The following is a 55,477-nucleotide window of genomic DNA, read 5'->3' on the forward strand; positions in this document are numbered from 1 at the left end:
ATCGAGTCTGACGAAAACCCCTCGTCCGATTCAGTTGCAAAATCTTCTCTTAGAATCATAGCATCTAGATTTACTAAATTTGATTTACTCGCCATTCCAGCTCTCCATTCAAATTTAATCTTAGTGAACTTTTTATATGCCTAATACATCATTAACAGTTTGCTTATGGCATTTTTGATGATTTATCCATTGATTGGAAGAGATAATGTTAAAAAGATGAAAAAAATTAATAATACGCTACTTAAAAGCCTAAGTAGCTTGATGCTGTAGTGAAGCGCCTGGAGCAGGCAGTGCTGCGCATCGTGCTCCTGCCCATCAGGGGCTCCGTTTGGAAAACGGAGCCCCTGTAATTGAGAGGAATAAAACATGCATGGCTTATCCCCTCAAATTTCCTGAGCTATCGTGCTCACCTAATACTTGTATAAGTGGGGATAATACCATCTTACCCACAACATAAAGTCCGGGTCCTTTGCCCATGAGTTCAGCAATCCGTTCTTCATTTAATACGCCTGCGGCGCTGTCCTGTTCCATTTGAGTTAATAATGCCGCATGAGCCAATGATAAAAATGCTTCAGCAAGAGGCGTTAACCCGCTTGCTGAATGAACGTCGGAGGCAATCATCTGATCCAGGAGCGGGGCAATACTCTCTTGACCATCATTTACCATTTTTGTCTTTAACCCCCCAATGACGGAAATTACAAGACGCCAGATAGCTTGTTTTTGTCGGGAGAGCACTTCATCTATTAAATTTCGGGCTTCAAATTTCGACATAGTTGAGCATCGAGCAAGATCTGCGTTTATAGAACGTGAAAGCTTACGAAGTTGGTGTTCTTCAAGACGTTGAAAAAGGTTATCGAACAATAGCTTCTGTTTACCGGATGAAATCGCCTCCTCCAGCTTTTCGGTCGGATTATCAGGCACAAATACGCGCCCTGACGCGGAATAAACTATACTTTTTACGCAGTCATGAGGTGTATGCTCTGCGAGTGGATTAATATCGAAACTCACTTCTTGTGTTAAGGAACCTTTAGGTGCTGTGCCAAAGCACACAGAAAACATCAAAACAGAAAAAAGTGATACCCGGCCATAAATTTGGCCATCTGTACTATCAACACCGACAGTGACTCTGTGGCCAAATTCGAAGTGATTAGGCCGGTCATCTGCAGTCGGGGTAAAGTCCCACCAAACTGGTTCTTTTCCTTCAAATGCCTTCAGTGCCGCGTCAAGATCATGACGTGCCTGAATCAGCTTTTCACTCTCGTTTGGCTGTGGCTCTCCGCCACCAAGAGTCGCTATCCTCGCGATAGCTTGTGTATAGTGGATAAAGTCAGAAAGGGATTTTGTTCGTGCAATATCTGGAAACTCCTGAGCAAAATATGTCTGCGCAATATATGCAATCGCCCCCAAACCACATGCCCCACCAAAAGACCTGTGATGGGAGAGTTCATCAATGATGTAGGGAATCTCGGTTGGCCTGGATAAGGGTTGAAATTGACATCCACTGGCCTCCTGCTCAGTGATGTATCTTTTAGCCGATTGCCTGTCTGGAAATACCATCAGGGTCTCTTCGTATTCCCCTGCATGTCTCCTCGAAATTATTCTTGGCTCTGTGAATCTTACATCTTCAGACGTGAAGGATACTGTCTCTCCTGTGAGACTATGAACGGCATATGCAGCTTTGGGCCGTTTTGAGTGATCTGGCTTGACACCAAGATACGCATTTATAAAATCAAGTTGTCCGGCAATCTCGCTGACCAGATCAGAATAGCTGTTGTCATGGCTGCTACAATATATTCCTCTGTTAACTCTTCTGCCTCCAAGGGCGGCAGGAAAAACATGCTCTCCTGAACCAGCAGCTTTACCACATATAATGCATGTTTTTAACATTGTTCCTCCTGATAGGTTCTGGCTCTGCATGTCAGTAAAAAAGATCCAACGATACGGATTAAAAATATTGAGAAAGACGTTAGTCACAAAGTATGGAAAAGTGCTCAATAAATTTATTCCGACCAGGCTGATTAAAAATAATTATACTGGTAGTAACCCGTAAGGTGCTTATTACATTGTTCCCGAGAAGATTTCTATCATACTTAAATAACATATAAAGAGAAAATGCTTTTACTTTCCTCTATCGTTTGAGTTTTCTCGGATTTATTAACAATAAGGAAAAAGTCAAAAACAGCATATCGAATTATACTGTTAAACGGTATCTAACTCAGGACAGGGTAAAGGTGTCATTATGTGTGGCCGTTTTGCGCAGTACAGCAGCAGGGATGACTACCTGCAGGCGCTGGAAATCAGTGGGGAGACTGTTCCATATGATCCTCAACCTCTGGAACGCTACAACGTGGCGCCGGGCACCCGTGTTCTTATACTGAGTGAACGCGACGGGAACTGTGCGCTTGATCCGGTTATTTGGGGCTACATTCCGGAATGGTGGACAAAAGCCCCGATGATAAATGCCCGCAGTGAAACCGCCGCTACCGGAAAAATGTTCAGCAAGCTCTGGCGCACCGGTCGCGCTATTGTTCCTGCAGACGGCTGGTTTGAATGGAAAAAATCCGGCTCCCGCAAACAGCCGTTTTTCATCTACCGTTCAGACGGACGCCCTTTGTTTATGGCCGCGATTGGACACGCGCCCTTTGATACTGACCACGGGCAGGAAGGTTTTGTTATTGTGACGGCCTCAAGTAATCAGGGCTTGATTGATATTCATGACCGTCGGCCGCTGGTATTTGATACTGAGTCCGCCCTCAGATGGATAAATGAAAAAACCAGCCCGGAAGAAGCAGCAGATCTTGCCGAAAAACATGCGCTACCGGAAAGCGATTTCAGCTGGCATCCGGTTTCCGCTAAAGTTGGTAGCCCTCATAACCAAGGCAACGAAATTATAAATAAAATTGATGAACCACTGGCCTGAAATACAGTTTATTTGCTGATTATTTTATTGCCGAATTTTTTAATTTTGATAGCTGTTCTGCCAGGTAAATATATTTATTTGGGTGTGAAATCAGTTTAAAATTATCTATGCGGGCGCTAAACTTTTTAAGTTAAATGCCGAATAATAATATTATTAACTCAGATATTATTAGCGCATGAACAGTTTCTTTCTTTTCAGCACCGCACTGTCAGATAAAGATAAAAATTCTGCCATGTTAATTATCCGGGATAAAACAGAATCCGTGGCGAGAAAGATTTTGCAGAAAGCCGGCGTCAGTGTGCCGCCTTACAGCGGCCGGATTTTCTGGCAGTGGACGCAGGATTATATTTTACGGGCGTGCCGGACTGAAAAGGACATAAATGACACAGTTTCTCAGCGTAACAATGAACGGACTGACGTCCAGAATACACCACTGGCTGGCCATCAGTCCGGGTGCGGCCGACCGGCTCAAACTGACGGCGCTGGCTGCCATGCTGGCGGACCATATCAATACTCTTCTACTGACGCCGGCGCGACCGGAGCTCTATGCGCTGGGGAGAATGGCGTTTCCGCTGTTCGTCCTGATATGGGCACGCAATGTGATGCTCCGGCCGGAGCGCCTGCAGTTAAGGGCAAACCGGATGTGGCTCTGGGCTGTGGTCACCCAGCCTGCATTCAGTCTGGCGTTCCGGGGGCACGACCCGTGGTACGCCCTGAACATTCTGTTCGTCTTCGCCAGCGTCACGCAGCTGCTTGCCTGGCATCACCGGTACCGTCTGGCTGGCATGGCGGGCGGCGTGTTATTGCTTGTCCTGATGGCGTGTCCACTGTCTGTCGCAAGCTACGGCGTGCCGGGGCTGGTTCTGGCCCTGTCGCTGGCCATCTTCCTGCACAACTCCTCATTCCGGCAGCGCCAGACGGCCGGAGCCGCCGCCTTCATTGCGCTGCTTGCACTGAACAGTCAGCATTTACAGGAGATACCGGTTACGGTGGTTGTGCTGGCTATTCTTCCCACCGTTCTGCTGCCGGCAGCGGCAGTCTGTGCCGCCACCTCACTGGCTGCAGGAAGGGAAAACCGGTTTATGCCGGCGTCATTCTTTTATCTGGCCTATGTCGGCCATCTGCTGGTCATCGGGCTGGTCAGGCTGCCGGGGCTGGGTTGAGCGGCGGTGGTTTATTTCCTCGATGCCAGCCAGATAATGGCTACGGCAAATACGGCGGTAACACCCCAGGCATAGTCCGGCCAGTATTTTCCACCCAGTGCGGCAACACTCACGATGAGTACGGCACAAATAACAATGCTGGCAAGAAGACGAAGCTGCCAGCGCAGCCACCGGGCAGGGAAACTCATAAAACAATCTCCAAAATGACATTCTGAATTAAGTCATCAGGGAACACTGAAAGTTCCATAATGAGTGAGTTTCAGTGCATAGCGTATATTCAGATGTTATCGGGTATCTGTCACACCTGAAATGTATGTGCTACCGTATATTTTCTGGTGTACTACGATTCGAGGGAAGGAATTGGACATATATACAGGTGGTAATCGCTTTTCTGGCTATTTCCTGACAATGGCCTCACTGGAAGTGAATCAACTGATGAATACAGCGCTCGCTGTATCGGGGTTTCATATTAAAGATGCCCTGACACGCATTCGTTTTCAGGACGATGTGCGGGACTTTGGAAAGCTTCAGCTGACAGCCATCAGGAATAGCGCGACAGAACAGGAATGCCAGCAGTGTATCCTGAACATCCGGGAGGAACACAATAATCTGAAGATTCAGGACAGAATGCTCAGAACTGGTGAGTCTGTTCTTACAGCATCTGTCAGGATCTATGAAGAGAATGGTAAGTACATTGGCTATGCCATCGATTTTATCGGTGTGGTCATTTCCGGTTTGCAGGTTGCCGGTGGGATTGGAGTAATAGCATCATCTGTACCTACCGGGAATGTTCTTGGCATTATAGCCGGCGCAACGCTGGTACTTAATGGCGTTTCTTCTGCGGCGGAAAGCATCCAGAAGCTGGCGGGGAAGGAGCAGCCGATCAATTTTATGCGTGATGGTTTTGAAGGGTCGGCCGAATTCCTGGGCTTTGATCGTAAGGTGGGTTTACTTGCTTATCAGCTGGTAGATCTCAGTACATCCTATTATGGTATGTTCAAACTCACCCTGAAACCTGAAGCCTGGCGTCTGTACCGGTATCTCGGACCAGATTTCATGCGACAGGTTTCCACTATGAGCAGGACAGCTCTGGCCATTAAAGGAGCCGGTGCAACGTGGAAAGGCGCGAAAATTGGCAATACTCTTTATCAGCTGCAGCATGATGAAAAACAGCAGTAATTACTACCGGCCTTTCACAAGCTTATACGCTTTCCATGAAAGGCCAAGCGGTATAAGAAACCACACCGCAATAACACCAAAGACCGCGACGGGTAAATAATACATTAGCAGCGAAGGTGGGTAGAATACGGGAAGGAAAACAAGCGGAGCCATAATAAGAACCAGACAAATAACCCCACCATAAAAACGCTTGCTCAGATCGTCCACTAATGATGATAGCGTCTCGTTGGCGTTTTCACTTCGGGTTAATACTTCCTTTAAACGAGTTAAGTTCCTGTCCGAGAAACCATTATCCAGCAGGTCTTTTTCTGTCAGTTCCTTGGTCACATGATCTCCTTTATTCATGGCTGTTGTGTTCAGAAAAGAATACCGCTAAGGGACAGTTTTTGAAACATATCTTAACTGGCTTTACCTTTTCTTTGAGTTCAATCCAGTTTCAATTCTGTCGGTTTCTCAATAGCGCGAGCAGTGCGCAGCGCGTCCCTGAATGTGCCGAAGGCACATGCCGGCGGAAATTATGCCGAAAATAGCGCTGTGGTCACATCCGCCGGAGCGCCCGGCGAAGCCGGCAACATGATAGCCTGTGGCTATTACCCCCCCATCCCTGCTAAGCCATAACCCGCTTACAGCGACGCAGAACGTTATGTGCGCGGTCGGAGTGGTCACGTCGAGGCTTTGCCGAAGACGGGGCGTATCTCCGCGTTAGCGTCCCGGAGGGCGCTTACGAGCGTGTCACAAAGGACTTCCAGCGACAGAACTTACCGCGACTCAAATTCTTAGTTACATCATCCTCTTTAAAGCGGCACTGTTCCGGGCCTCCGGCCCGGGGCGGCGCGGCTTTTCAGGGCTGAATGGCGTCTCTGCTGGCGGGTTTCAGCGCGGAGGGGACCCGCCGCTGGCGGTGGGGGGAAGCAACTTTCTGAGCGGCGCAGCCGTCAGGCTGCTGCAAGCGAAGGCATCTTCGGGTTTTCCCCGTTATCCACCGTTTTTATCCAGTGAATAAGGTTGATCTCTTATGAATATAAGTAAGGACGAAGTCCTGATTATTTTGCGCGTTATCTGATGCAGGTTGCTGATAACCGGGTTTGTCCGTTTGCGGATAAATGTGGAAAGATTAAAAACGATAAATGCTGTGGCCATTTTCAGCCACATGCACTGGAGGGACTGGCGTTACATTGATGCAATTTTAACCAGCGTTTTATGACAGACGTACGAAAGCCTCCGCAGTAAAGCGGATGGCTAAAAAAACGGCTGTCTAGTGAGGGGGCGGGGTGCCCGGTGGCTCGAGGTTCACCAGTTCAAGCTGGTAAAGCTGCGCCCAGACCATTTTCTCGAACTGACGTGACGTTATATGCCCCACGTCACCTTTCAGGCTGCGCATCAGCCCTTCGGAAATCTGGCGCTTGCGCTCATCGAAGGGGAGTTCTGCCAGCTTCCTGCGCTGTTTGCCTTCGATAGCGCGCGTTCTGCGCGTCAGGATGGTCTGGTTCCGGCAGCGTTCATACCAGCGGCTGCGGGCTGCCTTCAGGGAGAGGGTTTCTCCGGGCGCAAGGATCCCGTCTTCGATGGCCGCCAGACGTTCAGCCTGTTCTGCCCGCAATTTATCCGTATCAATTCCCGTCAGCCGCCATCCGGCCTCGGTGATGATCACATGTTTGGGAAAACGGCAGTTATTGACCATATCCCATTCGGCTTCCGGCGCATAAACGAAGCCAAAGCGCGCCAGTTCAGTCACCAGGCGGGAAACGCGGGTGACCGTGACGGCCTGTCCGGGGATGATGTTGCCGTCATCATCTTTCGGGCTTAACTCTTCTGCCAGTCGGGTGATGTTGATGGTCACAATGTCCGTGGCCAGATCAACCTTGTTGATAAAGAGAATAAACAGCGCATCAAGCAGCTGCCGGCGAACGTAACGGAAAGCCCGTTTGCGCCCGGCAGCTGGACGGAGAAAAGTGAAGAGAGGATCGGCAGACACGCGACGGCGAATCACCCACTCACCGATATTTTTATCCCGGACGATAAGGTTTCGCAGGGCGCGGCCATGCTCTTTACTGAGGGCTTTGTAATGTGCCGGACGGATATACTGTGGTGCCGGGCATTTACAGGCCGTGGAATGAGTACCACGGTGGCGACGATCGTCGCGCGGTTTTATATTGTCATTCACGCCGGCCTTTTCTTATGGCGGCCGGGTGTTGTTTTATGTGATGCATGCGTTATAATCCTTCACAGGCGCTGCGCCTGCTTTTGGACCCCCTGATATCTGACTCTTCCGCCAAGTTGAATACAGATTTCGGGGGGTTTTTGCATTCCGGCTCCGGCAAATCTGCCGTCACCTTCTCCCGGGCGTTTTACGGATACGCCCCATCCCGGTATTCCATAAGCATCCCGCCCGCTCGCATGTACAGGCGTGAAGCGTGAATCTGGCATATCTCCTGATATCTTCCGTCTCACCACAAGACTTCGGAATCAGTCAGCGCACTGATTTGAGATAAGTCATAATTCAAAAATATATCAGCGAAAAGGCCTCACCACAGGCTTTCCACGACGAAACGAGTCTACTCAATTGGCGTTGAGTTTTCCAGTAGAAAGGATCGCGGAAAAGGCGGGTGGATCTGAAAATTTGCGGGAAGTTATGCGAAGTTGGACTTCTGTGCGGATTTAAGTATTTGTAGGCAATTCATCTCTGGATTTGCAGAGCTACCCCTCTGTGACGATTGGGATATCATCGGCTCCGGTAATCTGTGAACGCAGGGTATGAAATGACCACTCAACATAATGCGGCAAAGGATCTTTAGCACCTGTATCTGCTGAATTCAGGCGGTGTTCTTCAGAAGAGACGCAGGAAGAAATTTTTGAATGGCTGCGCGATACGCTGACCGGGGATGTGCTGGAAGCCATAATGAGTGCCTCCGATCACCGCCGCGCGGAACTGAAGCCTAACTGCCTCTGGGATAAAGTCCCAGCCAGTGCATCAAAAAATGTCTGAAACGGCACTTCCAATGCGGGCAACACTGAAGTCCCGACCAGGGCATGGAATAATCTTTTATTTTAGATGTTAACTATATGTTTGTGCAGTTATCACCTTCCTTGTCAGCGAGAGAGCTTTTTCCACCATCAACTTTCTGTCAGACGTTGCTACATACGGTCTGTAACATCACGAAAATATGATTGGGATTGAGCTTAATGCACCCATGAGAGCTTTTTTCTTATACACAATAAGCACAAGATCAAAATTTCATTTTTTTTTGCAAATTATTGACATTCTCGCAAGCCACAGCGGGCGGGGACTTAGCAATTATCACGCTTTCGCAACCTCAATTTAACCTCAAAATCAACTCTTGTGCTCAACACAAAGGTTACTAAAATGATTGTCAAGAGCTAGATATGGGCGAGGTTCGAGAAGTTGTCCCAAGATATAGTGGACAGGATTAAGCCCAGTTAAGGATATGAAAAAGCCCGACTGATGAGGTCGGGCCTTTCAAAATGGGAAAAAGTTTGCGGCTTTTTCCACACGCCGTATGTGTCTGCCAGCTGAAATTAGCTTAACGATAAGAACGGCATCCTTCAATTATTTTATCTGACTTTTATGATTTGCCATTGATTCATAATTGAATTTATTAAGTCGGGTTCTTGGTGATGCTTGAGCCCCGCCCCAACAAAAATTTGCGCCGTATGTGTCTGCCAGCATCGGACACAACAACTGTAAAGACGAGTCCAAGGGTGTTTACAGCCAGGCGTAAAGAGACGGAAGAGATCAAATGCATATGTGGCTTTTGGTACTGAAACTCGCTCAACCCTTGATAGTCATCATTCTGACTTTAAGAGAATACTGGCATGAACGTAAACACTGAGCCTGGAGGCTTATATGGGTAAGTTGTTGAAGTTAATACATCCGATGATCGCGATTGTTCTCGTCATTATGGATTACATTGAAAATCGCTGATTATGTTTTGGCAAATCCCGCTCAGGCGGGATTTTTTATGTTCGGTTCGTAGTTTTGTCTTCCACATACTTTCATTCAGAGCGGCATGACGCCGGTCTGCCCAATGATGCTAAAAAATTTCTGAAATAACAGGTAACCCGGATAATGCAGGGGGTTATCTGCGTTATCCGGGTTGGACAAGCCCGGACGGACCGGGCGCGTCAGTGCTGTGCTTTATCGATGGCCGCAAGCAGCTGCTGTGGTGAGGCCAGCCCGGCAAATACCGTGATGTTTTTCGGTGTGGCGTTCTGCACCGGCATCACAATCAGGCCGGGTGTTCCGGTCAGCCCCAGCGCCTGAGCCAGTGTGTCATTTTTTTCCAGAACTGCCGTGTAATCTATGGGTTTCAGCTCCGTCACGCCGGCTGTTCTTGCCACCGCGTCGATATCCTCTGTAGTCAGTTCCCCTTCGTTATGCCCGGTGTGATAGATACCATTGTGGAATTTCAGGTAACCCTCAGCCCCTTTCTGTTTCCAGACATCGATACCGCGCTGTGCAGCAGTGGAAGAGGCTTCCCATTTAGACGCAAAAATTGGCCATTCTTTAAAGATGTAACGCACATCCGGACGGGATTTCATGACCTGCTCAAGTCCCGGTGCCAGACGGCTGCAGTAAACGCACTGGTAGTCAAAGAACTCAATGACTGCGACTTTTGCCTTCGCCGGTCCGACTGACGGCGTGTCGGCATCCTGCAGCAGCGCTGCCTGGTTGTCCATCACCCTGGCAGTCAGCGCCATCTGCTGGCGCTCCTGCTGTTGCTGCTGCAGTTTCTGGCTGACCTGCACCAGAATTTCCGGGTGCTGAACCAGGTAATCGGCGGCGATTTTGCCGATTTGCGCTTCCTGTTCCGGCGTGAATACCGGCGCAGGGGCTGCATGGAGGGGGGGTAAAAACGCAAAAGCGTATGTTGTAACTAATAAAGACACTATTTTGTTCAGTTTCATGCCTGTGCTCTCTGATTAACGTTCTTTTTGTTGTATGGTGCGGGTATGCGCAGGTTCCTGATGCTCAACAGTGCGTCCTTTCTCCACTGTGTCGCCCGGAATGCGTACCTCCTGCTGCTGTCGCCGCTCAGCAATTTCATTCGCCACACGCGCTGATACCGCGTGTTCGGCTGCTTCTCTGGCCATCTGCTGGTCTGACGGCGCAGGTATCCTGCTGACAACATTATCTCTTTCCTGTTGCCGCTGCAGTCTCTCGTCAATGATTTCACCCAGAATATTCCCGTCTGGTTTGACGCCAGACAGGGTGCCGGGTTTCTCTCCCTGAAGGTCTGCATCAGGAACACGTTTCGCCATCAGCGCTTCAGTATCCCTGATATCCTGAGTTTCCCTTACGACCTGTTGAACAGCACGTTTTTCCGGTTCTTCACTGGTGGTGTCCGCTTTCAAATCCGGCACCCTGATTTCTGATTCGACCAGTACCGACAGTGCCCTTTTCTGTTCCTCTGCACTCTCGGTGCCCCGGCTCAGCTTAATCATCCAGGGAGAGGGTTTCTCCGCGCCGGTCTGCCAGACCACCCCGTCCTCCGGGTGCTCCCGGACCGCCCGCAGCGCCGCATCGACCGTACTGACCACATGGGTGTTACCGCTGTGGCTTCGCTGCACCACCGCACCGGTGGCACCCTGCGTAGCCACCATGCGCATGTCCCCCCGCGCCAGCCGTCCGTTGTCGCTGTGTACCAGCGAAACCAGCGCCAGACCGGCACTTTTCCCGTTGTTGTCGTACAACGGCAGTGCGAGCGCCGGCGCCGGAAAGCGTTTAGTGGACGGAATAACGCGGGCGGTCAGGCTGTGACCGCCCAGTGCTTCGTGTTTTGCCCATGCCCGCCCGATTGCGGTTTTCCCGACCGGCTGCCCCATCGCCCAGATGACCTTCGCCTGCCGGCGCTCTGTCTCCGGCGTCAGGGCATCATGCGCCGTTTTGAAATCAAACTCCTGCCTTTTGATGGCCGCCACCCATTTTTCCAGACCGTCCGTGTACACCTGAACGTGTTTTTTGGCGCGGGAAACAGAAATATAGAACGCGCGCCGGGTGGCCATGTACGCCCGCCCGCCTTTTGTCCCCTCCAGGGAAATAACGGCGTCCTCACCGGCCCCCTGTGAACCGTAGCCGGTGATTGCCCAGGCATAATCAATGTGCTGTTCGGCGCGCACGTCTGCCGGGTTAATGGTTTTCTGTCCGTCGTGGCCTTTCAGCACCACCTCCCCGTCCGGCCGGACCTGCTCAACCGTGTATTTCTGGTTGGCGTTCTGCCCCCGGTTGCGGTCAGTGGCGGTGAACCGCACCACGGTGCCGGCGCTCAGTTCCCGCTCGCGGCGGTTAAAGAGCTCCACATCCCCGGTCAGCAGTTCGCGCGGGGAGTACCAGGCGAGTCTGCCGCCCTCGTCCTTGACGGAGATAAGCGAGCCGTTGGTATCCACGGCCACCACATCCTGATAAGCATCGCCCCGCTTCACCACCATACCGGGCTGCCACGCCCTGAGTTTGTTGAATTCATGGCGGGTGTGCCGGATTTTCTCCAGCACCGGCACGCTGATTTTCTCCCGCCCCAGCTCACCGCGTGCCTCAAGCGCGGCATAAATGCCGTTATTGATGCTCTCCCTGTCCTCGTTCAGCTGCGCGATGACCAGCGTTCGCGCGCGCGCCGCCGGCGTGCGGCTTATCCAGTCGTCCACAATGGCGGCGACCGGGTCGGCAGATTCCACCAGGCCTGATGCAGGCGCTTTCCAGGACGGGTCCAGGCGTTCCACATTGTCCGCCGGCTGTTTCTCCAGACGCTGCAGCGCGGCATCGATGCGGTTATCAATGATGTCGTGTACCGCGTCCCGCAGATTGACCTCCTTCTGGCGGACAATCTGTTTCATGATGGCCACATCCATCGGGCTGCGTTCCTGTGCCAGCCGGAACGGCGCACCGGATTCAATCGCTTCAAACTGGTCGGTGTCACCCATTGAAACGCCCCGCCCGCCGCCGGCCTGGATGGCCAGATACGCGGCCGCCGTATCCTGGTTACCGAGCATCGAGGATTCATCGATAAGAAACACCCTGTTGCGGTAGTCGGATTTCTCGCCGGCGGCGACCATCTGCTCGTGCTCAACCAGCCAGGATTTCAGGGTCTGCGCCTCCAGCCCGACGTCCCTCAGCTCCTTCACGGCCTGGTGGGTGGGAGCCAGTCCGTAAAGAACCGGCCTGTCAGACGCAGGCAGGGTATCGATGGCCGCTTTTACCGCACTGACCTGAGTGGTTTTCCCCACCCCCGCATAACCCTGAATCCCCGTAAACTGATCGCGGGAACCCAGTACCAGCAGCGCAGATTCTTTCTGCCCGGACGTCAGCCCGGCAAGGAGGGTCGGGTCGACGCTGTCCATCAGTGGCTCCCGGGTATTTTTCCCCTCCGTGATGACACGGATGATGGCTTTTTCCATTTCCCAGGTCGCACGGGCAACCAGTAAGGGCGTCGCCTGACCCGGCACACGAATGAGGTCCCCCTTTTTGACCATCTGGCTGATTTCCCGGTCAATCCCGGCGATATCGGGATAAAACTCAGCGGCCCGCTCGGCCAGATGTAACACGTCGAACGTCACCGACTGCTGGTCGGCGATGGCGCGCTCGACGGCCACCGTGACGTCCGTTTTCACACTGTCATGCAGGGTGGTCAGGGCACTGTCCAGCTGATCCCGGCCACTGAGTTTACGGACCAGCTGCACGGGGGAGTTTTCTGTCCGCATACGCTGCAGGCGGGCTTCTGCCTTGTCTTCCGGCTCTGCCGTGAAGATTTCGGCGCGGTGTCCTGACTGCGCCAGGGAATTCATGGTCTGCGCGGTGATATCCCGTGAATTCAGCGCGGCCAGCACCACACCGCTGTCATTGTCGCGGTTGCCGGGTCCCGCAACATAGCCGTGGGTGAGATAGAGCGGGCTGTCTGCCGGCAGGGTCAGGACTTTGCCGTCCCGCTCCACCGTTATCCCTTCCTGACCGGCCTGCGTGACGGTCAGCCGGTCTTTTGATTTCAGACCGGTACCGCGATCTGCTGCCAGCGCAATCAGCCTGTCACCGGCGGCGATATGCAACTGCTCGCGCTGGTAGAGTCGCCAGTCTGCGGTCAGATCGGCGATTTTCATGCGGACCAGCACCCCGTCCCCGTCAATCAGTGACAGAACCCGCGTGTCCTCATGCACGCGGTCAATCACGTAATGGCGGGTTTCGCGCTCCGTCCGGTCTTCCAGTACCTGCCCGGCGCGGTAGGAGCCGCTCATCCGGCGGGTTTTACTGTCCAGCCAGACCGGCGTGCGCGCCTCCACCGTGACACCGTCACGTTCAAGCTGACCGGCATTCTGCAGCGCATCCCGGATAAGCCCGGTCAGGTGCTTCTGCTCACGCTGTCCGACCACAATGGCGGTCACTGGCTCTGTGCCGGCGCTCAGCTCCGCAAAGCGGTCAGCCAGGGCACTGTAGCGCTCGCGCTTGTCCCGGATGCTGACCACTTCCGCCTCCATCCCCGGTGCCGGTTCCGTCCGGCGGCTGCGCACCACCCCGGCCGACTCCAGCACGGACATGGCATTCCCGTTCGCCTGCCGCCCGGCGCTGTCGAGAAAGACCAGCTGCGCGCTTTTGTCCCGTGCTTCACCGAGCAGAACCAGCGTTTCCTTAAGGCTCAGCCGTTCTGCCCCCTCAACAATCAGGGTGCTCTGCGGGCGCAGCTGAAAATCCCCGCTCAGCACCTGCTGTCGCCCCGTGATGTGCTCCCGCAGGCGGTCCGATTTTGCGAGGGACACGGCACGTTCGGCAGAGCTGGCCAGCACCTGCACCTCCCGGCCATGCGCTGCAGAAATACCGGCAAGCTGTTCCGTCAGTTCCCGTATTCCCGCCACCCCCTTCGGGGCATTCATCAGGACAAGCGCATCCCTCTCGACCGCCTCCAGCGCCGCCGGCGCGTACTGTGCGGGACGCTGAAAACTGACGACGCGGGTTTCACTCAGGTGTTCCCGGCTCAGCGCCTGTATGGAGAGTTCATCCAGCAGATGGATACGCGACGTGAAGACCCCTTTTTCCGCATCCAGCGGCACGATAACCCCTTCCCGCAGCGCCTCGTCCAGCGCGGTTTTCAGTTCAGAAATTGGGGGGATTTTGTCGCTGAATTCCGCTGTACTCAGCAGCAGTTCGCCCCAGGTGAAACGGGTTTTACTGTCGCTCAGCTGGGAGACAGCCATACGGACCGCGTCCGTCATCTCAGCAGGCACAGGGGTCATCTGCACGGTCAGGGCCACACCGGGCTGTCCGGTGGCCGGGGCTTTTACCCCGGTCTCACCCGGTGCAGGCTCCGCCAGGGCGTCAGCGCGCTCAGGCTGCGACACGGGCAGTTCCCTCTCCGCCGGTTGTTTCCCGTCCCGGTCTGGCGTTTTATCGTCTGCAGCTTTTCCGGGGCGTTGTTCCGGCGCCTGTCGCTGCCCCCCGTCACCAGCTTCCGGTGCATCCCGGCCCTGAATCACGTCTGTCCGGGATGTGGGTGTCACGGGGAAAACCGTTTTTTCTTCCGGCCCGGAGCGGGTCTGCGCGCCTGCCGGGTCCTGCGCTTTCCCTTTCGCCTGTGCCGGCGTTGCCGGCACGTCATTCCCGGCCACTGTTTTTTGGGGGGCTGGCGGCTCAGGGGGGCGAGGTGCATGACTGCCACCGGGGGCTGTCCGGGGCACCACGCTTTCCTGATAGGCTTTCATGTCCCATCCCTTCTCTTTCATCTGGGTCTGCCAGCGCTCCATCAGACGCAGCCGGGAGGGATCGACTTTCGCCCTGCGGGTATTTTTGGCCGCAATATCCAGGCTTTTCAGGGTGGCTTCGGCCCCGACCGCCCCGCGAATTTCCCGACCGCGTGAGGAATACTCCTCACGAACTTCTTTCGGGACGGCTTTGATTTCCCACATCCCGTGCGGCCCCACTTCCTCCACTTCGTGGCCGAGGGACTCTACATCCTCACGCAGTGCCTTGCGGTAGAGTTTGCCCAGCGTCACCTGCATCTTCATCACCGTCTCGATGAAACCGGCATTGTGAATGGTGTCGGTGGCCAGCGCTTTCCATTTCCCGTTCAGCTCCGTCATGTTGGCGACCAGCATATGCGTATGCAAACCCGGATCGAGATTACGTGTCGTGTCGTGTGTGTAGAGTGCGGCGACCATTTTGCCGGTGTGGACAATAGAGGTTTTGCCGTCGACCGTTTCACGGGCAGAAATGAGTTTCTCCACATAACCGGCGGCAACCCTGACGGCGCGCTGATGGGCTTCCAGCAGGGCTTTATCCCCGCCAATCAGGGCCAGGATGGAGACGCTTTTCGGGGCGGAGAAGGTCAGGTCATGCCCCGGCCGGTGGGTGTGGTTGCCGTTGATTTCCTTTCCCAGCCGGGAGCCGTCAGGCAGACGGCCCTCGAGCACCGCCGTCAGCTGGTCGCTGCGCACAGGCCCCTCCAGCCCCAGCTGGCTTGCGCCCTCGCCCAGCCACTCGCTTTCCAGCTGGCCGAGAAAATAGTAGTTATCCTTGTTGCTGTAATAGCCCGCCGCCTCGCCGGCGGACACAATCGGTGCGGGTGACATCATAGTTCGTGTTCTCCGTCGTCATAGCGCTCAAAATCGCCCTCGTCATAGCCCGGATCGTTGTGATGGCGGTGGCGGATAATGTTTTCCTCTTCCCTCGCCATACGCCGGTTGGCGGCGTTATCGTCTTTCGCCTTCTGCTCCGGGGACGCAGCATGCCCGGCCGTGGTCAGTTCCAGGCCGCCATCCGTCAGCTGAGTGACTTTCATCAGCAGCTCCTGTGCCTCACCCCCGGATTCAGCGTTCTGCACATCGTCCGTCGCGGCAGTAGCCGGCTTCAGACGTGCGCGGTTAAGCAAATCGAGTGCGCCTGCCGGCGCGGCGCTTTCCTGTGGCTGCGGCCTGCCAGTGGCCCGGTTGAGAAGACTCAGTGCATTCTCTGTCCGGCGTTCAGGGGCAACCTGTGTCTCTGTCCGCTCTTTTGCCACGGTTGATAGCGGCTCCGCTGGGTTCGGTTCCGGCTGGTTAGCAGAGGTAGCACGCAACTGCACCACGTTGCTGTTTTCAGGTGCGGAACGAGAGTTCCGGGGTGGAATGACGGGAGAAACCTGTGCCTGCTCTGCTACCGGACGGTGTTCAGCAGGTGAAGAAGCCGAAACGGGTCTGGTATTACCGAAGAGGTCTGGCTGTTTTACGGTTTTCATTCCCTCCTGTGGCGTAGCACTGGCTGTCGGTCTGGTCTGTCCGTCTGCAGAAGCTGCAGCAGTCTCTTTACCCTGAACACTCTCACCGGCAGTAAAATTCAGCCCGGCAAGTGCAGCGGCGCGCTCGTTCTCCTGGATCACTTTCTCCAGCTCTGGGCTGAGCGCATCCCGGATATTGCGCTCTATCAGTCCCTGATTCAGTTTCCTGAATTTCCGGTATTTCAGCGGGAGCACCACCACCGGGTATTCTCCCGGCAGACGAACATAAAACTTCAGGTTGGGCAGCTTCATGACATCTTCGTAGTCGACCACCGGTTCGTGAACCTTGTCCTTGCCCAGCGACACACCGTCACGCACGGCGTCCATGCCGTAGCTGTTCTGCTCTTTCGCCTCTTTGCGGCGCTGTTTCCCCAGCTCTTCCTCCACCATTTTTGCGACTTCCGCGCTGGGGGAGCGGCCATACATACGGGTGTTCAGCAGGTCGAAGATGGCTTTGGCCATTTCGCGGCCGTAAACGTTAATCAGCTGCGGCATGTTCTGGATGCCGATGACAAAGCAGCCACCGAACTTACGCCCCTCTGCCACCGTCTCCGCAAACTGCGGAATACGCTGCAGACCGGGTTTTTCATCAATGATGAACCAGACGCGACGGTCGGGGTTTTCCCCCATGCTCTGCAGAAGGAGAGTCGCCATCGAGAGCCACATGGAAATCAGCGACCGGACACTGTTCCGGTGACGCGCCTGGGCGGAGATAAACAGCCAGCTGTTGCTGTACTGCTCGCTGGTCATCCAGTTGCGGATGGTGAATTTTGGCCGGGTGCCATCATCCAGCCCCTGCAGAAAGCGCAGGGATTTTGCGTAGTTGGTGACCACGGAACGGATGGAGATGGCCGTCTTCTCGATTTTCTCTTCCACCAGGTTCGCGGAAGGCGTGTTGGCCAGATAAGCACGCAGATTCTGCATACTGAGCGACAGCAGGGTTTTCAGGAATTTCTCGATACTCCTGTCAGGATCAGCCGACATACGGATGGCCAGGTCAGACGCAATGGTCCGGGAACTGGATACCCAGAACGGATCGGATTCCCCTTCCACGGGAATAAGGCTGGCGGCAAAGTTCTCGTAGTCGACCACATCGATACACTCATCCCACAGCTGCCAGTTGGCGCAGCGTTCGTCATGCGGGTTGAGGATGAAATCGGTTTTCGGGTTGTAGTGGGTCTCCGTAAACGTACAGCCGGAGTCGTAGATAATGGCGCGGTCACCACGTTTACGAATGTAATCGAGCAACCAGCGAATAAGAGTGGATTTACCCACGCCAATGGTGCCGTGGATAAGGAAATTCATCACCTCGGCGTTTTTAACCATATGCAGGTCACCCACACGCAGGTCAGACAGCTCGCCGTTTTTGCGCAGCAGCCTGTTCACTTCAGCAGGTTTGTCCGTCAGTTGCATACCGGACAGGAATTCGTCCTCGCTCTCCCGTTTGCCAATCCGGGCTATATACCATCCCACCGCCAGGAACGCGACAAGACTTATGCCGCCAGCAACCAGGGCGGAAGATTGTAAATGGCTGGCGAGTTGCTCCCCCATAAACTGCATATACGGGTCAGTCAGCATCTGCTGCAGCGTCATTTTCAGTGTCAGGGTGGTGCTGGTCGCCGCGTAGTAGTAATGAATGTCGTAAAACTTCCCCCTGCCGGCAGGCATCAGGTCGATAAAGCTTTCATTGAGGCGGGCAAACCAGTACCAGCTGCCGTTATCGATCATCTCCTGCGACGTGAAGGACAGGAATAAAGCGCCCGCGATAATGACAAACAGGACAAGTATCCAGAACCCAATCCAGTTGTTGACCTGAATGAACATGCGCCAGCGATAGGCGGTCATCTGACCGCCCTGTGTAAGATTTTTTCCTTTAAAGCTCATAGAAATTGTCCGGCCGTTATCACACCGCCGGGCAACCCGGTGGTGTGGTGTTGATATGTTTCAGGACAGGGTGACTAACGCCGGTAACGGCGTGGCGGAATGAAAAGAATGGTTAACGGAGCATCAGGGGTGATTAACGGCTCATACCCTGCCAGCGCTGGCGTCGTTTTGCATTAAGGCATGCCTGCAGCGTATCCATGACTGAACGAATGACCATGCCCGTCAACAGCGTGGCCAGTAGCCCAGCGGTGACAAAAACAAGAAGCCAGCAAATCACGTTAAGCTGATTTACCCATTCCAGGCCGTTTACCGTGCTGAGTGCCTGCGTGTGGGTATAAAGAAACGAAGTTGAAAGGAGCCATTTCAGTACATCCGAACCAAAATGCAGCATCAGCCAGGTGGTCCAGGCCGACAGGATGAGAAGAAACAGGCAGGCAGAAATACAGGTACTGAGTGCAGATCTGTTCATAAAAGAGTCCTTAAGGATTTTCGATTTTAAAACCCGCAGCGCTCGCCACAATCCGGATATCGGCGCAGGCGATGTCCGGTGAGGAAGCGAAATTTCCACGGATGTCAGAGTGTGCAAGTACGCACGGTAGCCCGGCCCTTCCGGATACAGCAATGCACCCGGCAGCGCAGCTGCGCGACAGGAAAAAGTGAACCGGAAAGGCGTTGATATCAGAGAATCAGGAAAGAATGTCGGGACAGGACGGGGAATTACATGATACCGGCGATGGATTTGGCCAGCTGAGCTTCCAGAACTGGTTTCGCCTCGTCGAATTTGAGGTTCACCTTGTTGGCACTGGATACCACACGGGTCTGGTATTTCGCGCGGTTGCCCTGCTCTGTGCTGGTCTGGACTTTTACGCCGGACGTTCCTTGTTTAAGCGCAGCTACATTATCAGTCGTGACGGTGGCTTTACTGCGCTCGGAAATCTGCAGATCGGTCACCATCGTGTAGTTCACGTCCTCCACCATAGCGTCAGCAGCCAGCCCCACCAGTCCGGAGGCCAGCCCCACGCCCAGCGTCGCACCGGCAGAACTGGAGTTGTAGGCGGTGATACCTGCTCCCAGCGCAGCAGCGGTTGCTCCCCCCTCATAGCCGGAGCTGAGGAAGCCCTGCGTCTGACGCAAATCCATCTTGTCCGCTTTCAGTACGTTCGCCTGCACCCAGAAATACGCAGCATCAGGCGAAGACGTCACGCGATAACCTTTCGCGGTTAATTCTGAAGCAATTTGCGACTGTAGCCCGGACATATCTTTATCAGAGGTATTTCGTACCTGAACGAATACCGTTTTGTCTGATGTCGGCTCCAGCCAGATGGTTTCGCTCATCTGTGTTTTAACGTCGAGATTACGCTTTTTGACGGCGGTACTCATTGCACCGCAGCCGGTAAGGGTAAATACAGACAAAGCGAGGGCGTAAAGTGCAATTTTATTCAGTTTCATATTGAATTCCTGATATTTGTTTTTGAAAGGATACTTCGAATTTTTTAGGTGACTGTTACAGTGCGATTGAGAAAAGCGGATGAAAAAGGCTGGAGCATTTTGCGACCAGCCTTATGAGATCAATATCCGCGATTTGGGTCATATGATTGATGAGTGGTTGGGTCGTTAAAATTAGTACCCCAGCTGTTGCCTGCTATATCTAATCCTGAAATACCACCATTCATTGGAAGACCCGAAGATGGGTTTATATATGTATCCGAACTGCTACCTGGTCCAGCAGAGATATTATTCAAATGACCGTTTGAATTGATAGGTATGAAATTATCAGAAGCACCATGCACTTCATGAGATAAATCATTGACTACAACTCCCCTCATACGCATTGTACGAGCCTCGTTGTCTGTTATCGGAAAGCGCTCTCCGCTTTTAACAATAAAGTATTTTCCTGAAACCTTACTAGCAGCCAGATTACTTTTTGTACGTTTATATCCATAAACAAATACAAAACAAAAGGCCAAAACCGTATGGATAGCTGCGCCAGAAATTAATGCTGTTTCGCGATCTTCTCCGACATTAAAAATCACACCTGCCAAAGTTAATGTCAATATCAGCGAAATACTCGTCAATAGAGAAAGAGGGCAATTTAGCATTTCCTTTTTTAAGGAAAAAAAGACCACAAGATAAATCATAAACGCAAGAGTGGATACTAAAAGCGACATTGATATATATGAACTGCCAAAACGCAAGCTCAATATGACAGAATACACTAGATATATTGCCATCGGAACGAAACAATAAATCTTGTTGACTGTTCGCTTCATAATCATTACCCCTTGGAACCATCCCTTTTCATCTTATCAACTTCATCTTTAAGTTGGTCAGGGTCTAGCTTGTTAAAAGGATTAAAACTACTTGACTGATCGTATTCTTTTTCTTTCCGCTCAAGGTTGAATTTTCCTTGAGCATTATGAGTTTCTCCTTTAAGGATATCACTGGATGTCTGAACAGTGGATTGTTTTTTATCAATTTCCCCAGCAGATTTGTTGATATTTTGCTCGTTGGCAGATCTTTGTTCTGCCACCTTCCGGTGAATGTCATTCTGCTCTCCAAAACTATGCTCCTGCAGGCGATTCTGGTTTGCCCTGAAGTCATTCTGCATATCATCTCCAGGCACCCCGCTACCCCGAAGATGATGTCCTGCAGAACTCGCTTCGGCGGGTTTGCTCTGAGAAAGTGAGGTTGAATGACTGGCCACACCATCCGCCTGTTCGTGTCGATTTTGAGGGGGGTATGCCATCGCCCCGTTATTTTCCTTTTGTCCCTGAATATGACTCTCGGACTGATTAACAGCATGCTCACCACTGAACGCGGCATGTTCACTGCCTCCTTTCAGATCGGCACGCCCCTGCTGATAATCCCCCATGATTTCAGGTTTGAGACGCTCGTTAACAAACTCCATTGCCGCCTCACGGGCTGTGGGAGCGCTGGTCAGCATAGTCTGAGCTTTATCACCGTACTTGTTGGACGCCCAGTCAACGAACTCCTGGGTATAGTTAGTATCCAGGCTTGCGCTCTCATTCTGAGCGAGTGTGGCCATACGGCTAAATTCGTTGCTGTTGGTGGAACTTGTTGTGAACTGGTGATACTGGCTCTGAGCATCATTAAGTGTGGCAGCAAGCTGTTGAACATTGCTGGTTCCGGCACTGTCGGAGTGATTCGCAGAATCGCTGATACGGCTGCTGCTGACCATATCCATTCCTTTTCTAAAGTCTTGTACCGCCTGGCTATTCTGGTCGTGCCGATGATCAATTGACGCTGCTCCTGTATCCTGGATACCTCTCGAACTGCCTGATGAATGACGAACCTGAGCATCTCCATAAATCTCACCACTTGCTTTTGCAAAACCGAGATTAAAGCCGCCCCCTAGGCTGCCTTTTACCCCACCTGTTGCACTTCCCTGGTTGCTGATATCCATCAGCTCGTTATAAGCCTGCTGAGTCGAAATGTTGTTGGCTTTCGCATAGCTCTCGGCAGCGGACATCATCATTGTGGCACCGCGTGAGGCGTTCAGTGTCTGGCTGTTATCCGAACCCTGATTCAGACTGTCGGTACTACCGCTCTGGCTGGCAACCTGCTGCAGCTGAGACCAGCCACTGGTGACGCTGTGGTTATAGCCGTCCAGTGAGGTCTGCGCCTGCACCTGCGACAACCGGGCCTGCTCCTGGAATCCGCTGCTGGCCAGCTGGCTGAGGCGCATATTCACCGGCAGGTTAGACATCGCGCCGGAACCGTCAATAACGTTATGGCCACCGGCGGTGACTGTGTGACTGGAGCCATTATCCGCCTGCCACGTCTGCTGCCCCTGCCGCTGCATCAGGTTGGTGTCCAGTTTGTTCTGGTTGACGTTATCCATCGACATGTTGTTAAACGACCAGTTGCCGTCTGCCGTGGTGGAGGCCACGCCGGCCGAGCCGAACGCCATCGAACTCATCACGCTGCCGGCCACCTGAGAGCCGATTGCCGCTGCACCTTTGGTCAGGAAAAAGGACAGCACCGGAATCGACATGGCGCAGTAACCGGCCAGATTGGCCACATCCGAATGCTGCAGCGCCACCGCATCCTTGTTGGACAGTACAAGGGGTGTCCCCCCTGTTTTTGTCTGCAGCCAGAACGTGGCGGCATAGTTCAGGATGGCGAACATCACCGGCCACATCTGGAAGTAAAGGAACCCGCAGATATAAATCTTCAGGGTGTTCAGGCCAAAGATGGCGTGGTTGGCTGCCGCAAGCGCGATGACCAGCGGGAACAGACAGACCAGTATCAGCATCATCAGGGACTGCAGGAACGGCAGCTGCCGGGTGGCCAGCGTGCTGCCCGCCGCCCAGCTGATACGCTGCTTGGTTGCCGCACTTTCGGTCGCGAGGTTCAGCAGGTTGGCCGTGTCAGAAGACCGTGCCGCAAAGCCCCGGATGCCCTGCTGTATCGCGCTGTTGGTCACGTTGTTTTTCATGATCTGCGCGGCACTCAGCCCACCGGCATAGAAAAAGCCGTAGCTTTCGCCCATTGAGTTGGCCAGCAGCGTGGCACCGTTCAGGCGGTTGCCGAAGATTTTCTGCGTCAGCCAGGCAAACGTCGGACTGCTGATCTGCGCATCCTGCCCGGCCAGCGTCTGGATTTGCGCGGCAGCCTGCTGACAGGTCAGAAATTCACGCGCGTCACTGGTCGTTTTGAAAATCCCCCGCAACGGGCTGGGGTTACTGGTGATAAGTCCCAGCGGGTCGGTGGTGTTGAGCAGCTCGTTCACCGTGTACTTGTGGTTCAGGAGGATGTCGCCAATCACGCAGTTTTCCACGTAATCCGGCAGCATCTGCGCCAGCTCCGGGTTCTGTGTCTGCATGTCGCTGCTTTCCGCCACAATCCCGGAGCCAAACAGCATTCCGGTTTTGGTATAGGTCACCGAGTCCGGGCGCGCCATCATGTAGTCATACAGCTGTGCCACATGAAAACCGATACTGGTAGACAGGGAGGCAATCCCGGCCAGCCCCACCGGGACGTTATCGGTCACCCAGACCGTCGCCGGATCCGTGATATCAATAATCTGCACCGACCTTTTGGGGACGATGAGGACGGAGGTTATCAGCGTGAACACCGCCAGCCACTGCACAAACACCATCGGGTTACGGCTTTTGACAAACGACGCCACGATACCCAGCACGGAGAAGGTGCCGACAATGCGCAGCAGCGTCCCCCATGTGCTGGTACCGAGGATGCCGACGACAGCGTCAAAGGCCGATTTCCACATCCCGCCGCCGTATATGGTATAGATTTCAAGCATCAGGGATTCCCCCAGTGATAGTTGCTCTGGTATGAGCCGGAAACAATCGTGGATACCTGCTGCTGCAGGTACTGCATATTGCGGTCGATGCCGTCCAGCGCGTTCTGGTCGGCGGCAGACTGCAGTTTCATGTCGGCCAGAAGCCCCTGGGCATGGATGACGTTATCGCGCAGTTTTGAGGCGGCCTCTTCCGGCCAGTTTTTACCGGCCATCGACAGCGAGGCCTGTTTGACCAGTTCCTGCAGGTACTGAATCATCAGATCCTGCGCGATGAAGTCACTCACCTGAATCAGGTAGGTGGCGCTCTGCCCCATACTCTGGGCGTTAGTGAGGTACTTGAGCACCGGCACGGACGTGGTGTTAACGAAGCCTTTTTCCTGGTCAGTCAGGGGACGGTCTTCAACCAGCTTCGACTGCATGGAGAGCATCAGGTTTTTCACCAGCGTGACCAGCGCATTGTTTTCCTGAATATTGATGTCCACGACGACCGGTACCAGACACAGCGTATCCTCGTCACAGCCGTACACCTTCGCACTCCCGCCCCGCATCAGCACTTTCACCAGGTCGCGGTTGTCGACCAGCGGGGTCAGGATGGTCACCTGCCCGTCCTTGTTAAAGATGATGGAGCCCACGGCGCTCATCACCAGCTCCTTGAGCTGACGGTTGCTGTCGAACATATGGTTACGGCTCAGCGCATCCCAGATGAGGTTCTTGTTCTTCAGCACCTGGTCTTTTTCAGCGTCGCCGGCGTGACTGGTGACGCTGTCGCTCTGGCCACCCACGGTACAGCCCTGACGTGATGCAGCCCAGTCCGAGAACATGTTGCTTTCCCCGGCGATGTCCTGACAGATTTTCTGCTGCGACACCTGAGTGACAGGCCACAACCCGCCGATAATCCCCTGCGCCGCCTGACAGGAAGACATGTTCATTGAGTTCACGTCACTGGCCAGTTTCTGCAGGAAGTCTTTGGCCTGCTTCAGTTCCGGGACCATCGTCTGCAGCGCAAGGTCAAAAGCGTAACCGGCGGCGTTACTCATGATTGACTTAACAAGGCGCTGGATTTCCTCACCGCTGATCATCGAAAACGAGCCAAGATAGGCATCTATGCCGCCGCAGCCGGCGTTCAGGGAGGGTACCTGCATCGAGATAAGCTGTACGTTTTTGACCGGGTTACGCAGGTAGACCGAACCGCCGGTGAAGTAACCGGCAGCCTGTCCCTGCCACGCCTGAGCCTGAGTCACGTTGCCGCTGTAACCGAGGCTCCCGAAGAACCCGTTCAGATCACCATTCACGTCCGCGTGCACGGGAAGCGATGCCATCCCGGTTATAAAGACCAGCGCGGCAGTCAGGAGAGATTTAATCATGGACTCCCTCCCTTGGGCGTTGAGCGAAAGATTGCCTGATGGCGTAATGGGTCACCGTGGTAAATAAAAAACCGGCACACAGTGAGATCAGCAGCAACACTGGTAAATCCTGAAGAAGTGAAGTCATATACGGCCGCCCCAGCTCCCTTACTACTCGCGAAGCGAGAAAGCCGTAGAAGATGGCCGACACGAGAAACGCAATGCTGTACTGCAGGCAGGCGCGCTCGGAACGCGTTAACGCATACATGGATGTATTCATTCTGTAGTCCGTCTGTATTACTGCGGCGTAACCTGTGCGTTCGCCGGCATGGGAGGAAGTGAACGGGGGTCGACCTGATCCATATCTGCCTGAATCAGGCTGGCGTAGCGGTTTTCCAGTGTGGTGATATCCATCACCCCCTGCGTCAGCGGATACGCCTTCAGGGTGTGGACATTCACCATAAAGGCGGTCGGCGTGGCGATCGGCAGACCGTTGCCAAAGAACGTCATGATTTCATCCGCCAGCGGCGAGGCCGGGTCGGTTTTACGCGGTATCAGCGGCACCGGGAATGACGCATCTCCGCCACCGTCCAGGGTGTAGGGGTACACGCGGATACGATGCTCATCCGCCCAGCGCTTCAGGTCGGGGTCAAATCTGGCACTGTACTGGCAGTGGGACTGCATGAAGACCACCACGGCATAATCCGCCATATCGGCCCGCCGCCCGTCCGGCAGTTGCATCATCACTGGTGCTGCCGTGGCGGGCTGTTTCACCGTGCCGGTACCAGGCTGTGATTGCGTGGATTTGGCCGCATCGATGGCGGCGATTTCTTCCCGCGCGCCGGCACTGGCCAGCAGGGGGAACAGAAGTAACAGCGACACAAGGACTTTACTGGTCACGGGGCACCTCCGGGTTTGTGTTGTGCCGGTGACGCCAGTAGCAGAACCGGTTAAAGGCAAGCAGCCCTGCAGAGAGAGCCAGCAAAAAGTACGCCACCCAGAGGACCAGCAGCTGCGCGACGTTCGGGTACACCGCAATGATTTCGCTGAGCATTTTCAGCACCATCCCGACCGCAAAAAACGCAACGATTTCAGATAATGATTTCATCATTTCATTCCTTATTCTGTTTGCCATGCACGCCCTGAACTGCCCGCCGGACAGCGTTAATTTTCATTGCCCGCCCCTTCAGCCAGTGCCCGGTGTCTTTAAACCCGGCCATACCGTTGCAGAACCACCACGTGAACGCGCCCAGAATGACCAGCAATTTGTAGGCATACCGGATACTGCTGTCGGTTGACCGTTGCCAGTCGGCGGCATCCGTCAGTACCGGCTCACAGGGGGGCGTCAGGACAGGCGGCGGAATATGCCCCTCTCCTTCCGCGTTACGAGGTGGCACGCACACCCGCACTTTGTCTGCAGGTGTGCCGGCAACCAGACCACGGGCCTCTTCCAGAAACGTGCCCGCGAGTGAGTTATTGAAGGTCAGGAAAATAAACAGGCAAAAGAGCGCCAGTGCAGGCGCGGTGACAAAACTGAACCAGACGGCACGGCGAAGCGAGCGCAGGGTGCGCCCGGTAATGATGGTATTCATGGAGAACCTCAGAAATTAGGTTTGAAGCCGGTTGAAACGTTCAGGAAGCGTTTGGCCAGGTCATCCTGCGTCATGAATCCGTAGACCAGCGGCTGGTAATCACGGTTACGCGGGTCAACGAGGAACAGCGCCGGGAAATGCGTGATCCGCATCGACTGAGTCTGGCCACTGTCCGGGCGGGAGTCCGGCAGCGAAGGTGCCACCTGCCCGTCAACCGAGACCGGGATCAGCGACAGATGGTTGGCTTTCGCAAAATCGGCCACCACCCCGGCCATCTGCGTGTCAATCGGGTCACTTCCCCGGTAGAAGTAAAACAGGCCGTACTGCTGCCCCAGATTGGCAATGGCCTGCTGCCGCTGTTGCTGGTCGCGGGTCTGAACCAGCGGCGCCATGCTGTTGTAGTGCGGATATTCCAGGTTGTAGTCCAGTTCCGGGTGCGTCAACTGCGCAGCGGCAAAGGACTGACTGAACATCGAGCTGCGGTCGGTCCAGAACTTCTGCCACTTCAGGTATGTCGCCGTGTTTTCCCGCGTCGGGTACAGGATGGCGCGGTTAAGCGCCTCCCGTGTGTAAGCCTGGAGAACCTTTGCCTGCTCGACCGCTGACATTTTGCTGAAGTCCGGAATCTCCGGTTTTTCAGGCTGCTCATGCGGGGGCACAGGTGCCGGTTTCGGGGGCGTTTTCGGTTCGTTGTACCAGGACCAGCCGGTAAACGGCGGTGCCGGCGCTATGATTTCCTCGCCGGTTGCCGGCAGCGCCAGCACCATCATCAGCAGAGGGAGGAGCCGTTTTATCATTTTGCCCCTCCGCTGCTTTGTTGCTGTTGCACCTGGGCGGCGATCCGGTCTTTGATTTGCTGCACCATCACACCGGAGTCCGGTATTTTCTGGTTATTGATCAGGTCAGAGTAGAAGTCGGCGAAGTTGATTAAATCGAAGTTGATGCCCTGCAGCTGTGGCACCGTGATACCGCTGCAGTTGGGGCTGTCACCGCTGCCAAAGCCGATCCCCAGCTGGTCGCGCCGGCCCTGTTCCTGAATGATACGCGCCAGTTTGCCGTCAAACACGCAGTACACCTGGCTTTTCTGGACGCAGACGCCCAGCACCTGATGGTCGCAGCGATCGCCCACAGAAACGGTGATTTTTTTGGCTTTGGCTTTGCCCAGCGCCAGCTCGTCATCATTACAGGCTGACAGCCCTGTGTCCTGTCCCCAGCCACTGTCCTTGCAACAGTTGGAGAAACCGGCCAGTGCCTTGCGGCAGCTCATCGCCCGGCCAGTGAATGCTTTCACATTGATCTGGTCATTCGTTACATCAGCCGCCGCTGAAGCGAGGCCAGCCAGTTTGGCCACTGCCGTATCGAAACCGCTGTCACCAGCTCCGTCAGTGTCGCTGCAGTCCCCGCTCCGACAGAAATACTGGCCACCGCACACCACACCGCCTGATGAGAAGTTTCGCTGGCATTCATAATTCACCACTTCATGTTCACAGTAGCCCTGAGAAGCGGTCTGGCACTGTGTTCCGGTCATTGTACATGCCGGATTATTCATGAGCGTTTCACAGGTTCCGTTGGAACCCGATTTCTGCAGGTACTGGTCGGTGTATTCCCAGCAGTCACTCCACACCTGTTGCGTAACGCCATCTACGGTGACAGGACGATACCCCCCTGCAACGGAACACACGCTGGAGACTGCAACGGCACTGTTCTTGTCGAACCCACAGGCTTCCTTCCAGACTACTTTGGGTACCGCCGTGGATTTTTTGGTCCTGATAACCAGCCGCAGAGTGAAAGGCACATGTTTTTTGAAGGTAAGGCGACCGGACCCTTCCCTGAGGGAATGGTCATGGCTTGACGTAAACCCGACACCGGCCGTCAGCGTTGCAGGCACCGGCGTGAAGGCAGTTTCTGGCTGGGTCCGGTTAGATTTCCAGGGAAACGCGTTGCCCAGCACGTTGACCGTCATATTCCAGCGATCCTGATTGATGCCATAGTTTTTGAAAGAATAAAACGCCTGGATAATGTCCCCGCTTACCGGCGGAACAATGGTGACAACATTGTTGCCGTTGATTTGCGTCATGGGCATGGTATCCAGTTGCCAGACCAGCGTCTGATCTTCAAAGGTGCTGCTGCCCTCCACTTCAATACTGGCTGTCCTGCTGCAGCTTTGCTCCACCCAGGCGTCCCGGTCGCAGGTGTATTTATCGAACACTGACTTCGTGACAGTGGTGCTCTGACACTGCTGCGCATTCCCGGTGCCATCAACGAGTGTGTCGCTGTTCTGTTCCGCATTCTTGCCTGCGGTGATATAAGGCGCTTTGGGATCAATGACCGGTAACGGATTTTTTGTGCCCGCATCGATAACGGCCTGCCCGGCACCGCTGTTCTGTAAGGCCTGTTGCCCTTTATTGCTCAGACCACCGTCGCCCCCGGACACGCCACCGTAGTAGTCTTTTTCAGGCGGGTTTGTGGTGTAGCCCGGTATACTGCCCGTGACGGTATCGGGATTTTTCAGGGAGGAAGTCCCCTGTGACGAACTGCCCTTACCGAAACTCGCCCCGGCATTAAAGGCATCGCTGTTCGCATCCGCCCGCACAAGACCAGAGACCAGCAGCGCGAGAAGCACAATGGGGTATTTCATCGTGCGGCCTCCAGTAAATGACGTGCTGTTGTGGCGCAGTCACCCTTTTCAGCCACTTTTTCCAGTGCCTGCTGCAGCGGAAGACTCCCGCGAATCACGTCATAGTGGCCGGCACAGGTGACAACCAGCGCCGGCACGGCTGTGATGTGATAATCACTGAACAGCGTCGGGTCTATCTGTACACCGGTATTTTTGTCCTCTTTCGAGAGGCTGAACATCGCCGCAGCGGTCGCGCGGAAATCATTATTCAGCAGTCCCCGGATGGTTGCCGGGATACTGAAACGGTTTGCGTCTTTCAGCATCGGCAGCAGCCCTTCGTGGGGGATACCCAGACTGACAAAGTAAATGGCCGGAAAGGTTTTCTGCTCAGCCCCCGGTTGCCCGGCCGCGATCCCCTGCTGCAGGCGGGAAATCATATCCTGTTGCGCCTGTGGCAGGGTGTAGGACTGCGCGGACAGGGTGTCTTTGAACGCCTGCAGGTCGTCCTGCTGTTGTTTCATCCACACCCGGTCGCGGGTGGAAACATTCGCCTGCTCGCTGGCAGTGACAGACATGCTAAAAGCCAGGCTGCCGGCAAGCAGCGCCCGGATAAGAGAGTTTTTCATGGCAGACCTCAGAGAAAGACGCAGTTACGTTTACGCCAGAGGAGATAACCGAAATTTTTCTTTGATGATGGCGGGTTATGGGACGTTCCCCAGAGCTGCGTACTGGCCCCGAAGGGGTGACAGTTCGACGCTTCAGGCTGCATGTTCACCATCTGATACCGCCATCGCTCTTTGGGGATGATGGGCGACGGATACTGGTTACAGACCGCATTGTCTGCGCCGATGGAATTCCAGACCAGTCCCTCGCGGTGCATCTTGAAAGCCATGCGCTCAGTGACCAGCAGGGAGGATTCCAGCGGTGAGAACTCGCCGGAGGTATAGCCTGTCAGCGGGTACACAGAGCCCTGCGCACCGGCGCACCAGAAGAGCGGCGACAGCGGCAGACCGGCTGAAGCGGCGGCAGAGTCTGCTGCGCATGCCCCCTGGGCAATCAGGTTGCCGAACAGGGCAGCTTCCGGGTTGATCAGCATTGAGAGCGTGGAGTCATTCCACAGCGGATCCACCTCTGACAGGTAGGCAATGTCCATATCCCCGGTCTGCAGACACCCCAGACTGGTGATGATATTGAGCCACCATATCAGGGGATATTTGTACCAGTGGACATGGTAGAACGTGCCGGCTGCCGGCCTGTCACTCTGTCCGGCCGTACCGGTGCCGGTCCGACCGAGGTCGATTTTAAACCCGCCCATGTTTACCATCACACCGGGTTCACGGGTTACATCCGTCATGGCCATAGGCTCCCAGAAACCAATGGCCAGTCCGATGCGGTAAAGCACACCCACCGGGCAAATCTGGATGGGACTTGAAGGATTACTGGTGTCCGGCTGCGGCCCGGAGGCAAGTTTGATACTGCCGAGGGTCATGGGAAACAGGCATTTCCAGCAGACATCCGAGATGGGATTCACCCAGCGCCCTTCACCGGCATCACTGGCACCTGCCGGTGAGGAAGGTAACAGAACGCCGGCAAATGCCAGCCCCAGCAGGAAGAACACCGCGCTCAACTGACGTCGCATGGCACCTCCCGGCGGCGCAGCCAGATGCAGACGGGACCATAATCTTCACCGTCAAAAATCGCGCCGGCAAACCAGCCCGCACCGTCCGGAACCGGCGGCTGCCAGCAGGCAAAGGATGCCGTCTCTGCGTATTCAGTCGCGGCGGGAGAACCCTCGTCGTCCTCCAGGTAAACCAGACAGTCTTCCAGACCGTTTTCCGCCAGCCAGCCGTCGTATTCAGCTGGCTGAATGTAATCGCGTCCCGCGTAGAAGCGGTCAAGCGCAGGGTGGCACCAGTAACCGTCATGGGTACGGACGACCGGCAGCGGCCCGACAGACTCAGGATGTTTCATATTTTGCCTCGGAAAGGAGAATGCCACGGCCACCGGCTGGCGGGAGGGCGTTAAAGGGAACAGGACTCAGTGGCTGGCGGCTTCAATGATGAGCTGCGCGCGCGTTTCTTTATCCAGCCGGTGCAGTGCCAGGATGGCACCCCGGACAACAGCGGACGTGTTGTAGAGCGGGTTTTCTCTCAGAATGTCGTTCAGACAGGCATCGGTCATGGCGTTGTGCCTGACAGACGAGATAATCTTCATTTCCGCCCCGTTCTGGTCTTTTTGCATAGGGCAACCTTGCATAGATGTGATCGGTCAGTCGAAACACCTGCCCTGACAGGCGAAGGCATAGCCGGTGTCGTCATCGTCCAGCACGCCCTCGTTCCGGCCCTCCGTCAGTTGTCTGGCGACCCGTTCAAGCAGCAACGGCAGCATGTCGGGGATGCAGTTTCGGGTGCACTGCAGCAGCACCACAATATGGTTTTCCAGACTTGCATTGAATGCTTTCATCACCCCGGTAAGCGCCGGAGGTGGCGACATCTGGAAGCTTTCGGTAAAAAAGCCAGGAGGAGAATCGCACCGCGTTCTTGTTACCGAATAGTGAACTGCTGTACGCATTTCCGGTGTGGAGAATTGGCCATCCTTGTCGGGGATGCTGACGTTATCAGAAGGAATATCCACACTGATGGTCGTGGCCAGATGTTCGAGGCACTGAATGAAGTCCCCCTTTCTGGCGTCATATTTACCGGTCACTTTCACCACAATTTGCTGCAGGGGGTATGCATTCAACTCGTGATCCGTTCTGACCTGCCGCAGTCGCCAGCCCCGCTTACCCAGATTTTCCAGTAAATCCTCCAGCATTTTTTCACCAAAGCCTGATTTCTCGCTGAGCCGGACCACATCATCCAGTACTTCCGGTGACTGTTCCGGTGCCCAGTACAGCTCTTTCGCCCTCACGAGGTCGGCGGCAATCTGTTTACGCAAATGCGGGCGAATACAACCGATATCAGGTAATAAATGACCATGCGACCAATCTCGCGTCAGGTCATATCCGGCGCGGTTAAGGGCTTTGCTGAGGTTTTCGAGCATCATATATGTGTTCATGATGCCGCTCTGCTGCCACAGGTACATCGCGGTACTGATATCAGTCAGTTTTTCGTCCGGTCGTTCATCAACCGGCATGCCGTTTTTCCATTCCACCTTTTCCTCACGCCTGCGTTTCAGAGACCCGTGGAGGGCAATGGCGACCAGAATTATCACAACGTCGTTAAATAACGCTAACCGGCTGACCAGAGGCTCCTCGATAAACTGCGCGCTTACCCCAAAAACCAGAAGCCACACGGCTGTAGCGATTATTATTTTATTCACCGGCAACTCTCCTTCTGTTTATCGAGCATCACCGTCAGCAAAAAGTCCGGAAAACGCTCATCACGTTTCTGGGGTTCATCAACGGTCACCCCGGTGGCGCGCTGCCAGCCGACAAACGCTTTCGTGATCAGTGGGTTTGCCCAACTGTCCAGTTCCGGGTAAACCGCTTTCAGGCGTTCCCCGCTGACCCACTGGGGCCGTGTACTCATTACTTCATGTTTTTTATTCATCGTTGCTGCTGTCATTTGCTGGCTCCGTTTACTGGAATTTCTTCTACTTTCAGCACCCGGTTATCGCGGGTGATACGCACCGGCGTGTGTTCAAAACCAAACTTCGTTGTCAGCACCCCGGCCTGATCGAAATAAATGCGCTCATCAAGTGCATCGCTGGTCTCCCTGATATTTCCCTTCACCAGGATGACTTTGAAATCCCCCGCACCAGGCAACTGCTTTTTCATCCATGCCACTTCGTCGCGGTTGTCGCCGTTGATGAAGTACAGCGTCTGGCTGTAGGGCACCCGATCGAGCGGATTAACCTTGTCACCCTTGCGGGCAATGATGTTGCCCTTCATATCGGTGATGGTTTCGTTGACGGTAAAGGTGGGGTCAAAGCTGAAGGTGCGGTACTTACTGGCGGGGGTCAGTCCCGCCACCGGGGGTGGCCGGACGGCGTTACGTTTAACGCGTTCAATGGCCTCTTTTTTGAGCGTATCCAGTTCGCCACTCTGCTCCATTGATTTCAGGCGGTTCCGGATAAAAACCAGCATATCCTGCTCTGCCGGCTCAAAGAGATTCCCCCACGTGCCGAGGTCTTTCGCCCCTGCACTGGCGGACAGTGTCAGGATGAGCACTGCCACCAGTCTGCGGGTATGCGTCATTTGCCCTCCTGCATCCGCACCGCAATGTCATTGCGGATATCACTGGAAATGTCCTGCTGCGCGCTGACAACAGCGGGCTGCACCAGAATGATGACGTTATGCTTCTTCTGCCAGTCGGCCAGGCTGTCGCTCATGGCCCGGTTGAACCGTGTAACAAGTGCTTTCGCCTTTTCCTCATCCAGTTTCTGCTGCGCAGACTGCTGCATAAAAATGTCCCAGGTGCCCTTCATATCGAAGGTCACCACCTCCGGTATGCCGGCTTTAATGACAAGCCAGCCGATACCGGTCATGATCATCTGCGAGACCAGCATACCGACCACTAACCGCCAGCGGACCGACGCCAGCCAGCCGGGCTGAGACACGCCTTCCTGTACCACACCCCCGTCTGCGGGTTTTTCGTTGTGTTCACTCATGCTGATTTCACCCATTCTTCAAGCGCCGCAAGCTCCGGCCCGTATTTCATCATGGCAAGCCGGTAAGCGGCTTCTTCTGAACTGGCTCCTTTCTTCTGCTCCTCCTGCATGAAAGCAAAGTCCTCCCCGCGTGAACTGAACATGGCCCGCGTCACCGGGTCGACAAAAAGGCGATGGAATGAACTGCGCTCCCCTGCCGTGATCAGCAGCGAACTGAAGCCCGTATCCAGCGCGGGCTGGAAGTATTTGATGACTTCTTTTTCAATCTCAGAGAACTGATCGGGGTATTCCGTCAGGTACTGTTTGAAGGCTTTGGCGTCCTGCAGAAGCGTAATTTTGGTGGAACTGTTGTTCCATGCGGCTTCCGCTTCCTTACTGGCGGTAAAGTCCTTAATCCCCTGCGTGATGGTGATAAAGCCGCCACGGTGACGACGCACGGTGCGGTATCCGGTTTCGATGAACTTCGCGGCATGCGGGTTGGAGCCACTGAGCAGACGCCACGCCTCATCGATGATGGCCACTTTTTTGAGATTACGCGGGCTGTGGTACATCTTTTCCTGAATCGCCAGAATGAGCGAAAACAGGATGGCGCTGAGCAGCTTCGGTTTGTTTTCGAGGCTGAGCAACTCCAGCACCGCAAAGCGGGTTTCGCCATTCAGTGTTGGCTCGTCGGCGTTGAAGTATTCCCCGTAAGGTCCCCACGTACAGTAAGGCTCCAGCAACAGTGCCAGCTCGGCCAGTCGGGAAATGATGGTGGGTTTGTCCTCGAACGCGCTGTTCACTTCCGCACTGGTAAGATAGGCGTGGACATCGTCAATGCGGGCCTTCTGTGCTTTCTGTTCAAACGCCCAGACCACCGCTTTCAGGAGAATGGCTTCACACACGGCATCGAGCGGCTCCTGGGGACTGGCCAGCACAGTCAGCAGTCGCATAATGTTTTCGCCCGATACCTTGCTGTCCACCACGTTGGCAAACGGGTTAAAGCGCAGCTCTGCACCGTCGAGATACACGCCGCCGGCCTGTTTACAGTAGTTTTTGTAGCTGTCGCCCATGTCGATGACCCAGGCGAAGCCCTCCGCATTCAGCACATCGCGCAGAACCCCCTGGGTAAAGAACGATTTCCCTGCCCCGGATGTGCCGGTCACGGCGATATTGAAGTTGGTGCTGCCGTTCTCCTCACCAAACATGTCAAAAAAGGCGACCTGGTTGCGGTAGGTGGGCAGCGGCATCCCGCGTCGGGAAAGGTTGCGTTCCCCGACCACCGGCATCAGGTTGGTGGCGTTCCAGCTTTTGGCGCGCAGCGTGGCGCCGGTCGTGTTCAAATCGGCCCAGAGACCTTCCTGCATCATGAAGGGCATCGCGGCCAGCCAGTTACGCATCTGCTGATACTGGATGGTAGTGAGCTCCAGTTCATTTTTACGAAACACGTTGATGGCGGCCAGTTCGCAGGAGAGAGCGTCCTGATCGTTATCTGGTGTGAACAGCGTCAGATTGAAATAAAACCGGCATAACGCCACTTCGTTGGTACCCAGTTCCATCTGCATTTGTCGCCATTCTTCGGCCTGTTTTTTGACGCCGGGAAACAGCATGGCGTAAGCGGAATTCGCTTTTTTACCGAGATCCATGTTCTTGCGCAGCGCTTCACTCTGGCTTCTGGTTTGCTCTTCCAGCTCAACCGTCCAGGTCAGCATAAAGGGGCACGGGATCCCCAGATCGGGGAAACGTAAATTTTGCAGATTATCGGCACCCTGCCAGAGCGCAAAACGGGTGGGGCTTTTGGTAAGCTGCATGTTCACCAGACGGCAGGCAGACGCGGGAAGGCGGACCTGTTTTGTGCCTGAGACCTGCTCCTGCGAAAAGCTGACCGGCACCTCCGTAACGTTTTCCGGCAGTTCCAGCCGGATATGGGACGGCCGGACCTTGATATCTATCCCCTGATCGACGACCTGCCGGTTCAGCTCTTCCACGCTGTCCCATTTGGCACTGGCGGGCATAACCTGAGCGGAACGGTAATTGACCAGCTCACGCATCAGCGACAGGAAATCACTGGCGGAAGTGTTGATGGAATCAATGCGGGCGGCTTCCAGCGAAACGCGGATGGTATTACGTATCTGCTTGAGTTCGTCCATTAACCGGGTGGTAAACCGGCCTTTTTTCCCGAAGACAATGAATACCCGGTAATTGCGAAGAAAGAGCGGGTACTCGCGGCGGTTGGCCATTCCCTCAAGGGACGACTTTTCCCAGAAAGCGCGGGTGATGCTGTTAAGGTGGGAGGCCAGCGGGCCTTTCCACATATCGGTACTGACCCCTCTTGCGATGCGTTCGCCGACACACTTGCTGGCCACCATAATCACGGTGACCGGCGTCCTGCGGGGCAGCTTTTTGCGCAGCATGTCATCCAGTGCCGCCACCACCTGTTCATTCGCTCCCGGCAGCGGCGCGGCCTCGAGAATAAAACCGGCCGTACTGTTGTTGATAAAGAGGTCGTTGGTGTCATCGTAATAACGCCAGGGAAGCGCCGCCGTCAGGGAAGGATAATCCCAGGCCTGCTGCAGGTTTGCTCTGGCTGAGGTGGCGCCGTCTTTCTCGCCCCCTTTCTGAAGGAGACTCACAAGACTGTCGAGAAATTCAGACATTATTTCATTCTCCCGTGGGGTTGCAGCCGGGCTGCAATATCACCGATGAGTTCCAGACGCAGTGAGTGCAGGTTTTCCTGTGTGACATGGCTTTCAAGCAGGTTGCTGCGCAGATGGCCCAGCGTGTCTTCCAGCAGGCCGGACAGTTCAGCGTCAGGCGTCTCTTCAGCGAACCGGCAGCCTCCCTGCCAGTTGCGGGGTTCACGTTTCACCCCGGTTCTGCGTTGTGTTTTCATTAATTCCCCTGCCCTCCCGTCATGAACGACGTCATGTCGTCAGTGAGAAGCCTGCGGGACACCGCGTTCCCGGCGGGCATATCCGCCAGCAGGCACCGTTTTCCCCGCCCGGTCACGCCGGCAAGCACAACATTCCGTCCGGCATCACGCAGAAACGCCGTGCCTTCCTGATATGCCATATCCACAGTCAGATTTTTCACCGGGTTATGTTTCATTCCCCGTCCTCCCCGATGACGCGAAAGCCTTCATCCCAGTGGGCTTTGTTTTTCACAAACTCCACGACTGCCGGCTGATGGAAGTTGTCATCTGTGTCCACCCACGGCGCAATCCACAGACGCTGTGTGGCGTCCGGGATGCGCTGTGCGGTCACGCGCCCGGCATCGCTGACGGAACGGGCGGGAGAAACATAAGACTGCGGAACTGTGGGGTGTGACAGCGTCTGGCCAGTCAGTGAACTGCGTGTGCTGACAGAGGGCGTCGGGGACGCCACAATCGGGCGCGGTGCAATGGTTTTCGGGGTGGTGCCGGTTGCTGCGACTGAAACGGGGCGGGAAGCACTGACCACCGGCGCTGTGTTACGCAGTGCCGGCAGGGTTTCACCCGCAGGCTTTTTTACGTCTTTTTCGGCACCGATATCGTCAATGCTCTTACCCTGCGCGGCCAGCTTATTGGCTTCGGCAGTGGTCAGGCATTTATCGGTGGCCGTGGCGTTACAGTCAAAATCTGAGTTCATACCGGCGCAGCCGGTTAACGCGCCGCACAGCAGTGCGGCACCCAGTAGTTTATACATGGATGTCTCCGGTTTAGAGATTTACTGAAAGGTGGTGAAACTAACGGTTGCGCGCATCCCAGGCGATAAACCCTGCGAAAGCGGGCATGATATAAGTCAACATAAAGGCCAGTTCAAAGCAGGATACGGGCAGGAGGACGAATTCCCACCGGAAAAAGTCATACAGCAGCGTGGCGAGAAGATAAAAGCCCCACGGACCTGCTGTAACGCATGCAGCTTCGACAGCCGCGTCCCTGGACGATGTATTCAGAAAGTAAGTGATATACGAAAGAATGAGCAGCGCCAGAAGCAAAAAAAATCGCCAGACCCCCCAGGTACTTTCCGTGGCGCCCGTCTGTATCAACCAGGCTTCCACCGACAGACTCGTGATAAAGATAACAACGGGTAACCAGATCCACTCCAGTGTTGAGCTGATTCTTTTACTGATACCGTCCATCATGAGTAATATCCCCTCTCTCCTGTCCGGTTGATTCCCGTGGTGGAGAAGCCCTTCTGCACGGCTTCGTCTGAAATGGTACTGGTTGAGAGCCCCAGAGAAACAAACACGGCCAGCACGACGAGTAACAGGTTGTTCGTTGCATAACGGCTCATTTCAGGGGCTCCTTTTCTTTCGTCTCCGGTTGATGATTCAAAAAGCGAAGCGGTTCCTTTTTCTGCGGGGAGACAGTCATGGCCTCGAGTGCATACCAGCGCTCCAGGTCATCCACATCGAGCTTCCCTTTCTCGCGGGCTGCGTTCTGTAGTGCTTCCCATGCCATCTGGTTTTGCGGCTTGTACTCGCAGAGTCGTGCATCGACAGCCTCACCCCATGTTTTCGGAAGAGCCCCTGAAAAATGGCTGGCCAGAAACCCGGACGGGATGTACACCGCTGCAAAGCACAGCCACTGCACAAGCATCGGTGCAGGTATAAACAACACGATGAAGAACGCGGGGACAGAGGGTGTCAGAAGGATAAGCGCGAATCGCGCGGTTTCCGGTGGCAGGCTTCCGCCCTTCCACCGGTTAATATCCCTGCGTATCTGTCTGAGTATTTCAGCATTAGGGTCATTATCCATGAGCAGCGCCTCAGTTAATGGTGTCGCCGAGCTGCAGCCCTTTTGCCTGGCGCAGCACTTCATCCGGATCGATGTTGCCGACAGAAGACGTTGAGGAGGTGCTGGCGACCGGTGTGTTACTGCCTGCGACAGCATTCTTCGCGGTTTCGCCGGCGTTCTTCGCCGCCGCTTTCGCCTTCTCTTCCTCGCTGTCCTGGCGGGTTTCGAGCTGGAAGCCTTTCTGGAACACTACGGTGACCTTGTTACCCGCACCAATGTCGATGATGGGGTGATACTGCTCAGCGCGCTTAATCCAGTACTGGCTCAGCGTGTCAGCCGCTTTGCTGGCTCCCCCGCCGATACCCTGCCCGAAGACATCACCGGCACTGACGTTCGCCGTCGCCCCCAGACCCACGGACGGCGTGGCGGCGGATTTAATGCCCTCGCCGAACCCGGATAACAGACCGGCTGCGCCGGCATAGCCGATGATTTTGCCGTTACGCATCACCGGTGTGCCTTTGATGCCGCCCTTGCCCTGGAAGCTGACATGGCCTTCAAACTCCATGTCGATATCCTTGCCGTTTTTCAGGTTGCAGCTGATGGTCTTTGTCCGGACCTCACCGCGTTCACTGGAGATGTCGCCCCAGATTTCCCCCACGATGAAGCAACCGTCCAGGTCATACTGCCGGTTGTTCGGCATGGTGGTTTTGCCCTGAAGGCGGATTGTCACTGGCCGGCTGTTCTGCTGCCCGGTGACGCTGGCGTTGGCGTCAGCACCTTCAATCATGACGGCGTCAGAGAAGGAGCCGGAGGATATCCAGGGCAGCTTAGTGGGTTTCTTTTTCAGGCTGTCGTAGTTAAAGGTGGTTTTGTCGATACCCGCAGTCATGCGATTACCACTGCCGCCGGGATAAAACCCGGCGCCCTGATTTACGGCTGCGCCAATGGCGGATGGCGCGCCGTTCACCGGGGTGACAGTGTACTGAGGGGGTCTGGCCTGACCGGCAGCAACCGGACCCGGCAGTGGTGTGCCGTCCGGAGAAGCAGGTGGTGTCTGCGGTCCGGTGGGTTGTCCGTTGCTGCCGGTGGCACCCGGCTGCTTCGTCAGCTGCTCATTCAGGCGCTGAATCTCGGCGTCCTTTTTCTGCAACTGAGAGGTAAAATCGACTTTGTTCTGCGCAACTGCCTGTGCCAGCTCCTTAAGCTGCGCTTCCATAGCGGAGGTTTTGGCCTGCTGTTGTGTCAGGGCAGACTGCTGAACCTGTTCGTCAAAGGCAGGACCGATAACACCGGTCATGTTGGGTGCCGGTGCGTTCTGCTGTGGTTTATGCTGGCTGCCGTGACCTTCGTTACCGAAGGTGATGACAGCGGCGGTTGTCACGCCGGCCGCTATCAGTACGCCGACCAGGATGGCAATCTGTGTGCGTCGGGTCTTCACATTGATGTTCATGGATGAGGTTCTCCGTCTGTGGAGAACACCACCCACACATACCCTTCCCCGTTCGCATACAGCTGATTCTGCGACAGCATCACGGCGCGTACCCCTTTGCGCCAGAAGTCACGCTCACGCAGCTGTGTGGTGACCACGCCGGTGTTTTTCATACGGAAACGCACAATGCGCAGGTGAGTGCCGACCAGCTGGCGCTCCGGCGTCAGCTGCACGGTAACGGACGGCGTGTAAGCCGGCAGGCGGCTGACCGGGATATCCTGATATCCCTCCGGGACGTCGCCCTGCGCGATACTGCGCGACAGACTGACGAGCGTTTTCTCGTAGCTCTGGCCTTCTTCCCAGACTTTCGCATCGTCATTTTTGACTCTGAGGGTGCTTACCGGGGTGTAGCGCAGCGTGCGCCCGGGTCCCGGTTTCGGCTGAACGTTCAGGCTCAGCGCCGCACCCCTGGAGGTTTCGATAAACACCGTGAAGTTCTGTCCAACCAGAGGAGACAGAATCAGTGCTCCGTCATCGGTTGGTTTCTTGTCGTAAGCCCCTTGCGGCCCGCTGATGCTGGTCACCATTTCCCCGTCAATGACGATTTTGTTGGGGTTGGTGTTACTGAGGGTGACGGTAAAGGATGCGTCATTCTCAAAAGGTGTGGCGCCGGGAATGATGGCGGCCCGAAGGCCGCCCGTGAACAATCCCGTTGCCAGTAACACAGCAGCAGCTGCCGGTGAAAAACGTATTTTCATTGGCAGTCCTGATTCAGTTAGTGGTGGCCGGCACGAGTTCGGTCATATCAAGCAGTCTGATAATGCCGTTCTCATAACTCATCCGGAGCTGGTAGGTTCTGGCCTGCTCCTTCAGGTCGGTGGTGATATTGCCGTTGGTGGTTGAGGGGTGGAGAACGACATCTGCGTCAATCACGCCGGGTTTCACCATGCGCAGGGTGCGGGTGTCGTACCGCCAGGTAATGCCTCCTTTTTTTATCCGGTCAGCTTCCACATCGAGGGCTTTCTTGAGTGCGTTCCGGCTTTCCGCCGGAACATACCCGAGAAGCATTTTTTGCTGAACATCGATGTTTTCCGGACTGACGTTAAGCCGCATATACAGAAAAGAGAGTGCGAACATTGTCATGGCTGAAGAGTCAGCCGACGACGCGTCAGAACTGAATGGCTGGTTGAAAATCATGGGCGTGGTGATGGTTTTCTGCTGAGTGGCAAAATGCCACGCCAGAGAACCGCTCAGTATGTTGCCGAGGGTGGCTGCAATGCAGTACCCAGCCATCCCGATGAATGCGTAGCGGAGATATTTATCCCGGTTACGCTTGATATCTAATTTCACGCGTTCACGCCCTCCAGTGCCGGAAACTGGATTCAGGAATTAACCTGAAAGTCACCCTGAAAATAAAGGTGGGGAGGTGCCAGTAACAGAAATTCAGTAACCAGTACGACCCCTGCCCTTTTTTCAGATATCTGACTATCCACCAGAGCACACCCGAAACTATCCCCAGGGCGGTCGACATATTGAATGCGACACCTAAAAACGTAAGGGGAGCAATAATAATGAGTTCGTCGAGGGGGAGCCCGAAGTATCGGGACTGGTGGTTTAGAGTTTCCGGGAAGTAATATTTATCTTCTTCCCCACTCATGATTAACCTGCCAGCTGAAAACCCATACGGGTAAAGATAAGTACCATAACGAGGCCAAGAAAGACCATCGGGGAGCGTGCTTTAACGTAGAGGAATAAAGCAGCGAAGATTTCCGCGAAATAGAAATATTTTTCCAGCGAAGACCCGTGACCAAAAGTACCGGTTACGGTTGCATCCTGAGGTGCCAGTAAATCACCCCCGCTTGCCATCGCATAATGGCTCACCATGAGCGAAATTAAAATTAATCCTCCGTTTTTTAAAAACTGCCGGAACTGAATATATTCCTGGGCCTTGCGAAATAAAGACGCTACCGCCCATCCCTTTCTGACATTAAGGGCATTGTCCTGCTTGAACATGCTTGTTTCTCCGGATGTAAACAAAAATGGTTTGCGTAAGTGGTTGTTTACGCGGGCATTAGTGTCTCATGACCCTAAAAAAAAAAAACTGTGAGCATCATCACACTTTTCGACAATAATAGGAATTATCCGAGTGATGGTAGAACATACCCTAAGTCATGCAGGTACGACGCCTGCGTTGTCTGGGATCTATACCAATGAAAGTAAAAGAGAAAATGTGGAGCCATCGCGGCCGTCCACGGAAGTTCAGTGCGGGCGAAACAGTAGAGTGGCGGCTGCGTGCACCGGATAACCTGTTAATGGAATTACGGGTTTGCGCACGAATTGGCGAGCGAAGTGTTAACGACGAAATTATTGCGCGCCTGTTAATGTCCCTGAATTATCAGCCACATGTGCCGGTAATAAAAACGGCTGACGGGGAAAAGTTAATTTCTCTGGCGGTAAAATTTGAAGAATGGCTGGAAGATATATTTTCTGCAGGCAGGGAAATTTCTGTCCATCCGGTAAATCCGGGCGGGCGTTCTGAGATGGTCTGGATGTGGCGGGAAGGTGAGCGCGTGCTTATTCCGGGTAAAACATCAGGGTACAGCATGCGAATCCCAGAGAATCTCGCGAGCGAAATCAGAATTATGGCGCGGGTACACAAACGGAGTCTTAACGATGAAATGCTGACAAGGCTGATGAATTCTCTGGGTTATTTTACGGAGCGCATTCTTGACCAGAATGAAGATGCGCAGGCGCTGAAAGTGCTCTGTATGGCTTTTGAGTGGTATCTGCGGGAGAAAATTGCGGAAACGGAAGAAGTCCCGCTTCCGTGGAATAAACCAGAGTGATGATGTGAGTGATGGCCGGTGTTTTCGCCGGCCACAGGGGTTATTCTTCTGCAACCAGGAAGTGCTGTGTTTCCGCCATGTTCTCAGCGGTATTTATCGCGGAAATATTGTTATTAATCATATCCTCCAGGCTCAGCGGTGCCCTGTCCCCTTTCAGTTCAACATATATTTCCGAAATCAGCGCGGTAAGAATCATCATTCCCTCGCGCGAGCCGGCAACTTTTTTAATCAGGTCGCGCCGGAAACCTTCCAGATTAAAGTTATTGCCGTCGCTGTCATTTTTCTTGTAGACCAGAAGTCCAAGTCTGATAAGTTCATTGCAGGTTGCTGATATGTTTGCTTCAGAAGGATTGGCACCATTCTGTAAATCCATCTGGACAATATCACGTACTTCACGCTCTATTTTGTCCTTCAGGTAAATACCCACTCTTCCCATATTAAATCCTGTTTTTAACTGGTGTCGGAACCGACACTACCCGGCTGTTTTTTGTGGCAAAAACCCGGCCCCGGTCGGAGTGGGCTTTTACGCTGAATGTATTAAATCTGGCTTATACAGTAGTAGCTATGTGCGATATTTGTGCGACAGTGTGACACTGTGTGATATGCAGTTTACTGATTTAAGAGAATATCCACAACTGTGCGATATACCTGCGACAAACCAACACTAACAGGTAACACATATGTCGCACAATATAGTGTCGCATTGTGTGATGTTTTTGATTTTATTCCAGAATCGGCACAATTTTTACAGGATAACCACCTGATTTCAAAAACAAAAACTGCAAGACGAAGTCTTGCGTGGGGTGTCATGTTTTATATGTTCAGTAAAGAGCGGAAAAAAATAACGTGTAAGAGGATCTAATTGTTATTCAGGATCGCACTTAAATGCGTCACAGAAGCGCCCTCTGCGCGTTTGTAAGAGTCTCTATTGATTTAAATGATCGGCGGAGGTATTTTTTAAAGCGCATCTCCTGAAGCACTATGCGCGATTTAAAAGCAAAGGCGTGATTTATGAATAAAATCGGATTACTACTGCTCTGCGTAACAATGTCATGCAGCGCGGCTCCCCAGATGTGTTTTGATAAGGCCGGGCGGGATTATAACATTGATCCATTACTGCTTATGTCAATTTCGATTAAAGAGAGCCGTCTTAAAGCCGATGCAGTGAATAAAGCTAATAATGATGGTTCTGAGGATGTCTGCGGGATGCAGGTAAACAGTTCTCATTATAAGTCTTTGCGTAAATTCAATATTACACGTTCGGACTTACTCAATGATCCATGCATATGTGTTTACAGCGGTGCATGGGTACTTGCACGAAATTTCAGGTCTTACGGGAAAAACTGGGACAGTGTTGGAATATATAATACCGGCCCCGGTATAAAACTGCTGAAACAGCGCCGGGCGTATGCCGATTCGATTAAAAACATTTACCGCATTCTGCTGGCAAGAAAGGATATTCTTTCGCAGCGTACCGGAAAGGATGAAACTGACATGGCGGCAATGTCATTGCCGCCAGCGCGCCCGGTTAATGAATAAAAAAAAGCCCCGGGATCCGGGGCTTTTTCATTCAGCTTTTTAATTTCGCGAACTCTTCAGCCATTTTCCAGAGCGCCTGATTCAGTTTGATGTCTCCATCAATGCCGGTAACGGGTCGCGTGGTTGTTCTTTTCCCTTTTGCGGTGCGGCCGGTGATCCCGCCTTTGACGAGATTCTCCTGCACGATATTAAATGATGTCCATAAATCTGTTTCCCTGTCATACCACGCGCGCGGCTGGATAATTTTTTCAGCGGTTACCGGCGCTTTCCCTTCACCGTATTTATAATCCAGCGCCATCTGTCCGAGCAGCTTCCGTTCCGGGCTGTTAAGCTGAATGCTTTTCATCTGCTCCATGTTATCAGTGACTTTATCGAACACGCCCAGCACTTCATAAGCGCCCTCAATAACCTGCGAAACAATATCCCCTTTATGGGGCACATTAATTTCCCCGAAGGATTTCCAGCACACCAGACCATTAGTGCAGACCTGCCGAAAAATACCGGGGATCATTTTATAACTGCTGCTGCCATCATGGCTGTTCAGCAGGACAATTTCCGGAACCTCTTTTCCGCTCATATTATTTCCACGACGCAGGCGGATCATGTGTTTGGTATATTCCCGGCGTTCCGGATCGCGCACACGGGACTGACTCGCATAAAATGGCTGGAACCCTTCATTCCGTAATTTATCCAGCAGTGTAATGGTCGGAATATACGTGTACCGTTCTGAGCGTGACTCGTGTTTTTCAACCGAAAAAGCGCTGGGAACGACGCGCAAAAGCTCATCATTGGTCAGCGGGCGGGTATTACGCATAAAAGTCGGTGCGGCATAACGGGTGGATAAACGGGTCATAATTATCTCCTCAAAATAATGCGTCAGGTAAAACACGAAATAAAGAATCGAGTGGCATGGCCGCAGCAACCGGCCATTTATTTAAAATCCAGACGGTGTAGTAATCCGGAACATCATCGAAAAATACGTTGATTTCTTCCGCGCCTGCGGGCGGGGTGAAGTCATGGCATTGCGTACCAGGCATGTCAGCCGTTACGGCGAAAATCCAGTTAAAGACGTCGAGGGTCTGCGCGTCAGTCAGGGGCGTGTCTTTTTCACCCATCTTCCTGGAAGATTCTTCTGTGGCGGTTTTGACGTTGACGTTTCGTGTGTGCATTCTGCTTTTCCCCTTCTGGTGATGGTTAATCCATCTCCCCGGTGAGTTCCCCTGCGGCGAAGGGCAGAGGAGCGACGGGCGAACGGAAAAGACCAGGGCGCGCCTGCGCGTGCACTTCACCCTGGTGTTTTACGGGCGAACGGTGCTACGAAAAGCCCTCCGCAGGGGACGACCGGGGAGACGGACATCGCCGGACGGACAGAATGCACACACCCGACCCGGCAGCGTCACACCGCCGGGTCGCCATTAAAGCCCCGGCAGCGCCGGGGCGGTGACAGCGGCGCGACCGGCACGGTCGCAGCAAGAGGGCCGTTGACGTCAGCCCTCAGACACTAGCGAACAGCCCGAAACCGCAGCGCGGGTTCGGCGGAGCTTAGCCGGCGGCCTGCCGCCGGGTTAGCGGAGTGTGGCTCGACGACCCGGCCGGCACGGACGGGGAGCCGGAGGGGGCCAGAGCTGTGGTGTTTATGGTGTTGTTGTGATGTATGCTGCCGGTGAGCAAAAAACGCACAGCCGGGAGCGCTCTCATGTCAGAAGATGAAACCGAAGGTGATGCAGAAGAAGCCTTTTACGACGAAATATGCAGGATAGTGGGCCAGTGCTGCCTGATGCTGGCCAGCAACGGTGCAGAAACAGACCGGGCGCAGCTGGTGTACCAGCTTAAACGCCTTTACTGGCAAATCATGGTGGAAACAGAAAAGCACCACACGGGGATTCTGCTGGCCATCGAGCAGCTGGAGACACCGGAGATGTATGAGGAGCGGACGGGAAGGCGAAGGGAATAAAGCGGGGGCGCCGCAGGCGCATCCGCCCTTCCCCCGTTCCCCGGAGGGGAACAGCCCTTCCGGGTGTTCATGCGTGCGGTCGCACCGGAAAGAAAAAGGGGGCTGCCAGCGGACACTGACAGCCCCTTGTAAAGGCGCTTTCGGCCATGCCGGACCACATCAGCCCTGAAAAGGCGGGGTTTCCCCCGCCTCCAGGTTGCTACTTACCGGATTCGTAAGCCATTAAAGCGGCCACCTCCCTGCTTCCGTCTCTGTAGCGAATTTCGCAGAGCGATTTTCGCGTCAGCCAGGTGAATATCAGCAGTGTGAGACACACTATCAGAACGCACCATATGAAAGAGTTGGGTGTCAGCTTCATAGCCTGCTTCTCCTTGCCTTTCGGCGGGTAAGAGGCTAATCTGAGTGTGATCAGCATACAGACGGCCTCGTTGGTTATTGGATAAAACTTCAATTACCTTCGGGGCTTTCTTCTTTCTGCCTCACAACAAGGCGACAAACCACCTGAACATCATGAGGCAAAAAGCCTCAAGCGCCACCGCCATTATACCGCAACCCGCACCATTCCCACCAGGCTCAGACAGTCAGTTTTGCTGATTTTTCATACCTTTTCATGGCCGATTGCTCCCGATTCGTGTGTGTCGTTGACTCTCCGGTTCCAGCGGTTAACCGCTTCCTGTTCACTTTCCTGAAAGGATGCAGTGACCACGCAACCGCAGCATGATGCCCGGAAATACCCTGACAACCGACGAACCCGGATAACATTGCATCCGCAGAACGGGCATGGCCTGACGTTATCGTGTCTCAACGGGTACCTCGTCAGCGCTTAACACCCGGTACTCCATGACATAACCGGGATACGTGCCACGAATGCGGGATAGCACAACTCCCGCACTGACCAGGCGTTGAAGCCTCCAGGCAGGTCTGTTAAGCAGGGCAGGTACATCCCGGAGGATAAACCAGCCGGCAGGCATCATATCCAGCGCTTCTCTGTCAGCAAGGGTCAGCGTTTTAGTCAGCATTTGTGTATCTCCCTTCTGAGTGGCTCAGCTTGTCCGGTACGCGCCAGCGATCAGCAGCACGCAAGCCGTCTGGCTGCTCGTTCACCATGTCCCGAAGAATGGAGAGCACCACCCACAGGGGATCGCCACAGTCCTCGTACCACCGTAGCTCCGCCAGCGAGGGAAAGCGCCTGCGCCACTGCCAGAACATCGATGCCAGTTCGTATTCGTGCAGTTCGTCCGACCAGCGCGAATACCATGCCCCCACCGATTCCGGCGACTGAAAATTCAGATCCACCCGCGCGCGCGCGACCAGACTCTGATGCAGCATGGCCTCATGGCAGTGGCGTTTGTCTTCCTGCCGCTGTACCTTGTGCCAGCGCAGTTTCGCGCGTTTTTCCGCGCGGGAGGTGTTCCGCCAGACCACGTCCGGGAACAGACACTCCTGCACCGCCTCCGACAGGGGCGAAAAACAGTGTTCCCCCTGACTCACCAGAAGCCGTTCCAGCGCATTTTCCAGCTTTCTGAGTGTCCAGAGTGTAAAGGACGGATCCCATGCCAGCCCCGGAATGAGCCTTGCCGTGCGGTGCGTGAGCCGGCTCTGGCCTGTCAGACGGCGCAGAAATGCCCGTGTCACCGGGTGATCGTCAGACAGGCGTTTACGTTCCTCACGGCGTTGCTCCACCTCCGCAATGGCCTGAAGGGCGGCCTGCCGTGCGGGACTGAGGGTAACAAGGGTGTGACTGGCGGGGATCATGACACCACCTCCGCATTCAGCAGTTCAGAAATCGTGCCGGACGAACAGTTAAACCGGTGCATACCGGCAACCTGCGCCAGCAGACCACCGATCACATCCGGGCAGAGTGCCGCAGACTGGTGCAGTATTCTTATCAGTCTGGCGTCGCGGGCAAGCAGGAACAGTGTCCATGACGGCAGCATTTCGCCGGGGCTGCACAGGCAGAGAAACCAGTTACTGTCCCCGTCCGGGGCGTAACGAAGCTGCACGGGAAACTGACCACCAAATTCTCCCCGGTATTCGGCATTCACGCGCCAGCCCGCTGGCAGCGCAACCAGACCGGTCACCGCGTCGCTCAACTGGCGGCGTTCTTCGTCTCCGCTTTCCCGCACGCTTTCAAGATCTGCCGGGAACATGCCATTCAGTGCAGCGAGAGTGTATTTTTTCATAGTTTTCTCCCGGTTGCCCCGCAAGGGGCAACCGTCTCCTGTTTATGCGGCGTGGTCAGTGTGAGTGATGTTGCGGGCGTCAGCGGTGTCCTGCTGAGCCGCCGGTTCCGGGCGTTTCATCCAGCCCGGAATCCAGCGGGTTTCGGCCACCGTTTTTTCGGCCAGTAAGGCGGCCTCTGTTTTTTTCAGTTTCAGCGCTTCACGGGCGCGGTCTTCGCACCCGGCTTCGGCCAGCGCATCCCCAATCTGGTCTTTGCTGATCCTGCCGAAATAGTTCTCAGCGGTCGGCTGCCACCAGTCGCGCAGGTCGAAGCCCATCGCGGCTTCAAGGTTGTCCAGCTTGCTGGCGCGGGTGTAACCCATTTCCCGACCCTGCTGACCACTGATACCCGTGGCGATGCAGAAGCCGAGCAGGGCATGAATGCGGTCTACCGGCCAGGTCAGCAGCCAGGTGAAATCTTTATCCCACTCCGGCGGCAGTTCTGCTTTCAGGGTGCGTTTCATGTTCCGCAGCGTGGTGACCCCCTCCCCTTTTTCGCCGGACGGGGCATCCGTTGTCAGTCCCCATTGCTGACGCAGGGTGATATCCAGTGGCAGACTGACCAGGTGATTGTGTCTGGCATCAAAGACCTCGCGACACAGCGTCCAGACCAGCAGGGCAATGGCAATGTCAGGCTTTGCGGCCAGTGCGCCCTGTACCGCCAGGGTACGTTCTGACGACATGGCCTTAACCAGTTTTTCAGAGTACTTATCCGCCTCGATCCGGGTGCGGGTTGAAGTGTATGCGAGGGTTTTTCCGGCGGTTTCCGGCAACCGGCTCTCTGTCGCGGCATCGTCAGTGTCGTTGCCGCTGTCCTCCGTGGCGTCCACATGTTTCACGCCGCGCTGAACGTAGTAACCATCGAACCCAAAAGACACAATCACACCGTGCGCTGCCTTAAATTCAGGCGTGAACATGCGCATCACAGCAGCTTCTTCAGTGTCCTCGATCTGCTGCTGGAGGCTGTTTTCATCATCCTCCGTCTCACACACCTCGATCTGATCCAGCAGTTTCCGGATTGCTGCCTCTTCTTCCGCCGTCAGTTCCGGTTCCGGCAGCCGCCATTCCGCATCTTCCCGTAATTCGTCCATCCGGCTGTCACACCATGCCCAGCCCTCTTCCTGTTTCAGACGCTCAGCCTCCGCCGCCAGTTTTTCGCGCAGCAGCCGTTCGGTCAGGAGACGGTCAGCAAAGCCCTCCCCCTCATTGCTGAACAGGTCGCGATCGATAATCCCCCCCGCTGCCAGATAGGCTTCCTCACCCACAAAGCGGAACAGGGCGGAGTCCGTATTGATTTTGATATTGCTGATCTGCGATTTCAGCCATGACACATACGGCATGCCGCTGCCGAACGTCTCTCTGGCTTTGTTCCAGATTTCAAGCTGACGGGTCTGATCGTGTTCAAGTGTCATCACCTGACACAGTTCCAGGGTAATGCGGTCGTTGGTCAGTTCGTCCAGTAACGCCGGGGCGAGGTTTGCCAGGCTGAGGATGCGCTGGACGTGGCGGGGAGAAAAGCCGAAAAGGTCGCCAATCTGCGCCGGGGTGCTGCCATCTGCGGCCATTGCGCGAAAACCGATGATCTGCTCTGCCGGGTGCATGGCTTTATGGCTGTCTTCCGCAAGGGAGGCCGCGCGCGCCAGTTCTTTCGGGATGACTTTGTAAGGGATAAACGGGTCACCGGCTCCGATCATGCCCTGCTCAACCAGCAGTCCGGTTCCGCGTCTGCGTCCGTTGCCGCACACCACACCCAGGGTGCCATCGTCGTTTTCGACCACAATCAGGTTATGCAGGATCCCCAGTGCCTTAATTGACGCGGCATAGGCGGCAATTTCCTCGTCGGTGTGTTTAATGATGCGGGCGTTGAATTCAGACTCCACAAAGCGGGAGAAAGGGGCGTAGCCTACCGGAGCCAGACGCAGTGCTTCTTCGGCGGCGAGCACGTCCGCGCTCACTTTTTTACTGCGGCTGGATTTGGTGGCGGGTTTCGCCGTAGTATGGGTGTCAGCCATTATTGTTTCCTCATCGTTACGGTGGTGGTGATGCCGTAGCCGGATTGCCCTCCGGTTACGGCGCTTAATCAGTTAAGGCGATCCGGGTGTTTCGCCAGCGCGGCAAAGGACGGGTATTTGTCCAGCACCGCCAGTAACCTCTTTCCGGCTTCCGCCTGGCGTTTGTCTGACTCAGAAGGACGCCCCTCACAGACATCCACGGTGGCAATCACACCGGACTTCATATCGGAAAAACGCTGGTACATGCGGGTGCTGAACAGGACGCGCTCTGAGCCGTTCATCACCTGCCAGTTGCAGCAGTCGTTAAAACGGGTGTCCACATTGTCAAACTCGGCAGTCCAGTTATCCGGCAGACGGATACGCAGCAGCGGCAGCATATCGGCGGACTGTCCGACCGCGTTTTTTGTGGCAGTAAGGGACGGTTTCATCGTATTTCTCCTGTGGTGATCGGGTTTCAGTTCTGCTGAACGCTCAGCAGGTTCGCTTCGAGACGGGTTAAAAAATCCGGTTCAAATGACCAGGCATGCCACACCAGGACGCCAAAGCGACGGATTTCGACCTGCACATCGCCTTCTGCTGACGCAGAGGCCGTAAAGACGGTGATCCCGTCCTGCAACCGGTTCAGTTTTCTGATCAGGATCCGCGCCAGGCGGGCATTTTCCTGAGACGTGTCTTTTCCCCCCATCTTCCCGGAAGATTCTTCTGTGGCGGTTTTGACGTTGACGTTGTGTGTGTGCATTCTGCTTTTCCCCTTCTGGTGATGGTTATTCCATCTCCCCGGTGAGTTCCCCTGCGGCGAAGGGCAGAGGAGCGACGGGCGAACGGAAAAGACCAGGGCGCGCCTGCGCGTGCACTTCACCCTGGTGTTTTACGGGCGAACGGTGCTACGAAAAGCCCTCCGCAGGGGACGACCGGGGAGACGGACATCGCCGGACGGACAGAATGCACACACCCGACCCGGCAGCGTCACACCGCCGGGTCGCCATTAAAGCCCTAGCAGCGCCGGGGCGGTGGATGCGGCGCGACCGGCACGGTCGCAGCAAGCGGGCCGTTGACCTTCAGCCCTCAGACACTAGCGAACAGCCCGAAACCGCAACGCGGGTTCGGCGGAGCTTGCCCGGCGGCCTGCCGGCGGGTTAGCGGAGTGTGGCTTGACGACCCGGCCGGAACGGACGGGGAGCCGGAGGGGGCCATGTCCCGGCTGCCTGTCTGGCTTTTACTGCATAAAAAACGCCATCCACGCATCAGCACGCCGGAAAACAGCCAAAATCCGGTCAGTATCTGCAACAGAACAGCGAAATACTGCATCAAACCGTCGGGGAAGGTGCGGAGGAAGGCCGCGCCAGCGGCGCGGGGTTTTCCGCACCGCCGCGCAGCGGCAGGGTTTTCAGGCGGCCACAGACCGGCTCCGGGCGTCCCTGCCCGTGTGTTATCGTCCCAGGGTTTCGCGCAGTGTCCGCAGTGCACCGGACTCAACCGGGTAAAGACGCTGCGCCGCCCCCTCCCCGCCCTGTATCTCTTCCATGCGCAGGAATTCCCCCGCCAGCGCCATCACGTTTTCCAGCGCGGCGGCCGGAACGGAAATCTCACGCTGCCGGGCCTCCTCCTCGCGCAGATTTTCCAGCAGGCAAGTCAGGGTATCCAGCCCCACGCCGCATTCATGGACACCGTCCAGCCCGGCAATCAGGCCGACAATCCGGGCGGCCATGTCCCCCGTCACGCCGTACTCATCCAGACAGGCCAGCACGTCCTCTTTTGTCCAGACAATCAGCGCCAGCGGCTCGTCCGGGGTGTATTTTTCAGTCAGTTTCGCGCACAGCGCGTTAACGGTTCCGTACATGTGTTTGTCTCCTGTCAGGGGGCGGCAGCGCCGCCCCGGTGTTGTTCAGTCAAGGGCGCGGAAAATGGCGGCGGCTTCCGGGTGGTATTCGGCATACGCCATTAACTGGTGGTGGCGGCGGCAGTACAGGCGGCACAGTTCTTCCTCGTCGTGGCGGTCATACATCCAGCTCCGGTGGTTCAGCACCAGGGCGGTGATGACAATCCCCGCCGCTTCACTGCTCAGGGTCAGATCGGCGAAATTTTGCGAATTACTGAAATGCCAGCGTTCCTCACCTTCGGGTTTCATAAAACCGCCGCCCTCCGGAATTACGGCGTAGTCCCACACCCCGCCGTCATAGCCTTCGAGATACTGAGCGGCATAGTTGTAAACGTTGTTTTCGGCGCAGATGAAATCATGACCAAACAGAGCTGGCAGGAACCGCAGTTTGACGTAACCGTCCAGAATACGGGCGGGCTGAAAGTCAGGGGTGGACGTGTGCATATAAATCTCCGCTGTTAAGGGTGAATACCGATACGGCCGGTGCCGTGACTGAATGACAGCCCGGCGGAAAGCGGAGTGTTCAGGAGCGACGACGAGGCCGCAGCGCAAGCGAGCGCGAGGCGGGATTACGCACGGCGGTGACGCGAAGCATGAGCGGAGGCGCGACGGGAGTAAGCGCGGTGAGGCGAGTGCGAACGGGGGAGGAGGCGAGCTTGCGATCTCTTGAACACGCAGCGGCCGGGCTAAAGTGAAGTCACGGCACCGGCCGCAGACCGCACGGGCCGGGTTTTCTACCCTTCCCCGCCGCCGGCGGAAAGACAGCGGCGCGCAGCAACATCCTTTTCCACAGCGCAACTGCACAATGCGGGCATAACCCTGTGGATAAAAACCGCGCGGCACCGGTGGCAGCGAAAAAAATCAGGGTGGTCACAAAATAACCACCCCGCATAGCTCCCCTCAAAGACTCAGGCAACGCCGCAGCCGCGCAACACGTCGTGAAGCGTCATGCAGGGTGTCGTGAATGTCCTCCACGGCCAGCATGGCAAGCCGGGTTTCAGCACGGTCACTGTCGCGCGGCCAGCGCTGGCGCATCGTATGGATGCGCAGGAAGATCGCCGTCAGCGCATCATCGATGGCGGCCACATCCGCCATCAGTTCACTACCCGCTGCCGTCTCAGGGGTCTGTCCGTTCATGGTGTCTCTCCCCGCGCTCAGGCTTTCGTGAATTGTTTAAGGGCATTCAGGGCGGCAAGTCCCCGCGCCACCGTCTCCGGCGTGTCCCCGCCGGCCTGCCAGGCGATCGCATCCTGCTCATTCAGACAGCGCTCAGCCCAGTCGCTCACCCGTTCCAGCAGTGCGGCCGGCACGCTGACCATCGCCGGCGCCGCCCGCAGCCCGGCCAGCAGTTCCAGCACCGTGCCGAAGGAAATCCCCTCTTCCGCGTGGTCGCCGCTGCCGGCCCCGCCAATCTCTGCCAGGATGTGGTCGGCTTCCTGCTCCGTCATGTCCTCCGCCGCGCCCGTAACGGTTTCGCGGGTCCAGACCAGCAGGGCAAATTTTTCCGTATCGCCAAAGGCGCGTTTCAGTTTTTTATTCAGTTCCTTACGGGTTCCGTACAGCATGATTGTCTCTCTTTTCTGTTCTGTTTTACGGGCGGCGTCCACCGCCCGCCGTGTCGTAATGTTCGTGTGGCGTTGCGGCATCACGCCGCAACCGGATGCATCAGCGCGCGCTGTTCACCAATCCGTTGCAGGGCGGCGGCGTGGTACTGCGCCATCAGCTCGATACCAATCCAGCGACGTCCGCACTGGTCGGCGGCGACACAGGTCGAGCCGCTGCCGGCAAACGGATCCAGCACGAGGTCACCGGGCCGGGTGAAACTCTCAATCAGGGGGCGAAGAATGCTGACCGGTTTTTCGGTCGGGTGATGCCGGTTGCCGGTGTATTCCCAGGGCATCACGTCCGGCAGCGGGTTCTGTGGCAGCGCCGGACGGCCTTTTGCCAGGACATAGGCGCTTTCGTGCTGGTAGCCAACAAAGGCGGACTTCGAGGCATAGGGTTTGGTGAAAACCAGGTGGCCCACGACGCGGAAACCCGCCGCTTTCCAGGCCCGCATGAAGGTGTCCACGCGGTTCCAGCCGTAAAAACTCACGGCCAGGCTGTTATTTTTCAGTACGCGGTACATCTGCTGGCTGGCGGGCATCACCCATTCGTCGTTAACGTCGTTGGCGATCGAGCGCCCGGAACGGTCCTTAAAGCCGACAAGGTACGGCGGGTCAGTGAGAATGAAATCGATGCTGGTATCCGGAAAGGTGGCCATCAGCTGCACGCTGTCACCCTGCATGAAACGGGACATGTTCTGCTCCTGTGTATGAAGGGGCACCCCTGTGGTGCCGTGACCGCCACACAGACGGGCGAACAGCTGAGCAAACAAGTGCGGACGCGAAGCCGCACGCGCCGCCGGAGCGGACTGAATGTCCCGCGCACGGCGGGGACCGGGTGAGCAGGCCGGCGACAGCTTCGCTTGTTTGAGAAGCAGCCCGGCTACAGTAAGGGCACGGCACTTCCGGCCCGCCGCCGGGCGGACGCCAGGACGGATGGCGGCAGAGAAGCGGAGCGCAGCGACAGCCTTATCCTGTTGGCAGAAGATGTGCGTAATAAATGGCGTTACGTCGATATATTCATGAATGATTAATGGCTGTAACAGTTCGCCGACTATACTTAATGGTATAAAGAGCACAGGGCTCCGGTGCCACCGAGTGTTAGTAGTCGGCAGGAGATGATGTCCCCTGCCACTTTTTTCTCTTTCCTCTTTTCTTCAGCCAGGCAGCAACCGTTACTCAGCCTTTAACGTATTCAATTGCGCCCCGCAGGTATTCCCAGTTGTATCCGGTATTCGCGTCATGATTTTTCTGTGCCACTTTCATGGCCAGTCGTATCTGCTCATCTGTCAGGCTGGCATCGAGCGCGAGGAAATCCTCCCGCAGCCAGAACGTGCCGCAGCAGAGTGCATCTGCCGGGTAACGTGACAGGCGGTCAGTCAGTGCGGCCACGGTACATTCCCCCGCGTCAGGCTGGCGCGCGGCAAACACGGCGTCCGCCACATCATTCCAG

At 55.2% G+C, this 55,477-nt stretch carries 63 protein-coding genes and 1 pseudogene (2 of these 64 cut by a window edge); 7 read left to right on the forward strand and 57 right to left on the reverse strand.

Annotated features, from left to right (window positions below):
• Positions 1-95 carry the 5' end (the start) of a GmrSD restriction endonuclease domain-containing protein gene (locus H650_RS23830; protein WP_016495566.1) on the reverse strand. Its footprint begins 1,459 nt before the window's first position, so only the first 95 of its 1,554 coding nucleotides appear in the window; the start codon lies at positions 93-95; its stop codon lies beyond the left edge, outside the window.
• A 280-nt stretch (positions 96-375) separates the two neighbouring features.
• Positions 376-1,887, reverse strand: coding sequence for a hypothetical protein (locus tag H650_RS23835; protein WP_044489857.1), 1,512 nt, complete (start codon positions 1,885-1,887; stop codon positions 376-378).
• A gap of 352 nt (positions 1,888-2,239) precedes the next feature.
• On the opposite strand from H650_RS23835, the gene H650_RS23840 reads away from it, so the two are divergent.
• Both H650_RS23840 and H650_RS23845 read left to right on the forward strand, forming a co-directional pair.
• Positions 2,240-2,920, forward strand: a complete 681-nt coding sequence (locus H650_RS23840; RefSeq protein ID WP_016495569.1) for an SOS response-associated peptidase family protein — start codon at positions 2,240-2,242, stop codon at positions 2,918-2,920.
• Between the two features lie 380 nt (positions 2,921-3,300).
• Positions 3,301-4,083 carry a TraX family protein gene (locus tag H650_RS23845; RefSeq protein WP_016495570.1) on the forward strand — a complete coding sequence of 261 codons (783 nt, stop codon included), beginning with the start codon at positions 3,301-3,303 and terminating at the stop codon, positions 4,081-4,083.
• An 11-nt stretch (positions 4,084-4,094) separates the two neighbouring features.
• Here the strand turns inward: H650_RS23845 and H650_RS25820 are convergent, their stop codons facing one another.
• The gene (locus H650_RS25820; RefSeq protein ID WP_189660122.1) at positions 4,095-4,271 is read right to left on the reverse strand and encodes a hypothetical protein; all 177 of its coding nucleotides are present in this window, start codon (positions 4,269-4,271) and stop codon (positions 4,095-4,097) included.
• Positions 4,272-4,443: 172 nt separating this feature from the next.
• On the opposite strand from H650_RS25820, the gene H650_RS23850 reads away from it, so the two are divergent.
• A complete protein-coding gene (locus H650_RS23850; RefSeq protein WP_044489873.1) occupies positions 4,444-5,262 on the forward strand; it encodes a DUF4225 domain-containing protein in 819 nt (272 codons plus the stop codon).
• Positions 5,263-5,265: 3 nt separating this feature from the next.
• Here the strand turns inward: H650_RS23850 and H650_RS23855 are convergent, their stop codons facing one another.
• From H650_RS23855 to H650_RS25825, 3 genes are all read right to left on the reverse strand, one after another.
• The gene (locus H650_RS23855) at positions 5,266-5,589 is read right to left on the reverse strand and encodes a hypothetical protein (RefSeq protein WP_016495572.1); all 324 of its coding nucleotides are present in this window, start codon (positions 5,587-5,589) and stop codon (positions 5,266-5,268) included.
• A gap of 928 nt (positions 5,590-6,517) precedes the next feature.
• Positions 6,518-7,426: a plasmid replication initiator RepA gene (gene repA / locus H650_RS23860; protein WP_016495573.1), complete on the reverse strand. Its 909-nt coding sequence runs from the start codon at positions 7,424-7,426 to the stop codon at positions 6,518-6,520.
• 533 nt (positions 7,427-7,959) lie between these two features.
• On the reverse strand, positions 7,960-8,160 hold the full coding sequence (locus H650_RS25825) for a hypothetical protein (RefSeq protein WP_189660123.1): 201 nt from the start codon (positions 8,158-8,160) through the stop codon (positions 7,960-7,962).
• On the opposite strand from H650_RS25825, the gene H650_RS25075 reads away from it, so the two are divergent.
• Positions 8,135-8,248, forward strand: coding sequence for an Hha/YmoA family nucleoid-associated regulatory protein (locus H650_RS25075; RefSeq protein WP_502690918.1), 114 nt, complete (start codon positions 8,135-8,137; stop codon positions 8,246-8,248). The two genes, H650_RS25825 and H650_RS25075, sit on opposite strands and share 26 nt — an antisense overlap.
• Before the next feature lie 1,157 nt (positions 8,249-9,405).
• Here H650_RS25075 and H650_RS23865 read toward each other — a convergent pair.
• The 34 genes from H650_RS23865 to H650_RS24025 all read right to left on the reverse strand — a co-directional run bounded on the left by H650_RS23865 (position 9,406) and on the right by H650_RS24025 (position 41,980).
• Positions 9,406-10,188 carry a DsbA family protein gene (locus H650_RS23865; protein ID WP_016495574.1) on the reverse strand — a complete coding sequence of 261 codons (783 nt, stop codon included), beginning with the start codon at positions 10,186-10,188 and terminating at the stop codon, positions 9,406-9,408.
• A gap of 15 nt (positions 10,189-10,203) precedes the next feature.
• Positions 10,204-15,831 carry a MobF family relaxase gene (mobF, locus tag H650_RS23870; RefSeq protein WP_016495575.1) on the reverse strand — a complete coding sequence of 1,876 codons (5,628 nt, stop codon included), beginning with the start codon at positions 15,829-15,831 and terminating at the stop codon, positions 10,204-10,206.
• On the reverse strand, positions 15,828-18,395 hold the full coding sequence (traD, locus tag H650_RS23875) for a type IV conjugative transfer system coupling protein TraD (protein ID WP_016495576.1): 2,568 nt from the start codon (positions 18,393-18,395) through the stop codon (positions 15,828-15,830). Before traD ends, mobF begins: the two co-directional genes overlap by 4 nt.
• A 133-nt stretch (positions 18,396-18,528) precedes the next feature.
• Positions 18,529-18,864: a hypothetical protein gene (locus tag H650_RS23880; RefSeq protein ID WP_016495577.1), complete on the reverse strand. Its 336-nt coding sequence runs from the start codon at positions 18,862-18,864 to the stop codon at positions 18,529-18,531.
• Positions 18,865-19,112: 248 nt separating this feature from the next.
• Entirely contained in the window at positions 19,113-19,844 is a 732-nt protein-coding gene (gene traT, locus H650_RS23885) for a complement resistance protein TraT (protein ID WP_016495578.1), read from the reverse strand.
• 119 nt (positions 19,845-19,963) lie between these two features.
• Positions 19,964-20,665: a hypothetical protein gene (locus H650_RS25830; protein WP_189660124.1), complete on the reverse strand. Its 702-nt coding sequence runs from the start codon at positions 20,663-20,665 to the stop codon at positions 19,964-19,966.
• A 5-nt stretch (positions 20,666-20,670) separates the two neighbouring features.
• Entirely contained in the window at positions 20,671-23,679 is a 3,009-nt protein-coding gene (traG, locus tag H650_RS23895; RefSeq protein ID WP_016495579.1) for a conjugal transfer mating-pair stabilization protein TraG, read from the reverse strand.
• Positions 23,679-25,043, reverse strand: a complete 1,365-nt coding sequence (gene traH, locus H650_RS23900) for a conjugal transfer pilus assembly protein TraH (protein WP_016495580.1) — start codon at positions 25,041-25,043, stop codon at positions 23,679-23,681. Before traH ends, traG begins: the two co-directional genes overlap by 1 nt.
• Positions 25,036-25,302, reverse strand: coding sequence for a hypothetical protein (locus H650_RS23905; RefSeq protein WP_044489861.1), 267 nt, complete (start codon positions 25,300-25,302; stop codon positions 25,036-25,038). The genes traH and H650_RS23905 overlap by 8 nt, the downstream gene beginning before the upstream one ends.
• A 17-nt stretch (positions 25,303-25,319) precedes the next feature.
• Complete coding sequence (gene trbB, locus H650_RS23910) at positions 25,320-25,922, reverse strand: F-type conjugal transfer protein TrbB (protein WP_016495582.1); 603 nt, start codon at positions 25,920-25,922, stop codon at positions 25,320-25,322.
• Positions 25,912-26,133 (reverse strand): hypothetical protein, encoded by a 222-nt coding sequence (locus H650_RS23915; protein WP_044489862.1) that lies wholly within the window; start codon positions 26,131-26,133, stop codon positions 25,912-25,914. Before H650_RS23915 ends, trbB begins: the two co-directional genes overlap by 11 nt.
• A 1-nt stretch (position 26,134) precedes the next feature.
• Complete coding sequence (locus H650_RS23920) at positions 26,135-26,614, reverse strand: hypothetical protein (protein ID WP_016495584.1); 480 nt, start codon at positions 26,612-26,614, stop codon at positions 26,135-26,137.
• Between the two features lie 8 nt (positions 26,615-26,622).
• Positions 26,623-27,411 carry a type-F conjugative transfer system pilin assembly protein TraF gene (gene traF, locus H650_RS23925; protein WP_016495585.1) on the reverse strand — a complete coding sequence of 263 codons (789 nt, stop codon included), beginning with the start codon at positions 27,409-27,411 and terminating at the stop codon, positions 26,623-26,625.
• The gene (gene traN, locus H650_RS23930; protein ID WP_016495586.1) at positions 27,408-29,252 is read right to left on the reverse strand and encodes a type-F conjugative transfer system mating-pair stabilization protein TraN; all 1,845 of its coding nucleotides are present in this window, start codon (positions 29,250-29,252) and stop codon (positions 27,408-27,410) included. The genes traF and traN overlap by 4 nt, the downstream gene beginning before the upstream one ends.
• Positions 29,249-29,857 (reverse strand): type-F conjugative transfer system pilin assembly protein TrbC, encoded by a 609-nt coding sequence (gene trbC / locus H650_RS23935; protein WP_016495587.1) that lies wholly within the window; start codon positions 29,855-29,857, stop codon positions 29,249-29,251. The genes traN and trbC overlap by 4 nt, the downstream gene beginning before the upstream one ends.
• Before the next feature lie 8 nt (positions 29,858-29,865).
• Positions 29,866-30,870: a conjugal transfer pilus assembly protein TraU gene (gene traU / locus H650_RS23940; RefSeq protein ID WP_016495588.1), complete on the reverse strand. Its 1,005-nt coding sequence runs from the start codon at positions 30,868-30,870 to the stop codon at positions 29,866-29,868.
• Complete coding sequence (locus H650_RS23945) at positions 30,855-31,202, reverse strand: hypothetical protein (protein WP_016495589.1); 348 nt, start codon at positions 31,200-31,202, stop codon at positions 30,855-30,857. Before H650_RS23945 ends, traU begins: the two co-directional genes overlap by 16 nt.
• Positions 31,203-31,268: 66 nt before the next feature.
• Entirely contained in the window at positions 31,269-31,472 is a 204-nt protein-coding gene (locus tag H650_RS23950) for a hypothetical protein (RefSeq protein ID WP_016495590.1), read from the reverse strand.
• A gap of 27 nt (positions 31,473-31,499) precedes the next feature.
• Positions 31,500-32,552, reverse strand: coding sequence for a hypothetical protein (locus H650_RS23955; RefSeq protein WP_016495591.1), 1,053 nt, complete (start codon positions 32,550-32,552; stop codon positions 31,500-31,502).
• Positions 32,549-32,761 carry a hypothetical protein gene (locus tag H650_RS23960; protein WP_189660125.1) on the reverse strand — a complete coding sequence of 71 codons (213 nt, stop codon included), beginning with the start codon at positions 32,759-32,761 and terminating at the stop codon, positions 32,549-32,551. Before H650_RS23960 ends, H650_RS23955 begins: the two co-directional genes overlap by 4 nt.
• Positions 32,762-32,793: 32 nt before the next feature.
• Entirely contained in the window at positions 32,794-33,429 is a 636-nt protein-coding gene (gene traW / locus H650_RS23965) for a type-F conjugative transfer system protein TraW (protein ID WP_016495593.1), read from the reverse strand.
• Positions 33,426-33,842 carry a type-F conjugative transfer system protein TrbI gene (gene trbI, locus H650_RS23970; protein WP_044489876.1) on the reverse strand — a complete coding sequence of 139 codons (417 nt, stop codon included), beginning with the start codon at positions 33,840-33,842 and terminating at the stop codon, positions 33,426-33,428. Before trbI ends, traW begins: the two co-directional genes overlap by 4 nt.
• Positions 33,839-36,478, reverse strand: coding sequence for a type IV secretion system protein TraC (gene traC / locus H650_RS23975; protein WP_016495595.1), 2,640 nt, complete (start codon positions 36,476-36,478; stop codon positions 33,839-33,841). The genes trbI and traC overlap by 4 nt, the downstream gene beginning before the upstream one ends.
• Positions 36,478-36,714, reverse strand: coding sequence for a hypothetical protein (locus H650_RS23980; protein WP_016495596.1), 237 nt, complete (start codon positions 36,712-36,714; stop codon positions 36,478-36,480). Before H650_RS23980 ends, traC begins: the two co-directional genes overlap by 1 nt.
• Positions 36,714-36,929 (reverse strand): hypothetical protein, encoded by a 216-nt coding sequence (locus tag H650_RS23985; RefSeq protein WP_016495597.1) that lies wholly within the window; start codon positions 36,927-36,929, stop codon positions 36,714-36,716. Before H650_RS23985 ends, H650_RS23980 begins: the two co-directional genes overlap by 1 nt.
• Positions 36,926-37,504 (reverse strand): type IV conjugative transfer system lipoprotein TraV, encoded by a 579-nt coding sequence (traV, locus tag H650_RS23990; RefSeq protein ID WP_016495598.1) that lies wholly within the window; start codon positions 37,502-37,504, stop codon positions 36,926-36,928. Before traV ends, H650_RS23985 begins: the two co-directional genes overlap by 4 nt.
• Before the next feature lie 40 nt (positions 37,505-37,544).
• Positions 37,545-37,943, reverse strand: coding sequence for a hypothetical protein (locus H650_RS23995; protein WP_016495599.1), 399 nt, complete (start codon positions 37,941-37,943; stop codon positions 37,545-37,547).
• Positions 37,940-38,095 carry a hypothetical protein gene (locus tag H650_RS25835; protein ID WP_016495600.1) on the reverse strand — a complete coding sequence of 52 codons (156 nt, stop codon included), beginning with the start codon at positions 38,093-38,095 and terminating at the stop codon, positions 37,940-37,942. Before H650_RS25835 ends, H650_RS23995 begins: the two co-directional genes overlap by 4 nt.
• Entirely contained in the window at positions 38,092-38,559 is a 468-nt protein-coding gene (locus H650_RS24000; RefSeq protein ID WP_016495601.1) for a hypothetical protein, read from the reverse strand. The genes H650_RS25835 and H650_RS24000 overlap by 4 nt, the downstream gene beginning before the upstream one ends.
• Positions 38,560-38,569: 10 nt before the next feature.
• Entirely contained in the window at positions 38,570-39,988 is a 1,419-nt protein-coding gene (gene traB / locus H650_RS24005; RefSeq protein WP_016495602.1) for an F-type conjugal transfer pilus assembly protein TraB, read from the reverse strand.
• Positions 39,985-40,725, reverse strand: coding sequence for a type-F conjugative transfer system secretin TraK (gene traK, locus H650_RS24010; protein WP_016495603.1), 741 nt, complete (start codon positions 40,723-40,725; stop codon positions 39,985-39,987). Before traK ends, traB begins: the two co-directional genes overlap by 4 nt.
• Before the next feature lie 13 nt (positions 40,726-40,738).
• On the reverse strand, positions 40,739-41,317 hold the full coding sequence (locus H650_RS24015) for a TraE/TraK family type IV conjugative transfer system protein (RefSeq protein WP_016495604.1): 579 nt from the start codon (positions 41,315-41,317) through the stop codon (positions 40,739-40,741).
• A 4-nt stretch (positions 41,318-41,321) separates the two neighbouring features.
• Positions 41,322-41,624, reverse strand: a complete 303-nt coding sequence (gene traL, locus H650_RS24020) for a type IV conjugative transfer system protein TraL (protein ID WP_016495605.1) — start codon at positions 41,622-41,624, stop codon at positions 41,322-41,324.
• A gap of 2 nt (positions 41,625-41,626) precedes the next feature.
• Positions 41,627-41,980 carry a type IV conjugative transfer system pilin TraA gene (locus H650_RS24025; RefSeq protein ID WP_016495606.1) on the reverse strand — a complete coding sequence of 118 codons (354 nt, stop codon included), beginning with the start codon at positions 41,978-41,980 and terminating at the stop codon, positions 41,627-41,629.
• A 197-nt stretch (positions 41,981-42,177) separates the two neighbouring features.
• On the opposite strand from H650_RS24025, the gene H650_RS24030 reads away from it, so the two are divergent.
• Positions 42,178-42,813, forward strand: coding sequence for an Arc family DNA-binding protein (locus H650_RS24030; RefSeq protein ID WP_016495607.1), 636 nt, complete (start codon positions 42,178-42,180; stop codon positions 42,811-42,813).
• 40 nt (positions 42,814-42,853) lie between these two features.
• Here the strand turns inward: H650_RS24030 and H650_RS24035 are convergent, their stop codons facing one another.
• The gene (locus tag H650_RS24035) at positions 42,854-43,249 is read right to left on the reverse strand and encodes a relaxosome protein TraM (protein ID WP_016495608.1); all 396 of its coding nucleotides are present in this window, start codon (positions 43,247-43,249) and stop codon (positions 42,854-42,856) included.
• A gap of 575 nt (positions 43,250-43,824) precedes the next feature.
• On the opposite strand from H650_RS24035, the gene H650_RS24040 reads away from it, so the two are divergent.
• Entirely contained in the window at positions 43,825-44,352 is a 528-nt protein-coding gene (locus tag H650_RS24040; RefSeq protein WP_016495609.1) for a lytic transglycosylase domain-containing protein, read from the forward strand.
• 31 nt (positions 44,353-44,383) lie between these two features.
• On the opposite strand, the gene H650_RS24045 is transcribed toward H650_RS24040, so the two are convergent.
• Together H650_RS24045 and H650_RS24050 are read right to left on the reverse strand one after the other, a co-directional pair.
• The gene (locus H650_RS24045; protein WP_016495610.1) at positions 44,384-45,205 is read right to left on the reverse strand and encodes a DUF932 domain-containing protein; all 822 of its coding nucleotides are present in this window, start codon (positions 45,203-45,205) and stop codon (positions 44,384-44,386) included.
• Positions 45,206-45,215: 10 nt separating this feature from the next.
• Positions 45,216-45,521: a hypothetical protein gene (locus tag H650_RS24050; protein ID WP_044489863.1), complete on the reverse strand. Its 306-nt coding sequence runs from the start codon at positions 45,519-45,521 to the stop codon at positions 45,216-45,218.
• Between the two features lie 527 nt (positions 45,522-46,048).
• Here H650_RS24050 and H650_RS24055 point away from each other — a divergent pair.
• A complete protein-coding gene (locus H650_RS24055) occupies positions 46,049-46,306 on the forward strand; it encodes a DUF2767 family protein (RefSeq protein WP_016495612.1) in 258 nt (85 codons plus the stop codon).
• 199 nt (positions 46,307-46,505) lie between these two features.
• On the opposite strand, the gene H650_RS24060 is transcribed toward H650_RS24055, so the two are convergent.
• The 14 genes and pseudogenes from H650_RS24060 to H650_RS26050 form a co-directional block, all read right to left on the reverse strand.
• Complete coding sequence (locus H650_RS24060) at positions 46,506-46,628, reverse strand: type I toxin-antitoxin system Hok/Gef family toxin (protein WP_286141489.1); 123 nt, start codon at positions 46,626-46,628, stop codon at positions 46,506-46,508.
• Positions 46,573-46,758 (reverse strand): annotated as a pseudogene (locus H650_RS26045) (DUF5431 family protein); the annotation flags it as partial. The pseudogene H650_RS26045 and the gene H650_RS24060, both read right to left, overlap by 56 nt.
• Before the next feature lie 146 nt (positions 46,759-46,904).
• On the reverse strand, positions 46,905-47,111 hold the full coding sequence (locus tag H650_RS25080; RefSeq protein WP_071925303.1) for a Lar family restriction alleviation protein: 207 nt from the start codon (positions 47,109-47,111) through the stop codon (positions 46,905-46,907).
• A gap of 203 nt (positions 47,112-47,314) precedes the next feature.
• Positions 47,315-48,061, reverse strand: a complete 747-nt coding sequence (locus H650_RS24070) for a plasmid SOS inhibition protein A (protein ID WP_016495615.1) — start codon at positions 48,059-48,061, stop codon at positions 47,315-47,317.
• On the reverse strand, positions 48,058-48,489 hold the full coding sequence (gene psiB / locus H650_RS24075) for a conjugation system SOS inhibitor PsiB (protein WP_016495616.1): 432 nt from the start codon (positions 48,487-48,489) through the stop codon (positions 48,058-48,060). The genes H650_RS24070 and psiB overlap by 4 nt, the downstream gene beginning before the upstream one ends.
• Before the next feature lie 42 nt (positions 48,490-48,531).
• Positions 48,532-50,541: a ParB/RepB/Spo0J family partition protein gene (locus tag H650_RS24080; protein WP_016495617.1), complete on the reverse strand. Its 2,010-nt coding sequence runs from the start codon at positions 50,539-50,541 to the stop codon at positions 48,532-48,534.
• Positions 50,542-50,609: 68 nt separating this feature from the next.
• Positions 50,610-50,969, reverse strand: coding sequence for a hypothetical protein (locus H650_RS24085; protein WP_016495618.1), 360 nt, complete (start codon positions 50,967-50,969; stop codon positions 50,610-50,612).
• 26 nt (positions 50,970-50,995) lie between these two features.
• Positions 50,996-51,280 (reverse strand): hypothetical protein, encoded by a 285-nt coding sequence (locus tag H650_RS24090; RefSeq protein WP_016495619.1) that lies wholly within the window; start codon positions 51,278-51,280, stop codon positions 50,996-50,998.
• 690 nt (positions 51,281-51,970) lie between these two features.
• A complete protein-coding gene (locus tag H650_RS24095; RefSeq protein WP_016495620.1) occupies positions 51,971-52,381 on the reverse strand; it encodes a DUF1380 family protein in 411 nt (136 codons plus the stop codon).
• 45 nt (positions 52,382-52,426) lie between these two features.
• On the reverse strand, positions 52,427-52,864 hold the full coding sequence (locus H650_RS24100) for an antirestriction protein (protein ID WP_016495621.1): 438 nt from the start codon (positions 52,862-52,864) through the stop codon (positions 52,427-52,429).
• A gap of 456 nt (positions 52,865-53,320) precedes the next feature.
• Positions 53,321-53,557 carry a hypothetical protein gene (locus H650_RS24110; RefSeq protein WP_016495623.1) on the reverse strand — a complete coding sequence of 79 codons (237 nt, stop codon included), beginning with the start codon at positions 53,555-53,557 and terminating at the stop codon, positions 53,321-53,323.
• A 17-nt stretch (positions 53,558-53,574) separates the two neighbouring features.
• Entirely contained in the window at positions 53,575-54,066 is a 492-nt protein-coding gene (locus H650_RS24115; protein WP_238328411.1) for a DUF1380 family protein, read from the reverse strand.
• Entirely contained in the window at positions 54,066-54,719 is a 654-nt protein-coding gene (locus H650_RS24120) for a DNA methyltransferase (protein WP_016495625.1), read from the reverse strand. The genes H650_RS24115 and H650_RS24120 overlap by 1 nt, the downstream gene beginning before the upstream one ends.
• A 484-nt stretch (positions 54,720-55,203) precedes the next feature.
• Positions 55,204-55,477: the 3' portion of a hypothetical protein gene (locus tag H650_RS26050; protein WP_016495627.1), read on the reverse strand. It continues 191 nt past the right edge of the window; 274 of the gene's 465 nt are visible here — the last part of the coding sequence; its start codon lies beyond the right edge, outside the window; the stop codon is at positions 55,204-55,206.

The organism is Enterobacter sp. R4-368 (genome assembly GCF_000410515.1).
Lineage (GTDB): Bacteria > Pseudomonadota > Gammaproteobacteria > Enterobacterales > Enterobacteriaceae > Kosakonia.

Excerpts from the sequence above, each read along its gene's own strand:
- H650_RS23835 (WP_044489857.1), bottom strand. The coding sequence starts at position 1,887 with ATGTTAAAAACATGCATTATATGTGGTAAAGCTGCTGGTTCAGGAGAG.
- H650_RS23840 (WP_016495569.1), top strand. The coding sequence starts at position 2,240 with ATGTGTGGCCGTTTTGCGCAGTACAGCAGCAGGGATGACTACCTGCAG.
- H650_RS23845 (WP_016495570.1), top strand. The coding sequence starts at position 3,301 with ATGACACAGTTTCTCAGCGTAACAATGAACGGACTGACGTCCAGAATA.
- H650_RS25820 (WP_189660122.1), bottom strand. The coding sequence starts at position 4,271 with ATGAGTTTCCCTGCCCGGTGGCTGCGCTGGCAGCTTCGTCTTCTTGCC.
- H650_RS25825 (WP_189660123.1), bottom strand. The coding sequence starts at position 8,160 with ATGGCTTCCAGCACATCCCCGGTCAGCGTATCGCGCAGCCATTCAAAA.
- H650_RS23865 (WP_016495574.1), bottom strand. The coding sequence starts at position 10,188 with ATGAAACTGAACAAAATAGTGTCTTTATTAGTTACAACATACGCTTTT.
- mobF (WP_016495575.1), bottom strand. The coding sequence starts at position 15,831 with ATGATGTCACCCGCACCGATTGTGTCCGCCGGCGAGGCGGCGGGCTAT.
- traD (WP_016495576.1), bottom strand. The coding sequence starts at position 18,395 with ATGAGCTTTAAAGGAAAAAATCTTACACAGGGCGGTCAGATGACCGCC.
- H650_RS23880 (WP_016495577.1), bottom strand. The coding sequence starts at position 18,864 with ATGAACAGATCTGCACTCAGTACCTGTATTTCTGCCTGCCTGTTTCTT.
- traT (WP_016495578.1), bottom strand. The coding sequence starts at position 19,844 with ATGAAACTGAATAAAATTGCACTTTACGCCCTCGCTTTGTCTGTATTT.
- H650_RS25830 (WP_189660124.1), bottom strand. The coding sequence starts at position 20,665 with ATGAAGCGAACAGTCAACAAGATTTATTGTTTCGTTCCGATGGCAATA.
- traG (WP_016495579.1), bottom strand. The coding sequence starts at position 23,679 with ATGCTTGAAATCTATACCATATACGGCGGCGGGATGTGGAAATCGGCC.
- traH (WP_016495580.1), bottom strand. The coding sequence starts at position 25,043 with ATGATTAAATCTCTCCTGACTGCCGCGCTGGTCTTTATAACCGGGATG.
- H650_RS23905 (WP_044489861.1), bottom strand. The coding sequence starts at position 25,302 with ATGAATACATCCATGTATGCGTTAACGCGTTCCGAGCGCGCCTGCCTG.
- H650_RS23915 (WP_044489862.1), bottom strand. The coding sequence starts at position 26,133 with ATGATGAAATCATTATCTGAAATCGTTGCGTTTTTTGCGGTCGGGATG.
- H650_RS23920 (WP_016495584.1), bottom strand. The coding sequence starts at position 26,614 with ATGAATACCATCATTACCGGGCGCACCCTGCGCTCGCTTCGCCGTGCC.
- traF (WP_016495585.1), bottom strand. The coding sequence starts at position 27,411 with ATGATAAAACGGCTCCTCCCTCTGCTGATGATGGTGCTGGCGCTGCCG.
- traN (WP_016495586.1), bottom strand. The coding sequence starts at position 29,252 with ATGAAATACCCCATTGTGCTTCTCGCGCTGCTGGTCTCTGGTCTTGTG.
- trbC (WP_016495587.1), bottom strand. The coding sequence starts at position 29,857 with ATGAAAAACTCTCTTATCCGGGCGCTGCTTGCCGGCAGCCTGGCTTTT.
- traU (WP_016495588.1), bottom strand. The coding sequence starts at position 30,870 with ATGCGACGTCAGTTGAGCGCGGTGTTCTTCCTGCTGGGGCTGGCATTT.
- H650_RS23945 (WP_016495589.1), bottom strand. The coding sequence starts at position 31,202 with ATGAAACATCCTGAGTCTGTCGGGCCGCTGCCGGTCGTCCGTACCCAT.
- H650_RS23950 (WP_016495590.1), bottom strand. The coding sequence starts at position 31,472 with ATGCAAAAAGACCAGAACGGGGCGGAAATGAAGATTATCTCGTCTGTC.
- H650_RS23960 (WP_189660125.1), bottom strand. The coding sequence starts at position 32,761 with ATGAGTACACGGCCCCAGTGGGTCAGCGGGGAACGCCTGAAAGCGGTT.
- traW (WP_016495593.1), bottom strand. The coding sequence starts at position 33,429 with ATGACGCATACCCGCAGACTGGTGGCAGTGCTCATCCTGACACTGTCC.
- trbI (WP_044489876.1), bottom strand. The coding sequence starts at position 33,842 with ATGAGTGAACACAACGAAAAACCCGCAGACGGGGGTGTGGTACAGGAA.
- traC (WP_016495595.1), bottom strand. The coding sequence starts at position 36,478 with ATGTCTGAATTTCTCGACAGTCTTGTGAGTCTCCTTCAGAAAGGGGGC.
- H650_RS23980 (WP_016495596.1), bottom strand. The coding sequence starts at position 36,714 with ATGAAAACACAACGCAGAACCGGGGTGAAACGTGAACCCCGCAACTGG.
- H650_RS23985 (WP_016495597.1), bottom strand. The coding sequence starts at position 36,929 with ATGAAACATAACCCGGTGAAAAATCTGACTGTGGATATGGCATATCAG.
- traV (WP_016495598.1), bottom strand. The coding sequence starts at position 37,504 with ATGTATAAACTACTGGGTGCCGCACTGCTGTGCGGCGCGTTAACCGGC.
- H650_RS23995 (WP_016495599.1), bottom strand. The coding sequence starts at position 37,943 with ATGATGGACGGTATCAGTAAAAGAATCAGCTCAACACTGGAGTGGATC.
- H650_RS25835 (WP_016495600.1), bottom strand. The coding sequence starts at position 38,095 with ATGAGCCGTTATGCAACGAACAACCTGTTACTCGTCGTGCTGGCCGTG.
- H650_RS24000 (WP_016495601.1), bottom strand. The coding sequence starts at position 38,559 with ATGGATAATGACCCTAATGCTGAAATACTCAGACAGATACGCAGGGAT.
- traB (WP_016495602.1), bottom strand. The coding sequence starts at position 39,988 with ATGAACATCAATGTGAAGACCCGACGCACACAGATTGCCATCCTGGTC.
- traK (WP_016495603.1), bottom strand. The coding sequence starts at position 40,725 with ATGAAAATACGTTTTTCACCGGCAGCTGCTGCTGTGTTACTGGCAACG.
- traL (WP_016495605.1), bottom strand. The coding sequence starts at position 41,624 with ATGAGTGGGGAAGAAGATAAATATTACTTCCCGGAAACTCTAAACCAC.
- H650_RS24025 (WP_016495606.1), bottom strand. The coding sequence starts at position 41,980 with ATGTTCAAGCAGGACAATGCCCTTAATGTCAGAAAGGGATGGGCGGTA.
- H650_RS24030 (WP_016495607.1), top strand. The coding sequence starts at position 42,178 with ATGAAAGTAAAAGAGAAAATGTGGAGCCATCGCGGCCGTCCACGGAAG.
- H650_RS24035 (WP_016495608.1), bottom strand. The coding sequence starts at position 43,249 with ATGGGAAGAGTGGGTATTTACCTGAAGGACAAAATAGAGCGTGAAGTA.
- H650_RS24040 (WP_016495609.1), top strand. The coding sequence starts at position 43,825 with ATGAATAAAATCGGATTACTACTGCTCTGCGTAACAATGTCATGCAGC.
- H650_RS24045 (WP_016495610.1), bottom strand. The coding sequence starts at position 45,205 with ATGACCCGTTTATCCACCCGTTATGCCGCACCGACTTTTATGCGTAAT.
- H650_RS24050 (WP_044489863.1), bottom strand. The coding sequence starts at position 45,521 with ATGCACACACGAAACGTCAACGTCAAAACCGCCACAGAAGAATCTTCC.
- H650_RS24055 (WP_016495612.1), top strand. The coding sequence starts at position 46,049 with ATGTCAGAAGATGAAACCGAAGGTGATGCAGAAGAAGCCTTTTACGAC.
- H650_RS24070 (WP_016495615.1), bottom strand. The coding sequence starts at position 48,061 with ATGATCCCCGCCAGTCACACCCTTGTTACCCTCAGTCCCGCACGGCAG.
- psiB (WP_016495616.1), bottom strand. The coding sequence starts at position 48,489 with ATGAAAAAATACACTCTCGCTGCACTGAATGGCATGTTCCCGGCAGAT.
- H650_RS24080 (WP_016495617.1), bottom strand. The coding sequence starts at position 50,541 with ATGGCTGACACCCATACTACGGCGAAACCCGCCACCAAATCCAGCCGC.
- H650_RS24085 (WP_016495618.1), bottom strand. The coding sequence starts at position 50,969 with ATGAAACCGTCCCTTACTGCCACAAAAAACGCGGTCGGACAGTCCGCC.
- H650_RS24090 (WP_016495619.1), bottom strand. The coding sequence starts at position 51,280 with ATGCACACACACAACGTCAACGTCAAAACCGCCACAGAAGAATCTTCC.
- H650_RS24095 (WP_016495620.1), bottom strand. The coding sequence starts at position 52,381 with ATGTACGGAACCGTTAACGCGCTGTGCGCGAAACTGACTGAAAAATAC.
- H650_RS24100 (WP_016495621.1), bottom strand. The coding sequence starts at position 52,864 with ATGCACACGTCCACCCCTGACTTTCAGCCCGCCCGTATTCTGGACGGT.
- H650_RS24110 (WP_016495623.1), bottom strand. The coding sequence starts at position 53,557 with ATGAACGGACAGACCCCTGAGACGGCAGCGGGTAGTGAACTGATGGCG.
- H650_RS24115 (WP_238328411.1), bottom strand. The coding sequence starts at position 54,066 with ATGCCGCAACGCCACACGAACATTACGACACGGCGGGCGGTGGACGCC.
- H650_RS24120 (WP_016495625.1), bottom strand. The coding sequence starts at position 54,719 with ATGTCCCGTTTCATGCAGGGTGACAGCGTGCAGCTGATGGCCACCTTT.